The following is a 57,671-nucleotide window of genomic DNA, read 5'->3' as shown; positions in this document are numbered from 1 at the left end:
TCGAGTTGGCAACTTCCTTGCCGTTCTTTACTTCTTCCTCTGTAAGCCTGCTCATCCGGTCCTCGAACAAACCGACTGTACGGTAGACAGAGCTCTCAGCCGCATACAGCTTTGCAGCCATATTGGCAAGCTTCTCTTTCGTAAGGTTGAATTGGGAAATCGGCGTTTTGAACTGCTGGCGCTGATTTGTATATTGTACAGTAACCTCGTACGCGCGCTTGGAAGCTCCTACTGCTCCTACTCCAAGCTTGTAGCGGCCGATATTCAGGATATTGAAAGCGATGATATGCCCCTTGCCAAGTTCACCCAGCAGATTTTCCTTCGGCACTTGTGCATCTTCCAGGATCAGCGTCCTTGTGGAAGAGCTCTTGATGCCCATTTTCTTTTCCTCAGGGCCCGTGGAAACGCCAGGGTACTCCCTCTCAACGATGAAGGCGGAGAAATGCTCTCCGTCCACTTTCGCATAGACGACAAACACATCGGCAAAGCCGGCATTGGTAATCCATTGCTTCTCACCGTTCAGGACATAGTGAGTGCCTTCAGCATTTAATTTTGCAGTTGTTTTTGCCCCGAGTGCATCGGAACCTGAACCCGGCTCAGTGAGTGCATAGGCAGCGATCTTTTCGCCTGTCGCCAAAAGAGGCAGATATTTTTGCTTTTGTTCTTCATCTCCGAACAGCACGATTGGAAGCGACCCGATTCCCACATGGGCACCATGGGTGATTGAGAATCCGCCTGCACGGGACATTTTTTCAGCGATAAGAGCTGAGCTTACCTTATCAAGGCCAAGCCCGCCGTACTCTTCCGGCACATCTGCACCAAGGAGCCCAAGGTCCCCTGCCTGCTTCAGCAGCTTAACAGAGCGGTCGAACTCATGGTTCTCCAGGTGTTCAACCTGCGGGACCACTTCATTTACCACATAATCTTCAGTTGTCTTGGCAATCATTTTCTGTTCATCAGTATAATCCTCCGGTGTAAACACACGGTCATAAGATACATCTTCAATCAGGAAGCTTCCGCCTTTGATTACGTTTTCTGTCTGGTTAGACATCTTTATTCCTCCATTCAATTGAAGGAGCGCTGGCTCCGGTTTTTTATTGAATACCATATTTTTTACTATAATTGCTGTCTTTTAGATAAGCTCGAATACGCCCGCTGCACCCATGCCGCCGCCGATGCACATTGTGACAACCCCGAACTGCTGATTGCGGCGCTTCATTTCGTGCAGAAGCGTTAGCGTCAATTTTGCACCTGTACAGCCAAGCGGGTGACCAAGTGCAATTGCTCCGCCGTTTACATTCACCTTATCCTCATCAAGGCCAAGCTCCCTGATAATCTGGATGGATTGAGATGCAAATGCCTCATTCAGTTCGAACAGGCCGATATCAGACAGCTCCAGGCCGGCAAGCTTCAGTGCTTTAGGAATGGCCACAATCGGCCCGATTCCCATTACTTCTGGAGGCACACCGCCAACGGCAAAGCTTCTGAACTTGGCCATCGGCTTCAGGCTGAGGGAATCTGCTTTCTCGCGGTCCATCACCATGACCGCGGCAGCGCCGTCGCTTGTCTGTGATGAGTTTCCTGCTGTAACTGAACCTGTGACAGAAAAAGCTGGACGGAGCTTGCCGAGCGTATCGACCGTTGAATCAGGGCGCACTCCCTCATCTGTAGTGAATTGAACGTTTTTCTCAACAAGCTTATTGTCCTTTCCGACTGAACGGAAGGTCACATCCACCGGCACAATTTCATCCTGGAACTTGCCTTCCTGGATCGCTTTTGCCGCTCGCTGATGGCTCCGGACCGCGAAAGCATCCTGGTCTTCACGGCTGATGCCGTATTTTTTGGCCACTTCTTCTGCCGTATGCCCCATGCCCATATAATATTCAGGTGCACTTTCCGCGAGCTTTGCATTCGGACGGACCACATGGCCCATCATCGGCACAAGGCTCATTGATTCAGCCCCGCCTGCGATGACAGTGTCCGCACTGCCTACCATGATTTTTTCTGCAGCATAAGCAATGGTCTGCAGGCCGGAAGAACAATAACGGTTTACTGTTACTGCCGGCACTGTATGTGGCAGCCCGGCAAGCGCCCCGATATTGCGGGCCATATTCAGCCCCTGCTCAGCCTCCGGCATGGCACAGCCGATAATCAAGTCATCAATGTTGCCTTCATAGCCTCCGGCACGCCTTAAGGTTTCTTTTACAGCCAGTGCCCCCAAATCATCTGGACGGACATGGGCGAGCGTTCCTTTTTTCGCTTTGCCGACGGGCGTCCTGGCACCAGCAACAATAACTGCTTCTCTCATCGTTCATTCCCTCTCTTTCTATGGATGTTCGAGATTTAATCTATCAATCTGTTAATATGTCAGTTGCGCAATGGCTTTCCTTTTACAAGCATATGCTGCATGCGCTGCTGGGATTTCGGCTGCGCTACCAGGCTGAGGAAAGCTTCTCTTTCCAGATCCAGAAGATACTGTTCATCAACTTCCGTCCCGTATGGCACCTTGCCGCCGGCAATGACATACGCCAGTTTTTGGGCAATTTTTAAATCATGTTCAGAAATAAAGCCGGAATACAGCATCGCCTGTGCTCCAAGGAGAAGCGTCGCATATCCCGTTTCACCGACTACAGGAATCTTCTTCCTTACCGGCGGCGTATAGCCTTGTTCATGGAGAGCAAGTACAGCCTGCTTTGCATCATACAGCTGATGGTCTCCGTTCACGCTGATTCCGTCTGCAGCTCCCAGGAAGTTATTTTCCCTTGCTTCCTCCCCTGAAGTTGATACCTTGGCCATAGCAATGCTTTCAAATACTTTGTTGGCCACTTTTTGCAGGTCAAACTCCACTCCGTTTGGCATGCCTTCAAGATGCTTGATATACAGCTCCTTGTTGCCGCCTCCGCCAGGGATGAGGCCGACCCCGGCTTCCACAAGCCCCATATACGTTTCCATCGAAGCCTGGATGTGTGCTGCCGGCAGGCATATTTCCGCACCTCCGCCAAGTGTCATGGCAAATGGTGCAGCCACTACCGGCTTGGTGCTGTACTTGATTTTCATCATCGCCTGCTGGAAATGACGGACAACCATATCCAGTTCAAAAACATTATCATCCTGCGCCTCCATCAGGATCATCGCCAGGTTGGCGCCCACGGAGAAATTCTTGCCCTGGTTTCCGATTACAAGGCCTTTATAGTTCTTTTCAACCTCATCAACAGCAAAATTGATCATCTGGATGATATCAAGTCCGATGGCATTGCTTTGTGAATGGAATTCAAGAAGGGCAACCCCATCCCCAAGGTCTAACAGGCTTGCGCCAGTATTCTTCTTGATGACTCCCTTTTGCTTTTTAAGCTTCTTTAAATTGATATTTTTTGGATTTTCTTCTTCCGGCACATACTCGCCGTTTTTATAGAAAGAAATATCCCCGTTTTCTTCTTTATAGAAGGATGTATGCCCATTTGAGAGCATTTCCTTGATCCATGCAGGGACTTCCTTGCCCTCTGCCTCCATTTTGCCGACTGATTTCTCGAGGCCGATGCTATCCCAAGTTTCGAACGGGCCCATTTGCCAGCCAAAGCCCAATTTCATCGCTTTATCAATACTTATGACATCATCTGCAATTTCGCCAAGCAGCTCAGCAGAGTACAGCAGCGCCGGGCTGAGGATATTCCAGAGAAGCTGGCCAGCTTTGTCATCTGCGTATACAAGCGCTTTCAATTTATTAGCCAATCCTTTTTCCTGCTTGCTCATTTCAACCGAAGCAGCTTTCAGCTTTTGGCGCGGCCCGTACTCAAGTGTGTCCGGATTGAGTTCAAGAATTTCTTTTCCTTCCTTCTTAAAGAACCCTTGCCCGGATTTGCTGCCAAGCCATCCATTCTCAAGCATCTGCTTCATGAATGCCGGCACTTCAAAGGCCTCTTTTTCCTTGCCGTCCACCTGTTCATATACGTTGTTCGCCACATGGATGAACGTATCAAGCCCAACCACATCCAGAGTCCGGAATGTAGCGCTTTTCGGCCTGCCGATCAGGGGACCTGTCACAGAGTCTACCTCTCCTACACTATAGCCGCCCTTGAGCATTTCCTGGACTGTGATCAGAAGGCCGTATGTCCCGATGCGGTTTCCGATGAAATTCGGTGTATCCTTTGCTTCAACCACGCCTTTGCCCAGTACATCTTCACCAAACTTCTTCATAAAAGAAAGGACTTCAGGTGCTGTCGTTTTTGCAGGAATTACTTCCAGCAGTTTTAGATAGCGCGGCGGATTGAAGAAGTGGGTGCCGATAAAGTGCTTCTGGAAATCATCAGATCTTCCTTCAGCCATGCTGTTGACGGATATTCCGGAAGTGTTGGAGCTGACAATGCTGCCAGGCTTCCTGAACTGGTCAACTTTCGCAAATACCTGCTTTTTTATATCCAGATTTTCGACGACTACTTCGATAATCCAGTCGACATCTTTTAAACGTTCCATATCATCTTCAAAATTGCCGGCTTCAAGCAGCGCAAGGCTTTTTTTGGATGTGAGTGGAGCCGGCTTCTGCTTAAGAAGCTTTTGCAGCGCTCCCTGGCTGATCCTGTTTCTGACAGCTTTATCCTCCAAAGTCAGGCCTTTCTTCTGCTCTGCCTCATTTAATTCACGAGGCACGATATCCAGCAGCAATGTCGGGATGCCAATGTTCGCCAAGTGTGCAGCAATGCCCGAACCCATTACGCCGGAACCTAATACTGCTGCCTTCTTAATTTGTTGGATCAATTTTGTTTCCCCCTTTGACACTTTTGAATGAACACTCATTCATTTTTCTGATAAAAAAAATGGCAGAGAATGAGTTCTGTTAGTTAATACTATAAGATATTTCTGAAATTTTCGCAATATTTAGCAGTGAAATTTATTAAAATTTACAATCTCTGGCTTATAGTGAATTATCTTTGAATGGACAACCTAGTATGGAAGCTCACCCAATAAGGAACGGCGCTGACATCTGGCAATTGCCGTTCTTCGGGCGGGCATTCCCCGATAGCCGAGATTGGCAGGCAGGAGGTGAACAGGATGAAGCATAAGAAAAACCCTTCAAAAGCAGGCGTGAGCGCCGCCAGCGTAAAAGGTGACGCAGGCCCGACAGTTGAACGTGACGGCGGAGGAAAAAGAAACAGCCAGAACAATCAGTATAAGAAGTAAGAATTGCTGCAGGGGAGCGGGAGGCCGCTCTCTTTTTTTATGATTTATGAGGGTGGCGAGGTGGATGAGATGGAAATTAAAGGGGAGATTTGGGTGATCAGGGGGGTTGTGGAGGGTTGGCGGGGGTTTTGGTGGGTTGTATTTGAGGATATTAGCAACTTTTGGGATTTATTAGCAAGTTTGGTGATTTATTAGCAACTTTTTTGTTTTATTAGCAACTTTTGGATTTTATTAGCAACTTTCAGCTTTTATTAGCAACTTTCAGCTTTTATTAGCAACTGGCCGCTTTCCGCCACTATCACTAAACGCCTGCCGGTTTTTAGGGACTCTCTCCTTGCACAAGGGTAGCCAACCGACGCATCCGGCCTCCTTTATTTGCGAGATTTCCGATTTATTTGCGTGTTTCAGCTTTTATTTGCGACTTTCAGCTTTTATTTGCGACTTTCTGATTATATTTGCGACTTCTCCATTTTATTTGCGACTCCCCCGTCCACACCACCAGCCAGCCCTCTTCAAAACATCAAAAAAAGCCCAGCAGATCCCCGCTGGGCCTTACATACCTATTTCTTAACCATACCCTTCAACACGAATGCCACATTGGCCGGGCGTTCTGCGAGCCTGCGCATGAAATAGCCGTACCAGTCTGTTCCATAAGGGACGTATACCCTCATTTTATAGCCTTCATTGGCCAGCTCCAGCTGCCGCTCATTGCGGATGCCGTAGAGCATTTGGAATTCAAATTGGCTGTTCGGGATGTTATGATCCCTGACCAGCTGCTTTGTATAGTCGATAATTGCATCATCATGGGTGGCAACGGCTGTGTAGTTGCCGTTCAGGAGATGCATTTTGATGATTTTCTTGAAGTTTTCATCCACGTCTTTCTTTTCCGGGAATGCAACCTCCGGGGATTCTTTATAAGCACCCTTTACAAGCCTCAGATTGGGCGAATATTGGTTTAGGTCGTCCATGTCGCCCTCTGTCCTGTACAAATAGGCCTGGATGACTGTCCCGATATTATCGTATTCCGATTTAAGCTGCTTGAAGATATCAAGTGTCTTCTGGCAGCGTGAATAGTCTTCCATATCGATCGTGACAAACACGCCGTTTTTCTTGGCTGCCTCCAGGATGCGCCTCATATTCCCCATTACCACATCATCGGAAATATCAAGGCCCATGCTCGTCATTTTGAGCGACAGCTGTGAATTGATTCCTTCACGGCCGATTGCTTCGATTGCCAAAATTGAGTTATCCGCCATTTCCCTTGCTTCTGCCTCATTGTCCACGAATTCGCCCAAATAATCAATGGTCACCACAAGACCCTTGCTGTTAAGATCTTTAATTACGTTGACTGCCTGGCTGATCATTTCCCCCGCAACGAAGCGGCTGGCCCCAAAACGAAGGCCGTACTTCTTCGCAAGCTTTGTCAGCGATTTATTTTTGGATAAAAAGAGAAAAAAGTCCCTCATTACTTGTTCCATAATGGCTCCCCCTTGAAAACGCATACATTTTGGATAATTAAGCCCTGTCTTTCAGCGAAATCCGGGCAGTGGCAAAGGATCATGATTCATGGATCACATTCAATTTTGTATATGGTCAATTTTCTGAAATGTGCCTTTGATAACCATAATTCTATCATCTTTCTCTTTATTTGAATATAATTTTCCGAGAAATTTAGCGAGATTTGTCGGCTGATGGCCAAACTCTTCTATTTACTGTAATCTCGCTTATTCCGGCCTCTATTAAATGCTGCTCCCTGCCTTTCATTCTGCTCTTCCAGCTTTTTCTTGTATAGCAAAGCTGCATAATAAAAGGACCTTCCGCCCTGGAAGATCCTTCATTAGTCGCTTCTGTTATTCTCTTCTTTACGCTTTGATTCATTAAGCTCCTTGATTTCCATGATCAGCTTCTTGACCGAATCCTTCGACTCCGGGCAGGATCCATTCCAATGGCGGGCAAGTGCTGGCATGGACTTCGCGATATGATTATAAAGAATCCATACCTTCACCTTTTCAGTCATTTCCTCATTAGCTTCGCCAACAAGAAGTTCTGTATATTTACTATAAAGGCCTTCTATTTCTTCTTTGAATTTTGGATCCATATTAAACTCCCCTTTCACTCAGCCCCCATGACTTTGGGCAGGTGGTGCACCGCATTGAATCATCTATGAGATTTGAAAGGCAGCATGTCTTCCTCATCTTTGCTTCCTTCTCAGGCGAATGGTACTTTTTTAAAGGATTGTCCTTTATGCCGAATAGTTTTCCGGGCAATCCCAGAAGACAGGCAAAATCATCCGCACCTCTTGCTTTCACCTCATCATGTTCACCAGCGAGGACTGATTCGTAGAGCCAATAGATGTAAACGGCTATGTTTTCCCACAAAATGTATCTGGAGACTCCAGCGGCTTTAGATACTCTTTCCAGCAGAATTTGCATATGTTCTGAAAATAAAGCTTCAAAACATTCTTCCCTCCGCTCTTCACGGGGTTCAGACTCTGTTTGAACGGAACTTGTATCATTCAAATAAAAGCCTGGGAGCCACATTCCATTTTTATAGCCTGATACCACAGTGATATTGGAAAATGATACATCAAGCCTGCAATTTCCGGCTGTGAAGCTATATAAATAGATTACTGCCAGAAAGCTGTATCTTTTCATAAAAAGTGAACCTGCGGCTGGGAGAGGTGCATCAAGCTCTTTCGCAAGCCTGTTCAGATATATTTCCATTTCCCCTGGCTGCAGAAGATGCCCTGTGTTTACCGAGAGAGGGGCATCGTTTTCCTCCTGGACAAGACGGAAATCTTTAAGCCTGTGTAAAGCCGGGGCCGGTTCAGACACTGGCTGCCTCAGGCTTCTTCAGAATGCATCTGCCTTTTCCGTACGGGATGCACAATGGCGTGCCGAAAAGCGGATCCATCGTCACTTCGCATTCCATTCCGAATACATTGCGGACAAGGCTGCAATTGATGACGAACTCGGGCTTGCCCTGGGCAAAAATCTCTTTATCCTTGATTGCTACTATATTATGGGCATAGCGGCAGGCAAGATTTAAGTCATGCAGCACCATCAGGATTGTCCTGTTCTCCCTTTCGTTTAGTTCAAACAGAAGGTCAAGGATTTCAATCTGATGGGTCATATCCAGGTAAGTCGTGGGCTCATCCAGAAGGATGATATCGGTATCCTGCGCAAGTGTCATGGCAATCCATGCCCTCTGCCTCTGGCCGCCGGACAGGGAATCGACTGTGCGGTCCTTCAGGTGCTCGATCCCGGTTGCAGCAAGCGCATCATTCACCTTTGCTTCATCATCTTCGGTCCATTGCTTCAGCCATGTCTGATGCGGATATCTCCCCTGTTTCACAAGCTGCAGGACAGTCAGCCCTTCTGGTGCAGATGGCGATTGCGGCAGTATGGCCATCCTTCTTGCTACATCCTTTGTGGACAGCTTGGAGATGGCTTTTCCTTCAAGCAGGACTGAACCTGATTTCGGCTTCAAAAGCCTTGCAATCGAACGCAGCAGGGTTGATTTCCCGCAGCCGTTCCCTCCGATGAATACTGTGATTTCCCCCTTTGGGATTTCCAGCTCCAGTTCATTTATGATAATGGTGTCCCCATATGAAAGTGTCAGCTCTTTTGTTGAAATAGCCTGCCCGGCGGTCATAGCGCTCTCTCCTTTGTTATCTTTTCATCCAATGGCTGATATTCTTATATGCTATCCATTTCGGGTTTTAAATAATAAGTAAATAAAATACGGCGCCCCGATGCTGGCAGTAAACACACCTGCCGGAATTTCAAGGGGCGAGAACAGTGTCCTGCCTATCAGATCGGCTGCCATTACAAGTATGCCGCCAATCAGGCCGGCAGTCGGCAGCAGGGCACCGAATGATGATCCGACGAGCCTCCTTGCGATATGGGGAGCCATGAGCCCGACAAATCCAATCCCTCCGGCGAATGCAACAGATCCGCCGATCAGGCCTGTGCTGAGCATCAGCATGATGAATCTGTGGCGCTGCACTGCTCCGCCGATCCCGGTGGCCACATCATCCCCAAGCTCCTGGATGTTCAGGTTGCGGGCAAATATCATAGCCAGTGCCGATAATAGGATGATCCATGGGACAATAATTTTAACATTATCCCAATTCGATCCGTGGACAGTACCCGTGATCCATATATTGGCCTGTGAAGCCTGGTGGATGGGGCCAAGGATCATCATCAGATTAGTAAGCGCCTGGGTGAGGGTGGATATCCCTATTCCGATCAGCACAAGCCTGATTGGTGATGATCCATTTTTCCATGCCAGAAGATAGACAAGGAAAGCAATGGCTGCAGCGCCTGCGAAAGCGGCAACAGGCATCCATTCTATACTTACGGTCAAGGCATTATTATCATCACTGAATATCGCCAGGAAAGCCACAACGGCGACAGATGCGCCTCCGGTGATCCCGATGATGTCAGGTGAAGCAAGCGGGTTCCTGATCATCCCCTGAAGAATGCCCCCGGCAACAGCAAGCCCTATTCCCACCATAAGGGCAACAATAATTCTTGGCAGGCGGAAGTTCTTGATGACCAGCTGCTCCATATTCGTCCCTCCGCCAAAAAGGACCTGCAGCACTTTGAGCGGATTTATTTTCATCTCCCCCGTGCCTGTGCTGAAAAGAAAGACAAGGAAAGCAGCAGCAGCGAGAATGATTATGGTAAAAAGTGATTTACGGTCAGCCAGGAAGGAAATCCTGCCTTTGAATATCCTGAAATTCATATACTTGGACATCAGCTGCCAAACCCCCTTCTGGCGATATAAACAAAGAACGGGGTGCCGATGATGGCGGTCATGACACCGACAGGGACTTCCTGCGGCATGATGATATATCTGGCAGAAATATCAGCCGCAACAAGGAGGATTCCCCCCATAACGGCGGAAAATGGGATCACCCATCTATGGTCGATCCCCACCACTGCTCTTGCCAGGTGAGGGATCACAATGCCGACAAAAACAATCGGGCCCGCTACAGCAACAGCGCCGCCAGCCAAAAGGATGATCGCGGCACCGGCGAATAGCTTCGTCCAGCCTGTGCGAAGGCCCAGTCCTTTGGCAACATCTTCTCCCATTGATATGACATTCAGCTTTTTCGCAAGGAGCAGGGATCCAATCCAGCCTGCAGCAAAGTATGGCAGTACAGCTGTGAGAGACTCCAGCTTCCTTCCTGACACTGAACCCGCAAGCCAAAAGAGCACCTGTTCCAGCGCCGCTTCGTTGACCACAAGCAAACCTTGTGTGAAAGCTGAAAACATGGCGCTCATTGCAGCGCCTGCCAGCGTCAGCTTCATAGGGGTGAGCCCCTCACGCCCGACAGAACCGATTCCATACACAGCTGCAGCGGCTGCGGCTGCGCCTGCAAAAGAGATCCAGGTGTACGCCTGGAGGCTGGAAACGGAGAACACAGATACGGCCAGCACAACTGCAAAGCCGGCGCCTGCATTTACTCCAAATACGCTCGGCGATGCGAGCGGATTCTTTGTCAGCGTCTGCATGAGCGCCCCGGCAATCGCCAGGCTTGCTCCTGTAGCAGCACCAATCAGCGCCCGTGGAAGGCGGACTGATTGGAGGATAATATGTTCATTAGATCCATCGAATGCCGAAAAAGCTTCGAAGGCCATTTTCCAGGTAGTATCTGTATAGCCATACACTATGCTGGCACACATTAGTAATAGAAGTATCAGTATTGAAATAAACAGCCCGAGCCATTTATGTCCTGTTTTTTTTAATAGCATCCTGCGTAAACCTTTCTGCACTCTTTTATAAACAAATAACAGTTTTTCTCTATTAATAAGTCTAGGGGAATCGGCATACTCTGTCAATGAGTTTGAGAATCATTTTCATTAACCTGTTGACAGTTTGAACGCTTTCATTTTATGATAAGAAAGTCATTGAAAATGATTATCAATTAATTACATATAGGAGGATACATATATGAAGCTGAGCAAAATTTATCTTGGGCTGTTTTCACTTATAGCCATCCTGATGCTGGCTGCCTGCGGAGGCGCTGCCGAGGATGAAGCGGCAGACAGCAAAGATTCATCATCCGGAAGCGGCGAAGATACAAGCTACACAGTAGAACATGCAATGGGAACTGAAACTTTAGAAAAAACACCTGAAAAAATTGTCATTCTGACAAACGAAGGAACTGAGGCACTTCTTGCTATGGGCGTCACTCCTGTTGGGGCTGTCCAGTCCTGGACTGGTGATCCCTGGTATGACCATATTTCAGACCAGATGAAAGATGTCCAGGTTGTCGGACTAGAGAGTGAAGTGAATGTGGAAGCCATCGCAGCTCTTGAGCCGGACTTGATCATCGGAAACAAGATGCGCCAGGAAAAGATTTACGATCAGCTGAAGTCAATTGCCCCGACCGTTTTTGCGGAAACATTGCGCGGCAATTGGAAGGAAAACTTCGAGCTTTACGCCAAAGCCATCAATAAAGAGGAAGAAGGTAAGCAGGTCATTGCCGATTATGATCAGCGCATCGCTGATATAAAGGAAAAACTCGGCGATGATGTGAACAAGGAAATCTCCATGGTCCGCTTCATGGCCGGAGATGTCCGCATCTATCATAAAGATTCTTTCTCGGGTGTCATTCTTGATCAGATCGGTTTTGCCCGCCCTGAAAGCCAGGATGTAGATGATTTTGCCGAGAAGAATGCCACTAAAGAACGAATTCCGGCCATGGACGGAGACGCTCTCTTCTACTTCACCTATGAAGAAGGGGACGGCGAAGCAACAGATGTGGAAAAAGAATGGATTGAAGACCCGCTCTTCAAAAATCTTGAAGTTGCTAAGGCAGGAAATGTATACAAAGTGGATGATACCATCTGGAATACAGCAGGCGGTGTCCTTGCAGCCAATCTCATGCTTGATGATATTGAAAAATTCATGATTAAATAAGGAATTTCTGCTTAACAAAAGCCCCCTCTTCTATATAGCAGCCAAAAGGATCCGGAAACGGATCCTTTTTTTATTTGCATTCGTTCATAACTATTCCAACTTTGGCAACAATATCGGTAACGCTAAAAAGATGCGGTGATATGAGTGAAAAAGAAAAGCTGGATGAAAAAGCCACGCATCCAAAAGGATGTCGAGTATAAAGACTGGGAAGAGTCACTTGTTAAATCTGAGGACTATAAAAAGACTTTCTATTATAACCAGAAAACGGGACTGAGATTCGGCTTTTCCTTTATGTCTACACTTGTGGATGAGAGCATCCTCCAGGAAGGGGTCCTTCCTTATCTTCAGGGAGAGGAATTTACCCGGATCGAGGATGTCAAAAAGATTATTCCTATTCCAGATGTAAGTGTCTCCGAGGACCCTTCAGATATTGAACAGAAGCTATTCAATGGCTATGTAATGGTGACGATTGAAACAGAAGTAAAGCATTTTGCATTTGTTGCAGCCCAGAAGGAAGTTGTCAGAAGCCTGACCCAGCCTGAGGTGGAGTTCAGTGTCATCGGCCCGAAGGAGGCCTTTGTAGAAGCTATTGACCAGAACTTGAACCTGATCCGGAAAAGACTGTCCATTAAAGAACTGATCATCGAGCAGTATACAATCGGAAAGCTGTCTAAAACGAAGGTCGCCGTCCTGTATATCGAAGGAATTGCCGACAATGAGAATGTTAACACGGTGCGGCAGCGCCTGAAGGATATTGAGATTGACCATATCATGGACAGTTCTTATATTGTCGAAATCATAGCCGACAATCAGAATACAATATTTCCGCAAATCCTGGATTCGGAAAGGCCGGACCGGGTTTCCGGCATCCTTGCAGAAGGAAAGATCGCCATTGTGGTGGACGGCTCCCCGCAAGTGCTGATATGCCCGACGACACTTGTGGAATATTTCAGTTCTTTTGAAGATTATTATCTGAATTGGTATTTATCTTCCTTTTTCAGGCTTGTCCGCCTGTTTGCGGTTGCCTTTTCCATTTTAATCACACCCATATATGTTGCTACACTGTCTTATCATTATGAACTGATACCAAAGGATCTGATGAGCACGCTGATCACTTCCAGGAGAGAGATTCCGCTGCCGCCAATCCTGGAGGCACTATTCCTTGAATTGACTATAGAATTGCTGCGTGAGGCCGGTGCACGGCTTCCTACCAAGGTAGGCCAGACAATCGGTATCGTAGGAGGAATCGTTATCGGGACGGCTTCTGTTGAAGCCGGCCTGACGAGCAACGTCCTTCTCATCATCGTAGCTCTCTCTGCCCTGGCGTCTTTTACTACACCAGTCTACCGGATGGGCAACACGATCCGCCTTTTGCGGTTCCCCTTCCTTTTCCTGGCCGAGTTATGGGGGCTCCTTGGGATTGTATTTTGCTTCTGCATCCTTATGACGCATCTGATCAGGCTGACATCGCTGGGCCGGCCATTCCTTGAGCCGATCTATCCCCTTAGAGTACCTGATTTAAAGGATGCGCTCATCCGCCTGCCATTTTCAAAGCAGTCAAAAAGGCCGGTATATGTCCGGCCAGAGCAGCCAAGGCGTTTTTCAAAAAAGAAGGCTCAGCAAAAGAAAGACATTGATGAGTAAAACGGAGGGTTATGGCTATGAAGCAGTCCTTGCCGGAAAATGTGAAAATATCTCCCTTCCTGATATTTTATATTATTGTATCCATACAGATAGGCATCGGCGTTCTTGGGTATCAGCGGATCATTGCCAAAACAGCCGGCTATGATGCATGGATGTCAGTCATTGCGGCCGGCGCCTCCATCCATATCATTCTCTGGATGATGTATAAGACAGCCGAAAACGCAGGAGGAGATTTAATATCCATCAACTCATACGTCTTTGGAAAGAAAATCGGAAAAATAGTCAGCCTTGCTTTTTCTGCCTATTATATCCTGCTGACTACTACAATCATAAGAACATATATCGAAGTCATCCAAGTCTGGCTGTTCCCGGAATTGAGCACCTTCTGGTTTTCTTTCGGCTTTTTGGCCCTGGCAGCATATGTAGTCAGCGGGGGCCTGCGTACAGTCACAGGCGTCGCCTTTCTTGGCGCCATTCTTCCCAGCTATCTGATGCTTACCTTCGCCTTTGCAATTCCATTCAGCGATTATCGCAATCTTTTTCCTGTATTGGACCATTCCATTAAGGATATTGCACTTGCAGCAAGAGATATGTCGCTGACGTATCTTGGCTATGAAATCTTATTGCTTGTCTATCCATTTTTAAAGGATCCGGGCAAATCAAAAAAATGGGCACACCTGGCCATTTTCACCACAACCTCACTATATGTCATCCTGACAATCATTACCTTCGGCTATTTTTCTGAAAAGCAGCTGCAGAAAACTGTCTGGGCAACATTGACGATGTGGAAAATTGTTGAAATGCCTTTTGTTGAGCGGTTTGAATATATCGGGATTGCCAACTGGAATTTAATCATTCTCCCAAATGCCTGCCTGGCGATTTGGGGGGCAAGCAGGATCGTCAAACGGGTCGCGGGCATCCAGCAGCGCAAGAACGTCATTGGCATCGTCCTTATTTGCCTTGCTGTTGCCAATATATTTGAGACCAGGGAGCAGATTGATCTCCTCAATAATATCTCTTCCCAATTTGGCTTCTATTTTAATTACGGCTATGTTCCTTTGTTGTTTGCCGGCAGCCTCGTTGCAAAGAAGGTGAGGAAAAAATGAAATTATCCAGTTATTTATCCCTCCTTGCGGTCTGTATACTGCTGACCGGGTGCCTGGAAAAAGAAATTATTGATGATTTAAATATTGAGAGCGGGATTGCTTATGATTGGGAGGATGATAAATTGAAGGGCACTGCCCTTATCCCTGTCTACCTGCCCGACCAGCCTGTAAAAAATGTCACGTTTACCAGCACCTCCACATTGAGCAGGGATCTGCTGCTGGAAATGCAGCGCCAGTCGTCCGAGCCTCTGGTGACTGGAAGCTTGGAGGTAGGCGTGTTCGGCAAGGAACTCACCCAAAGGGGTATCATTGATGTCCTTGACTCATTCCAGAGGGATGCAAGCATCGGTGCCAGGGTATTTCTCGCTGTTGCAGATAATAAGGCAGGCGATATCATGAAAGGCGAGTATGGGACAAGGGGCAATGCCATTTATATCTCCAATTTGCTCAAGCACAATATGGAACAGCGCGATGTCCCCAAAAGCAATCTCCAAATTTTCCTGGCATCTTTCTATCAGCAGGGCAAGACAGCTTATTTGCCTAAGCTGAAAGATATGGGCAAGGACAAAGTAGAGATTTCAGGAATGTCCTTATTTAAATTTGATAAAGTGGTAGACGAAATTGATGCAGAGAAAATGTTCTTTTTTAAACTGCTGGTAGACAAGTACAGCGAGGGTTCCTATAAGATAAATATCGGGAACGATCAGGCAGCCATCAAGAGCATTAAATCCAAGCATAAAATTAAAATCATCAAAAGCGAGCCTTATGCATTTAAAGTCGAAATAAGCATAAAAGGAATTATCCGGGAATACTCCGGAGAACAGCTGACCATAAAAGAAATCAAGGGTGTGGAGAAGAACTTCGAGAATCTTATAGACAAGGAAACGGAAGCGCTCATTACCCGCTTTCAAAAAGAGGGCATTGATCCGGTAGGATTTGGCGCTTTTGTGAAAAGCAAAACAAGGGGCTTTGATTTTAAGAAATGGGAAGACGAATACAAGCGCATGAGCGTAAAGGTTACAAGCAATGTAGAGATACTTGAATCAGGGGTAATAGAATGAAAAAAGGACAGGGGCTTCCCTGTCCTTAGTCACTATTGGAGAACATATACTTTTTATAATGGTAGCGGATGGAGAAGATCAGGCTGATGGCAAGCATGCTGCCCATGAGCGAGCTTCCTCCATAGCTGACAAATGGAAGCGGGATACCAGTGATCGGCAGGAGCCCGATTGTCATGCCGATATTCTGGAATACATGGAATGTGATCATGCTGATGACACCGACACAAATATAGGTGTAAAAGTCGTTCTTAGTTTCCATGCCAACTTTCGTAATATGGTAAATCAGCAGGAAAAACAGGCTGATCAAAACACTCGCTCCAATGAACCCGAACTCTTCCCCAACAATGCTGAAAATAAAATCAGTATGGCTTTCAGGAAGATAGACTTCCCTTGTGCCATAGCCCTTTCCGCTTGTTTCCCCAGAACCGATGGCAAGCAGGGAGCGTGTCAGCTGGAATCCGGTCGTCCCCTGATAATTATAGGGATCGATCCAGGAATAGATGCGGCCGAACTGGTACTGTTTGACGCCCAGATATTTTTCCAGCAGATCGGGGTGCCAGAGCACGAGGTAGAAAATGCCTGCGATTAAGGTGATTCCGCCGCCGAATATTGGGAGCAGAAGCTTCCATGTGATTCCTGAGATGAAGATCATGCCAATCATGATTGCTATGAATACAAGGCTTGTGCCGAGGTCAGGCTGCTGCATCACAAGCATGAGCGGCAGGAACGTCACTGCACCGATTTTCACCAGCAGCCAGAGATCGGTTTGGATCGTCTTGATCCGATACTTCGGATGATGGTCTGTTATCACCCTTGCCAGAGCGAGGATGATAAAAACTTTAACAACCTCAGAAGGCTGAAGGGACCCTACCGCAGGGAAGGTATACCAGCTCTTTGCCCCATTTATGACAGGTGCAATCCCCGAAGGAGCCACGATCAAAAACCCAAGCAGCGCAATACCCAGCCCATAGGCATACCAGGAAATCTTCTTCAGCTGATCAGAATCAAGCGTCATAACCGTTCCAACAATGCCGGCCCCGACCACCCACCAGACAATCTGCTTCAGAAGGAAATTATCTTTATACTGGCCCGTGGTCTGCGCGCTGTAAATCGATATGCAGCTAACCAGGCACAGCAGCATCAAAATCAATATCAACCCAAAATCTATACGATAACTAGAATTATTTTTAGAAGTCATAATCGTCTCCTTTTATAGAAAAGCGGAGGCGGCTTGTTCAGAGCCGACAAGCATAAGACGTACAAGAATAAAAGGCGTTCTTTGCCTTTAATTCTTGTGTGGCTTATGACTCGAGGCTCTAGCCGCCGGAGCTGGACAAATAGAAAAGCGGAGGCGGCTTGTTCAGGTGCGACAAGCATAAGACAAGCAGGACTGAAGGTTGTTCTTTAACCTTCTGGCCTGATTGGCTTATGACTCGAGGCTCTAGCCGCCGGAGCTGGACAAATAGAAAAGCGGAGGGCGCTTGCTTTATGATGCGCAGGCTGCCCAAACAAAAAATCTACTACAATTCTTCATTATATTTTTTTAAGAGACAAATCACAACTTGTTTCATGCTGTTGGATATTATTTCATTTTTCACTTTTCTTTTTCAGTTGCCGGATCAGTCTTCGGCAGGGAAGCTGTCAAAGTACTTTGCACGGATGTCCTCTTTCATCCATTCCAGATTATTGGGGACCTGCGGGATCGAATAGCCGATGTAAATAGGCGTTGTTATGAACCGCGGGACTATTTTGGCATAGATGTCCTCTCCGAGTTTATAGAAAAATAAATTATAGCTGGAGCATTTGAACGGAAAGCTGTGAAGGATATAGCGGACAGCTGCCTGAATATAAGCAGCAAAGGCACCGATTTCCTCCATGTCTCCAAGCTTTGCATTAAATTCATAGAAGCCGATTTTCGGGGCTGTTGAAATATTGAGCAGTGATCTGCCTTTTTGGCTGATGGCCAGTCCCTCAAATTCTTCTTCCCTGATATTTTCTGTGTAATCCACTTCATTAAGCCCGACAATCTGCATATGGGGATGCGCAATGGTCCCCCCTGAGAGCGGCCCGTGGTTTTTAAAAAACAGGACAGATGTGAAGCGTCCGCTGTTTTCCATTTCAATCCAATGCTTCAATCCGAAACTTAGCAGCTTTTCCAGATGCTCTAAAGAATAGGTTGAGATATCCCCGCTGCATTCGTCTGATTCAATCAAAACAGTCTGCAGGGTATTTTCAAGGACAGGGAATTTATTTTTCAGCAAAATGATATTGTCCTCGACTGCAAGGATATCGGTCAGCTTTTCTCTCTCACAGAAAGGGCAGCCCTGCTCTTTGTCACGGATACTGTTTGGCTTTTTCACTCCGATTGAAGTGTTGAAGTTCAAATGTGTTTTTGTCATATTTCCACCATCCTGCAGGTTTTTCTCCTATAAATCATATCACTTACCTCCTGAACCTGGCGCCTTTTTGACCTTGCGCAGGAAAAAACGGCAGCCCCGGAGCTGCCGTTTCTCTTTCCTATTCGCTGACTGTCAGAGGAAAATCCGAGTGTTCATGCAGCCCTTCCGAGTTTTCCACATGAACAGTCACTGTATAGCTGCCCGCCTCTGCAAAGCTATGTTCTGCAGAATATTTTCCTTCGCCGGACTCTGTCAGGTTCACCCACTCAGGGGTGTCCTTGCCTTCTTTCATGATTTCAAGCTTAACAAGCGCTTTTTCCAGGGGAGCCCCATCTTTCTTGTCCACCTGGACATCAAGGCCCGCCGCCTGTTTCATATGGATATGATCCGGCTTGATGAAACTGATTGCAGCCTCACCATGATGGTGGGATGATTCTTCTCCGCCTGACTCATGGTCATGGCCTTCATCTTCCCCATGCTCATGAGCGGCTTCTCCGTCCGCACTATTGCCAGCGTCTCCGCCCTCACCGGCTTGTACCTCAGCTTTTGGCATTGTATGCATGTCCCTCGCTGTCACATGGACCTGGACTATATAATCGCCATCCTTGCCGAAGGTCTTGGCAGCCTGGTAAATTCCTTTGCCTGTATGTTCTGCAGGAAGCATCTCACTCTCCTCTTGATTTCCTTCCTGCCAGATTTCAAACTTTACTTCATCTGCATCCTCGACAGCTTCTTCCCCCTGCACTACTTCGACAGAAAGGGTTATTTCTTCATTCAGCTCCACTTTTTCAGGAACATCAAGCTTGGCTTCAAGGATTTCCGGCACTTGTCCCCCGTTCCCCTGGCCGCTGTCATCAGAACCCTTTCCGCAAGCTGCAAGAACCATCACGGCGAGGATAAAAACATATAGATATTTCTTCATTCTTTGTCCCTCTTTCATACAGATTCCCTTTATAAAGGATACTATATCTCTTAATTGTGAAATAAGTAAGAAATTACATCAAACATTTGATAACGGAAGCTGTGCCTTTATGTACATTATAGCTTTCCTTCCCCCCGGGTCCAAATTCTATAAAAAAAGCGGCACAAGGAGGTTCCTTATGCCGCATATTTATTATATGAAAGGAGGTAGGGTTGGATAAGTCTGCGTTTTTTAAGATTGCCTATTACAGGATTTCCAGTTCAATAACCAGTGCAAGAAGTACCTGGATCAGCAGGTTAAGTGTCAGCGCTACTTGAGTATCTTCAAGGTTTACAGTACAGTCTTTCGCATTTTCAATATAAACGCTCTGGCGGTTAGATTGGTTGATTTGTGTGAATTGAAGCAAATCTTCAGTGATCCTTTCAGCTTGGCCTCCGTCAGCAATTGAGATATTGATGACAATGACGATTGCTACAACGAGGGCTGCCTGCAATGAAGCGGCAACTTGGGTTTCACTTGAGTTTACTTCAACATTGAGACAGTTTTTAAGGACAATGGACTCTTTAGAATATTGGCCCATATTCGTGCCTTGCACAACATCTTTTACATCTCTGTCGCTGCTGTCAAAAATGCTCATAGGATGGCTTGATGAAGGATCAAGGGCATTCCATCCGCTGTGGTGGCATGATGAACCGGCAGCATTGCTTTCACAATAAACATCTTCTACCTTTGGACGATAGTTTCCACTTAACAATGTAATCTCTCCCTTTAATTTTTTGCCTTATCGGCTTTTTTTCCTAAACGTGCGTTTGGCTTCTTTCTTAGGCTCTTCTTCGGCAGAATCATTTTTCTTTTTTTGTGCTTCAACAAAATCTTTAACCTGCTGTTCCAGATCTTTCACAAGATTGCGGATACGCGTTTTTTCCTCATCTGACAGGTTTTTCGTTTTCAATCCGCTTTCGTCGCTTTGATTCCGCTTTAAAAGGTCTCTGACTTTAAGGCTTACAAGCTGATTCGATAGCTCAGCCATCTTGTTATTTAGTTCATCCAACACAGTTCACCCCCTCCGAGCGCTTATACTATTTAATATGATTTTTAAGCCGGCAAGTGAGGGCTAATCCCTATCCCGGCTTAAAAGGGCGTTTGTATCGGCTGATGGTGCGCCACTCAAGGCGCTTGGCCCTTATACTACTTGTATATGGGATTTCATCCATTTAGTTCGGGCTCATCCCCCAAAAGCAAAAAAAGGGCCCTATGCAGGGGCCCTTTTACAGCAATAAAGAAGCAGGCGGCACTATTTGCCGCCCGCTGCATCTTGTACTCGGATTTTTAATGCTTCAACACTCTTCAGTCCTTTTCCACTGCTTCTGCTGCAGCGGTCCCATTATGGATCTTAATGACTTTTTGATTTTGTCCATCCCCTTTTACAAAAAAGCCATTGGAGAAATCGGTGGACAATTCCCTGAAAAAGGTGCCAAGAGTTCCTTCTTTCCCGTTATCATCAAACGAGATTTTATAGCCGCCTTCTTCTTTTACCAAAGAAGCTTCTATCCCCTTATCCCATTCTCCTGCCGGATCGTATACATCGCGGTTCACTTCAACAAGATGGAGGTCAACGCCTTCAAGAAGCTCGAACAGATGATTGACGAGGGAATGCTTGACGACCATTTCCCATTTGCTCTGAACGGCGTGGGCCATGACGATTTGAGTGGCGGACTTCTCCCGGACTGTTTCGGCGATTAAATCAGAAACCTTCTGTCCGTTCTTATACTTTTGGATGGCTGGAAGGCCGTATTTTTCAGCCAATGATTCGAACAGCATTTTCGTCTGGATCTGGTTGAACTCAAGATCCTTTTCCTGCCCCGGGAGCACTGACAATACATAGCACTTCCCCTTAAATGCATCAGCAAGGAGCTTCCCCCTTTGAATGAGCGTTTCAGCATGCTGAGGGCTGCTTACACATACCAGTATCGTTTCCAGCAAATCATTCACCTCGTTTAGAATTTTGCCTACATTATAGCATAGCCAGTCAGAGCAACCCAGCCAAAAGCTGGTGTTCCAGCCATCCTTTCAGCCGCTGCATATAAAAGATTCCTTGATGGGAAGATAATGATGTACTTAGGATAAGGAGGGGAAAAGCGATGACAAAAAAGTATAATAAAGGCAGCAGCAACCAAAACTCCCCGCGCGCTGGCCTGTCCGACCCAATAAGCGGCGACAACAGCAAAGGGAATAAACACAACAAAGACCAAAAAAGCAAAACTGACGCGGATTAATCGAAATGCGGAGGGCGCTTGTTCAGCCCCGACAAGCATAAGACGCTTCAGGATTGAAGGCGTTCTTTGCCTTCAATCCTGAAGTGGCTTATGACTCGAGGGGCTAGCGCCCGGAGCTGGACAAATCGAAATGCGGAGGCGGCTTGCTCAGAATCAAGGAACGCAGGCTAAAACCGCCACGTCCTGTGGCAACGCCTGCATGACCCGCATCCTGCGGGCCCAGCCAGCATAAGACGAGCAGGACGGAAGGTTGTCCTTTAACCTTCTGGCCTGATTGGCTTATGACTCGAGGCTCTAGCCGCCGGAGCTGGACAAATCGAAATGCGGAGGGCGCTTGTTCAGCGCCGACAAGCATAAGACGCTTCAGGATAGAAGGCGTTCTTTGCCTTCAATCCTGAAGTGGCTTATGACTCGAGGGGCTAGCGCCCGGAGCTGGACACTCGAAATGCGGAGGGCGCTTGCTCAGCCCCGACAAGAAGCCAGCCTGTACAAGGCTGGCTTCCTTTCATGCAATGGAAGCATCCAGCCTTGGACGGGCTGAGTCGGCCTGCAGATAATCAGACAGACTCCCTTTGTATACAAGATGGAGCGAAAAGACTTTCTCCAGTTCATGCGGCTTAAGCAGTGAAACAGGCTTTTCCACCCGGCATCCGTTGGTTTCCTTGAGGATGGTCCCGACGAATTCAGAGCAGAAGAAGGCATTGGATCTGTTATATTCCCAGTTGAACAGCACGGCGAACAAGCCGAGCAGATTATATTTATAATGATGCCTGTTTTCTTCAAAAAATGCCGCCTGCTCCTGCATCCTGCCATATTCCTGCTCGCTCACCGTACAGGCATAAACCGCACAGCGGGCATTTGCAAACAAATTCGCGCGCACATCTTCTTTCACGAATCCCCCGGAAAACGGATTGGCAGGATTAATCCTCCCGAAGCTGTACACATCCAGCAGCCCTTCATCAAATGAGATGGATGCATGATTGAGTTCTTTTCCAGTAAAAATCCGGATCAGCTTTGTGAATAAAGTTCCCGTGTCGGTCAGCAGTACAAATACCTGGCGATGGCCCATTTCTTTTCCCTCCTGAAAAAAATGAAGGGAAATGCGCAGTGGCGACCTTGCTGCCCTTCTCCATAATCATACAGCCACAATGCTCCCTTAAAGAACGAACTCGGGTATTATTTGCTTCTAAGACCCTGGGCCTAGATGATGGGGATTAATGATGGAAAACATCAGCAGATCATCAAACTTTCCGCAGGTATATTCATAATTCCTCAGCAATCCTTCACGGATAAACCCGCATTTTCCGAAAAGGCGCTGGGACTGGAGGTTTGCCGGTTCAATCAGTGCCTGGATTCTCATCAGATTCAAATCCTCGAAGCCATACTGGATGATAGCCGTGATTGCCTCGGTGCCGATTCCCTGATTCCAACAGGCAGGATCCAGTTCAAGACCTATATCTGCCCGGAAATGGGTGGAATTCATATTCAAAAATCCGCAGCTTCCAATCAGCCCTTGTCCGTCCTTTAACGAAATTCCCCAGCGGATACCCGTTCCTTCCTCAAGAATGCGTTCATACCAGCCAATTTCGGAGCGTGCATCATCCAAGTCAGCAAATGGCTCGATTCCATAGTATTTCGTTACTTCGGCATCAGAAAGATATCCGAGGATATCCTCTGCATCCTCCATTATCACTTTCCTAAGCAGAAGGCGGGCCGTTTTGATTTCCGGAAACGATCCCTTCAATTTTTCATTTATATTATTCATTGGACATACTTCCGTTTCTCATTTTTAGTATTTATTCTCCAGCTGCGGACCCAGCCAATTCAAAGACGGGATTAGCTTCCCACTCTTCACGCAAAATGCCCATCCTGATTGAATCATAATGGACGCCTTTGTAAATCCGGCATTTCCGCAGCCTGGCTTCCATCGTCATCCCCAGCTTTTCGCCGACCTTGACCATCCGCTCATTTCCTGACCAGGTGGTGTAGCCGGTCCGGGCAATCGGCTTTGTTTGGAAAAGGTGGCTGATCCAGAGTTTCAATGCCCTGGTCCCATAGCCGCCATTCCAATATTCCGGCGAATAAATGACGATTCCCATTTCCAGCCACAGAGATGGCTCATGCTCCCAGTAATAGCTGACCGTCCCTTCTATCTTGCCGTTGATTTCGATGGCCAGCATATCCTCCTGGTTGACTACCTGCTCCTTCCGCAACTCATATTCAGCAAACGTCAGTGATTTATGCTCAAAATAGGGAGCGTCCCACTTTTTCCACGCCGGATGCTCTTCCTTAAAAGCCAGCTCCCATAACCGGGGCAGATCTTCTTCGGTGATGGTCCGCAGAATAACTTCAGCGTCTTTCAGTAACATAGCTCTACCTCTTTGTGTTTATTTTTGTAATATTTCCATTATAACAATAAAACCTCTCTCAAAAAATGGAAACTTCATTATTTCCTCATAATAAAAAACCGCCTTATGGCGGTTTCGTTAAATAGATTAATTGAAGGGCGGATCAATGCTGCTGCCGGCGCTCCACGAATAGGTTTTCCCCGGTTTTTTCGCAGGCTGGTATTTTCTCATCGGCCCTTTTTCAAGCACCTCTTTTAAAAACAGGCCACCGTCCGGGTTCTGCTGCTTCATGAGCTCCATCAGATATGTAATATCGTCCATCGCCCTGTGAGTTTGATGGTCTGTAATATTGTGGGCGGAAAGAAGGGTCGCCAGTTTGCTGTTGGCAAAGCCATACTTTTTCCATTGTACTCCCTTCATGGTGCAATACCATTTAAGGTCATTCACTTCAGGATACATCTGATACATGAAGCTTCTGTCAAATGATGCATTATGGGCAAATACAGAATCGGCTTTATTAAGGAAGGACTGGACTGACTCATCATGGAAAACCTGTCCCCTTACCATTTCAAACGGAATACCATGAATCCTGTAGGCACTGCTGTAATTTCTAAGGGCCCTGCTTGAAAGCGGCTCCCTAAGGAAAGACTCCTTTTCCTCAACCTGGAGGATTTCACCTGTAGCTCCATCATAAGAAAACAGAATAAATGCCAGTTCGATGATTTCGTCCCCGCCAGGAGCCAGGCCTGTTGTTTCTACATCGACCAGCAGTCCTTTTTTGTTTATATTCATTTTGATCACCTTTATATTTTTTTGCCTTCAAAAAGAAAGCTGGAATTTTTAACATTCTTATAGCTATTTCCTATTCTAGTATTTTCGCGGGAAAAATGACAGTTAAACCCCCTTTCTGGCTGAAAAAGGAAATTAATAAAAACACAAAAAGGCACGGCAGAGACCGCACCTTTAATAGGACTATAATGAAGCAACCCTTTCATATACATCTTTCAGGGTCATACAACCCTTATCCCGGACCTTGCTTATATAACAGCACCATAGCTCGGCAGCCAGCCGGGCATCCTCCAAAGCATGGTGCCGCTCCATGACCGGAATGCCGTTGTGGCTGCACAGGTCCTCCAGCCTCTGCAGGTTAAGCTCCGGCTCGGCAATCCGGTACAGGAAAGAGGTATCTATAATTCTGTGCTTAAGAGGAGCCTTAAAATGCTTCCAGCTCGCATTCTGCAGGAAGCTCTTCTCATGACGGGCATGATGCGCTATGATGGTCCGCGCTTCGCAGAATTTGAAGAACTCTATCAGCACTTTAGGCAGCGGTGGCGCCTCCTTAAGCTGGGAGCCCCTTAGGCCTGTAAGCTGTTCAATCTGAGGTGAGAGTGTTTTTTCATATCTGATCAGGGAATAAAACTTCTTATCCTCATTTATGGTTCCATTCTCTATCTTGACCGCCCCTATAGAAATAATCTCATCTCCCTGATCAGGAAAAAAACCAGTTGTTTCAATATCCATGACGATAGCTTCCATCCTGTCAAGCGGCACCGACAGCGCTTCCTCTGCCCGTATTTCTTTATGCAGTCTGCGCAGGAAGGCCTGCTGCTGGGAATTCTGCCCGCCCTGCATCCCCCCGAATACACCGGAATTCAGTTTCCCCGGCAGCCCTTTCATCATTTGAAACATGCTTTCAAAGCCCATTATTGGACACCCTTTTCAATCTTGGCCTGTACAAATTGGTGCAGCTTTTTTCCGCCCTTCAGGATATTGCGGAGCTCCGCCCGTTCTTCCCTTGGAAGGTTTCTTACATTCAAATAGTGTGAAGCCTCATAAGAGCGGGCACTGGAGAAAATGGATTCCCTGCAGGCCAGCAGAAGGCGGAAATTGCGCTCTGCCTTTTCCAGCGCATCCTTATACTCTGCCTTTTCCGCAAGCCTGCTGATTCTTTCAAGTGTGGAGGTTTCAAAAAACCCTTCCTTCATCGCCAATAGACGGATGCTGTTAACATAGGGAAGGAAAGCAGTCTGCTTCAAGTCTATGAAGCCCTCAAATTTTCCTTTTTCCTCAACAAGGATCTGGCCCAGGGGACCAACAGCCGGTTTTATATGCATGCTATTCTCTGCAAGCCTTTTTAAAAGTCTGGGACCTGCCATCATCTTAGTGTGCACATAAGATTTAAGCTCACTGATATACACTCCGCTTCCTTCCAGGGCCCTCGCATCATAAAAAATCTGCAGATACCGGATCGACTCCCAGCTCTCCTCCTCAATCCATCGCTCCAGCTGCTCTTTCCAGGCTTCCGCTGTTCTCCGCCATAAAGGGTTGCTGCTCATCACCTTGCCTTCACAATAGGGATATCCCGTTTCATTCAGGCCATATGACAGCTCTTGCCCCAGTTCCTGAAAGTACGCTGCTTCCTCTTCCCCCCCGGTAAAAACAATGCCGTGATCCTGGTCACTGATGACACCCTGCTCCAGCCTGCCTCCGCTGCCGGTCACAAACCAGACAAAATCCGATTCATCCGGCCCTTTTCTAACCTTTTGCACAGACTGCCTGAACACGTATTTCATCGCTTCATCATGGATTTCATTTATTTTGGATGTACTGGCGGCAGCCATGAAGATCCGGCTGTCCTTCCATTCCCTGATTTCTGCATATGACTGAAAATCCTGCAAATAAACGCACTCCCTTTATATGAAGAAAACATAAGGCCCCATGAAGAGGCCTTATGCTCATGAAGATAATTTATTATCTTTCGAAAGGAAAACCTCCGGGTATCCATAGCTGCCATGCTCACTGACATCAAGGCCCATAATTTCTTCTTCCTCAGATACACGCAAGCCATTCATAACCTTCTTTGCTATAAGCAGTATGACAAATGATACGGCAAAAGCATAGAGGGCAGATACAGCAACGCCCATGAATTGGACTCCCAGCTGTGTGAAGCCTCCTCCGTAGAATAATCCAGGCTGGCCGACTGTTGCCAATTCCGGGGTGGCAAAGAATCCGGTTGACAATGTGCCCCATACCCCTGCAGCTCCATGGACAGAAAGGGCGTATATCGGATCATCAATTCTCAGTTTCTCGAAGAATCGGACACTATAGAAAACGAGTATTCCCGCAACAAACCCAATGAGTACAGCTGCCCATGTGTCAACGAAGGCACAGGATGCTGTTATGGCAACAAGGCCAGCCAGGGCGCCATTCAGCATTGTCGTAATATCCGATTTGCCGAGAACCACCCATGAGATCAGGAGCGCTGCGACCGCCCCTGCTCCTGCAGCAAGATTGGTATTCAGGGCAACAAATCCAAAGAATGCTCCGTCAACAGAAACGGTGCTTCCTGCATTGAATCCGAACCAGCCAATCCAAAGGATCAAGACCCCAAGGGCAGTGAATACCTGGTTATGTCCGTAAATATTATTGGCAGAGCCATCTTTATTATATTTGCCGATTCTTGGTTTAAGAAGGAGGGTCGCTGCCAATGCCGCCATCGCCCCTGTCAGGTGAACGACAGTTGAGCCGGCAAAATCCTGCTTCCCATGTTCAGCCAGCCATCCCCCGCCCCAGATCCAATGGGCAACCACCGGATAGACAAGTGCTGAAAACAGAATCGTAAATATCAGATAGATTGAAAGTTTTGCCCTTTCTGCGAAGCCGCCGAGGGCAATCGTGATGGAGATTCCTGCAAAAGCAAGCTGGAAGAGGAAAAATACTGATGAGGAAAGACTCATTCCTTCAATTTCATATCCTGAATAAAAAAAGTGCGATAAACCTGTAAAGAAATTGCCGTTGTCGCCAAAAATAAATCCAAAGCCGACAGCCCAAAAAACGAGTGAGGCAAGCCCGAATGTAAAAATGGTCTTCCCCGCGATATGGCCGGCATTTTTCATTCGTGTAGACCCGGCCTCCAGCATAATGAATCCGCCAAGCATGAAGATGACCAGGACTGCACTAACCATGACCCATAAACTGTTCATCAAAAAAGTTGTATCCACTTTCTCTCCCCCTCAAATAATATATGCTTATTATCTAACAAATTCATGTTAGATAATATAACATTAAGTTTCTTACCCTTATTTTATCTCTTTTCAAACAGGTGTCAATGAGTATTTTAAAGTTTCTGATAACTACATGTTAATTAAACTAACATGAAACCGCTGTCTTCCTTGATATATATGGTTTTACTTTTTTGGGGAAAAAGTTAAAAGGGATTTACGGAAGAGGACCAGATTTAATGGCTGAACTGAATTTCGCATAAAAAAAGAAGAGGGCAACTGCCCCCTCCTGATCATCACTCTTCTTGCTTCCTCTGCTCTTCGATTTGTTCCTGCGGAAGCTGGGTATTCCGCTCCAGCTCCTTCGTTTCCTGCCCCATCCCTTTCAGGAAGGTCAGCAGCAGGGTGACGGCCCTGTTGACTTCAGGATCCTTGAGAGATCTGGCCAGATCAAAAAAGCTTGTTTTTTCCTGAGTATCTCCTGCTTCCGCCACCCTGGCAATGCCTGAGTCGATTTTAAGCAGAAACGGCTCCAGCTGTTTGACATTGATCATGCCCAGTGTCCCGCCCATCAGGAGCAAATTTTTCAATGTGTTCGAGGTTTCCGGCTTGTCAGCCGCCCTGACAAGGATGTCGAGGACTTTGTCTCCCTGGCCAAACAGTCCGCTGAGCAGGGAAAGCACCCCCCGGTCATGCATATTCCTCATGACCTTGAGCGACTCCAGGATGGCTTCTTTATTATCAATCAGGGCATCTTCCACTTCCATCAGATCTTTTTTACGCTTTTCTTCCTCGCTTAATGTCTTGCGCTGGATGTGCGTGATCGCTTTAGCCATGTTCTCGCTCCTTTTTCACAAGATCTCCCGGGAAAATATAATCCTTCCGTGCCCACTTTTTCTGAACCTGTACACCAATCTGCGGCTGCGGGTTTCCGTAGCGGTGGTTGATTCTAGGAAGCGGATCTTCGCCCTTGGCCTTCAGGATCTCCATTTTTGCCCGGATTTCTTTATAAGCCGGCGTATCTGTATCTTTATCTGCGTAGCTGCTTGTCAGCAGATTGATGGCAGCCTCTCCCCTGTCATTCATCGGAAGGTACACTTCCTTCCCTTTTACCCTGTCGGTGATATGGCATTGCACCTTCACATTCCCATAAGGAGATGAAAGTCTTACAAGCGTGCCGCTTTCCAGTCCGCGCTCTTCTGCAAGCTCCGGAGATACCTCCAGGAACACGCTTGGTGTCTTCTCGCTGATTCCTTTGGAACGGTACGTCATATTGCCTTCATGGAAATGCTCAAGAAGGCGCCCATTATTGATATGGAGATCATACTCTTCCGCAAACTCCAGCGGCTTCGTCCAATCGACCGGCACGAGCCTTGCCCTGCCATCTTCAAACGGGAACCTTTCTGTATATAAAAGCGGGGTATCCTGCCCATCCTCCGCCACCGGCCATTGCAGACTGTTATATCCTTCAAGCCTTTCATACGTCACACCGGAATATAAAGGCATCAGCCTGGAGGCTTCTTCCATGATTTCAGATGGATGCGTGTAGTTCCAGCCTGCTCCAAGGCTGTTGGCAATTTCCATGATGATCTGCCAGTCAGGCTTTGAGTCCCCAAGCGGTTCAAGAGCCTGGTACAGTCTTTGGATCCTGCGCTCGGTATTGGTGAATGTCCCTTCCTTTTCAAGGCTCGGACTTGCAGGAAGGACAACATCGGCGAACTCCGCCGTCTTGCTGAGGAAAATATCCTGGACCACGAAGAAATCAAGCTTCTCAAACGCAGCATGCACATGATTGATATTTGAATCAACGAGTCCCATATCTTCACCCTTCAGGTACATGGCCTTAAGGGTGCCGGCGTGAATGCCTTCCACCATTTCGTGGTTATTGAGCCCTGGCTCGCCCGGAAGCTCTGTTCCCCATGCCAGCTCATACTTCTTCCTGATCTCAGGATCGGCGACTTCCTGGTATCCCGGGAACATATTCGGCATGCTGCCGAAATCGCTCGCCCCCTGGACATTGTTATGTCCTCTAAGCGGGTAAGCCCCTGCACCCGGCTTTGCATAGTTGCCAGTGACAAGCAGAAGATTAGAGATGGCTGTACTGGCATCACTGCCGCCCATATGCTGGGTGATGCCCATCGCCCAGAGTGCGCAGACAGATTTTGCCCTGCCGATCATTTCTGCCATATCAATCAGCTGTTCCAGCGCAATGCCCGTCACTTCAGCCGCATACTCCATCGTGTACTTTTCCAGATTCTTCGTGAATTCATCCAGTCCGTTTACTTTTTCAGCAAGGAACTCTTCATCTGCCATGCCATTGTCAATAATATATTTGGCCACAGCTGACAGCCAGACAATATCAGTGCCTGCCTTAGGCTGCACGAACAGATCGGCCCTGTCGGCCATTTCATGCTTCCGCAGGTCTGCCACAATCAGTTTCTGGCCGCCAAGTTTATGCGACCTCTTCACCCTGGTGGAGAGGACAGGATGGGATTCTGCTGTATTGGAACCTATAATAAGGACAAGATCTGACATTTGGATATCCCGGATGCTGCCTGCATCCCCGCCATAGCCGACCGTCCTGAACAGCCCGACGGTCGCAGGAGTCTGGCAGTATCTGGAGCAGTTATCGATGTTATTTGTTCCAATTACTGCACGGCCAAGCTTCTGCATCAGAAAAGACTCCTCATTTGTACATTTAGAGGAAGAAATGAAGCTCATGGCCTGTGCCCCATGTTCATTTTTAATTTCGGTGAAACGGCGGGCAATCAGGCTGATGGCTTCATCCCATTCCGCCTCCCTGAAGAATTCTCCTTCCCGGATCAACGGCTTTGTCAGGCGCTCTTCGCTATTGACAAAATCCCAGCCGAACTTCCCTTTCACACACGTGGAAATTCCATTTGCCGGGGCTTCCGGCTGCGGATCCACCTTCAGGATTTCACGGCCCTTTGTCCAGACATCAAAGCTGCAGCCCACTCCGCAGTACGTGCAGACCGTTTTCGTTTTTTTAATCCGCTCATCGCGCATCGCGGCTTCCATATCTGAGATGGCAAGAATTGATCCGTAGCCTGTCTCGACATTTTTAGTGATTTCGATCATCGGCCGGAGCGTCTGCTTGGCAATACCGGTTAAATAGCCGGCTTCCCCTTCCATGCCTTTTTCCAGCATGGCATTGCACGGACAGACGGTTGAACAGTGTCCGCATGAAACACAAGAAGACTCATTGATTGGGACATCATTATCCCAGATGACCCTTGGTTTTTCACGTTCCCAGTCGATTGTCAGCGTCTCTGTCACCTGCACATCCTGGCATGCTTCCACACAGCGTCCGCAAAGGATGCACTGATCCGGATCATACCGGTAGAAAGGATGGGAATTATCCGCAGGATACGGTTTCTGTGCAAAAGGGACGCTCTGATGGTTGATTTTCATTTCTTTGACTGTGTTATGTACTTCGCATCCGCCGTTATTATAATCGCATACTGTGCAGTAAAGCTCATGATTGGTCAGGATGCGGTCCATCCCGATAACCTGTGCTTCCTTTACATCCGCTGATACCGTATCAATGATATCCCCATCGTTGAGCTTGGTTGAGCATGACCTGACAAGCTCCCCATTCACACTGACGATGCAGGTATCACATGTTTCAATCGGCCCGAGGCTCGGGTGATAGCACACATTCGGCACCTCCACCGATGAGTTCTGCAATAGCTGAAGGATGGTTGTCTCATCACCTGCCGCCACCTTCACTTCAGCACCATTTAGTTTTACTTGGTATGTATCAGGCAAATCACTCATCCTTTCTCACTTAATCATTTTCCTGCTAACAATCCCTCTACCCTCCTTTTTCCAAAATAAACATCCGAGGAAAAGCGGTTTCACTTGTATGTCTAAGGTCTTAGAAGAAAATCATGCGGAGGTGCATTAAAGGAGATTGGATCTTCCGGTAGAATACAAACAAGGACCATTTAATGCTAAATATAATATAGAAAGAGGTTCCCATATGAAAAAAATCATTCTGTTATTCCTGGTTATCACCGGTCTTTACCTGGCCTTTACAAGCTTCAGCCATTTCAGCTGGCTGGGCCTGGGCGCAAACGGAAAGGAAAAAGCTTCAGCCGAGCGGGTAAGCCGGATTGAAGTAAATGTGTCAGGAGTAGAGACAACTATCATCCAGGAAGAAAGAGATACCGTTGAAGCCGTTCTGGATGGCAAGGGTGAAGTGAACGTGAAGAAAAACGGCAGGACAATAAAGGTCGATTATAAACGAAAATGGCCTCACTGGTTCGGCGGCTTTGAAAAGACAGAGCTCAGCATTTATATCCCTCAAGACTATGACAAAGATCTGGACATCAATCTCGGCTCCGGAGATTTTGATTTTGCCGGCAATGAACCGATAAAGCTGCGGGACGTCTCTCTGGATATGAGCTCAGGAGATGTTATGCTCGGAGACCTTCAAGTCCGGGAATTTGAGCTTAACGGCGCATCTGGAGAACTATTCATCTCTTCATTGAAAGCAGAAGAAGCAGACCTTGAAATTAGTTCAGGCAGCACCATCATTGACAGCTTAGAAGGAAAACTTGAGGCCGGCATCGCATCAGGAGAGCTCGGCATCAAAATGAAAAAGCTTTCAGCACCTATCGACCTGGATGTCAGCTCAGGCGATGTCCAGCTCGATTTGCCTGATAGTGCCAGCTTTACACTTGATGCCCATTACAGCAGCGGTGACATTCATGCAGATGTCCCCATGGACCAAAAAGAAGTGAAAGACAACCGCATAAGCGGCTTCAATAAGGAAGGCAAACATGAAATCAAAGTTGATGTTTCCAGCGGTGATGTCAGCATTTATTAATCTGGAAAGGGCCCCTCATTATGAAGGTAGGCCCTTCTTTTCTTTCAGGATGGACGAAGATAAATGATCCATCAGCTGAAGCGCATCCGTGATCATATCTAGTTCCGGTGCTTCCGGAGGTGTATTCCCCTTTCGGACAAGCAGAGCCAATTCAATCACTGAATGCCATTTATCCGGCATATTCATGAGCCCATATTTCCCTGCCCCTGCTTTGGAGGTGATCCCGTTCTCCCGAATGGTATAAAACTGCCGCAGCAGGCCCAGTATGCTCCACTCCAGCTCTTCATAAATCATCTCTGCCGGAAGCGCCATCATTCTTTTCGGGTCAGCTTTCATTGCCTCCGTTCTTTTCCGCCAGTACGACTGGCTGTTCTCCCTGATATATTCAGCCAGGTCCTCCTCCAAAACAGGGATAGAAAGATCTGAAATGTCTGGGCCCCTTAATCTGACTCCATGATCTTTTAAGATTCTCCACATGACCGGGTTAAAGGGCGCGCCCTCTTTAAATTCCCCGCCATTATAGATATAGCGGGATTCCGCTGCAAGACTGCCAAGGTCGTCCCATATGATATAGCAGCCATCCAGTTCTGGAGATTGATGCTTAAAAGCAAGCTCTCCATGGACCCTGATAAGCCGATCTGCTTCCTCCTGACTTAAGACACCTTTTGTTACCGCAATAAAGTCAATATCGCTTTTGCCCGGCAGATAAGCTCCGAGCGCGGCAGAACCATGGATATACAGGCCTTCCAGCCTGCCTGGCAGATAACGGTCGGCCAGTTCCATATACTCTTCCATTATCAGATAAAATCCATTTCCCAATCTGCTGCCTCCCCCCTGGGATTTTCTTATCACCTTCTACTATTCGAGCCGGAAAATAAAAAACCTTCTGTAAAAGAGAAATTACCTGCCAGTCCTTCACTAAGGCCCCGGCATGCTGCTTCAGGTTAATTCATCGGTAAAAAGGGAAAGGACAATAAAAACGCTAAAGGAGAGAAATTCTTTGAAAAAAGCAATGATAGCTGCAGTTATTGTGCTTGCCGGCTGTTCTGACAGCAGCGGTGCCGAAGAAGAAGCTGTCTCCAGGCCAGCAGAGGAGCAGACAGCCGAGCAGATGATGATCGATGCCCCGCATATTTCCCAGAAGCCTGAGCTGATGAGGGGCTGCGAAGTGACAACTCTTGCCATGCTGCTCCAGGATGCTGGTGTCTCTGTTGACAAAATGACCCTATCCGAGGAAATCAAGCGGGTGCCTTTCGAGGAAAACGGTGTCCGCGGCAACATCCATGAAGGATTCGTCGGCAATATGAAGACAATGGATGAGCCTGGCCTTGGCGTTTATCATGAACCGGTCGCCGAACTGGCAGAAAACTATCTGCCGGGGAAAATAAAAGACATGACAGGTGAAAGCTTTGACTCTGTACTGGCGCAGGTCGAAGATGGCCGCCCTGTCTGGGTCATCGTCACCAGCACCTTCGATAAACTTCCTGAAAGCGAATGGGAAACATGGGAGACCGAAAGCGGACCTGTCAAAGTCACCTACAGCATGCATTCAGTCCTTGTCACAGGATTTGATGAACAAAACCTCTATGTTAACGACCCTCTCGACAAAAAAAACCGCAAGCTCCCGCGGGAAGAGTTCATAGCCGGCTGGGAGCAGATTGGAAAGCAGGCCATTACTTATGAGAAAGCGGCAGATTAACAAACGAATCATTGGCATTCCAGCTTTATGATAACAGAAGGCAGAATTTGCTCTGCCTCTTTTTCCCATTTCTCCATGAGAGATGCCGCTGTATTCAGGAACCTTTCATGGGCACTATCTCTAGCCATCTGTCCCCCTGCAGGTTTTTCTTCCGGGCCATAAAGGGAATCTGCAAACAGCCGCTTATTTTTCTACTTCTGCTGCTAAAATCCAGCCGGCAGGACAACTTAATAAAGTGAAAAACAAAAAAGACTGCTTCGCATGAAGCAATCTTTTTTCGTCATTTTGCAGTCTGATCGGGATCCTGGCCAGAGTTTATGACGGTCTCCATATAATTTTTCCCCCAGCTGTACATGCTGTCCAGGATTGGCATGAGCGTCCTGCCCTGTTCAGTAAGGGAATATTCGACCTTTGGCGGCACGACAGGATAAACTTCGCGGTGGACGATGGCGTCCTCCTCCAGCTCGCGCAGCTGGTTGACGAGCATACGCTGGGTGATGCCCGGTATAAGGGCTTTGAGTTCGCCAAATCGTTTGGTGCCTTCTTTGCCCAGGTGCCATAAAATAATCATTTTCCACTTACCGCCAATCACGGAAAGAGTCAGTTCTTTTTCACAGTTAAAGGTCTTATCCAGCATGCGGGACATCCCAACCACCTCCGAAGCCTATTATAACTCATTAGTATACTTTTAGGCACTATGTAAAAATAAAGTGCGTACTTACAATTGAGAGTTGTTATCTCTATAATAACATTCATACTGTGATATTCTAAAACACAGTTCATCCCAGACAATTATGAAGGAGTGAAAGAAATGGAATTACAATTAGCATTAGACCTGGTAAACATTCCTGAAGCAATCGAGTTGGTGAAAGAAGTAGAGGAGCATATCGATGTCGTTGAAATCGGCACTCCTGTTGTTATAAATGAAGGCCTCAAAGCCGTTAAAGAAGTAAAGGAAGCATTCCCTAACCTGAAAGTGCTTGCCGACCTGAAGATCATGGATGCAGCAGGATATGAAGTCATGAAGGCATCTGAAGCTGGCGCAGACATTATCACGATCCTCGGCGCTGCTGAAGACGAGTCCATCAAAGGGGCCGTAGAAGAGGCGAAAAAGCAAGGCAAAAAAATCCTTGTTGATATGATTGCCGTCAAGGACCTCGAAGGGCGCGCAAAAGAACTGGACGAGCTCGGCGTTGACTATATTTGCGTACACACCGGCTATGACCTGCAAGCTGTGGGCCAGAACTCTTTTGAAGATCTAAAAACAATTAAAAGCGTTGTAAAAAATGCCAAAACAGCCATCGCGGGCGGAATCAAGCTTGAGACCCTTCCGGAAGTGGTCAAGGCTCAGCCGGATCTGGTCATCGTAGGCGGAGGCATCACCAGCCAGGACGATAAAAAAGCAGCTGCAAGCAAAATGCAGGAAATCATCAAGCAAGGGTAAGATGATGGATACTATAGAATACCTGAAAAAGATTCTGAACGAGCTGGAACATGCGGCTGAAGCGATTGACCCAGGGCAGGCGGAAGCACTCGCAAGCCAGATACTCGAATCCGGAAAAGTGTTCACAGCAGGCGCCGGCAGGTCAGGATTCATGGCAAAATCCTTTGCCATGAGGCTCATGCATATGGGGGTCGACGCCTATGTCATCGGCGAAACCGTCACGCCGGGCTTCGAGGAGAATGATCTGCTGATCATCGGGTCGGGCTCCGGAGAGACAAAGAGCCTCGTTTCCATGGCTGAAAAAGCCAGGTCGATCGGCGGCAAAATAGCAGCCGCTACGATCGTCCCTGACTCATCCATCGCCAGCCTCGCTGACATCACTGTCAAAATGCCTGGCGCGACAAAGGATCAGAACGAAGGCGGGCTTTCCACCATCCAGCCGATGGGATCACTGTTCGAGCAGTCCCTGCTCCTGCTTTATGATGCCATCATCCTCCGCGTGATGGAGAAAAAAGGCCTTGATTCAGCCAAAATGTTTGGCAGACATGCCAATTTGGAGTAGTATCATATCATTAAAAGGAGTGATCTTATGCAAAGCCTAAAAGGAAAAACAGCTTTAATCACAGGCGCCGGCCGCGGCATCGGCCGTGCAGCGGCTATTGCTTTCGCTAAGGAAGGCATTTCTGTCGGCCTGCTTGGAAGAACTCTTTCCAATCTTGAAAAAGCAGCCGAAGAGCTGAAAGAGTACGACGTAAAAGTCTCTATTGCAGCTGCCGATGTCCAGGACAGCGATTCCGTCAACAAAGCCGTTGAAAAGATAACGTCTGAGCTTGGCCAGATCGATATCCTGATCAATAATGCAGGCATCGCTAAATTCGGCGGCTTCCTGGAGCTTTCCCCGCAGGAGTGGGAAGACATCATTCAGGTAAACCTGATGGGCGTCTACCATGTCACACGTGCGGTCCTGCCTGGAATGATCGAAAGAAAATCCGGCGATATCATCAATATCTCATCAACTGCCGGCCAAAAAGGTGCTCCTGTGACCAGCGCCTACAGTGCTTCCAAGTTTGCCGTCCTCGGCCTGACAGAATCACTGATGCTTGAGGTCAGAAAGCATAATATCCGGGTCAGTGCCCTGACGCCAAGCACTGTGGCGACAGATCTTGCAATTGAAACAAACCTGACTGACGGAAATCCTGAAAAAGTCATGCAGCCTGAAGATTTGGCAGAATACATGGTGGCCCAGCTGAAGCTGAACCCGCGCATTTTTATTAAAAATGCCGGAATGTGGTCGACCAATCCATAAGAATCTTAAGAAGCAGACCACACTGGTCTGCTTTTTTTCTATCTCTCCTTAGTCAGCTCAACCCTTCCGACTGTAAAATAAAATGGGGACGGGAATGGCGGGCGCCTCTTCTTTTTTAAACAGTCCAGGGCGATGTTCATCCAGTTTCTTTCCCTGTGCAGCCCTGTAAAAAATACATAGAGGGTATTCCGGTCAGCTTCCGACTCCCCATAGTGGCCTGAGGGGCTGCCAATGCCATGCTTGTACCAGTCCTCCCCCTCCTCTGCATCCAGGATACAATAAGGATCAGATGACCAGCCGCTGCGCTTTCCGTCCGGCTCAGTTCCCTGCAAAAGCCACAGGCCCTGTTTGGGAAACGGCTTTCGCCCATATAAATTGGTGCTGCGGCATACCAGCATTTCAAACCCTTCCGGTGCTGAAGGGTGAACTGATGCATCATAATAGTTTTCATCCTCTCCAAACAAAGGGAAAGGGCTGCTCCAGCCTGTCAATCCATTGTCACTTTCTGTGTACATGATTGTATAATGCGGATAGCCCTTTTTCCCTGTCTCCCGTCTTGTGGTTACATACCACATCCTCCACTTTCCATCCATGAATCCTGCCTTAGGCTCGAGCACATTCGGGCTGCTGCTCGTCCCCATGATTACCGGGAAGGGTATCCTCCTCCAGCCGCCGGCTGTCCTTTCAATAGCCCCGATAGAGTATGGAGCATCATTGTCGAGGACCTTTTTGGAGGCTCTTCCTGTATAATAAATCAATTCTTTTGTTTCACCATTTTTTCCTTTTCCCTTCACATAGCAGGGAGTATGAAAGCCGAAGTAATCCCAGCTCCCTTTCTCGGAATTCTCAATAAGAGGCTTTGCCTTTTTCGGGTTCTGATTATCCATGGAAAGCTTCCAATTATTGCTGCTGAGCGGTTCCCCATGCGGGAGCGAGGCGGTGAATAGGTTGTTTTTGAAATTTGTCTGAAAGCCGCCGATAAACATCTGCCACCGGCCATCCACTTTTTCTACATGCGGATCCCCAAATCCAAGAACATTGGTGATTTCGCCATACCTCTCAATCTGGTCAAATAGCTTGACCGGCTTTTTCACAATATATTTCATATAGAAGTCACCCCGCCTTTCATCTATGCTATCGTTAATTTATGCTATATATCTTTTCACATACAAAAAAACCGCCCCTCTTGAGGGGCAGCATCCTGTTATAAAATATCCATCCAGGTCTTAATAGCTGTAGCGAAGATCAGGACAGCCAGGATCACTTGCAGCAATTTCGTATTGGCTTTTTTCCCTGCATTCGCCCCAAGAGGAGAGGCCAGCAGGCTTGCCGCAACCATGATCAGGGCTGGAAGATACTCCACCTGTCCGGTCGAAATCTTAGCCGCTGTTGCACCAATGGAAGAAATAAATGTAATGGCGAGGGAAGATGCTATCGTCATCCTTGTTGGTATTTTCAGGACAACAAGCATAATCGGAACAAGCAGGAAGGCTCCGCCGGCGCCGACGATTCCCGCACTGATGCCGACGATGAAGGCAAGTGAAGCAGCAAGCCATTTATTAAAAACGACCTCATCGAGCGGAACATCATCAATCCTCTTCTTCGGAATGAACATCATGACCGCCGCAATCAAGGCAAGTATGCCGTACACAAGGCTGATGCCTGCTTCTGGCAGGAATTTCGAACCGAATCCGCCGATCATGCTTCCGGCAAGGATGCTGATGCCCATATAAAGGATCAGGGACTTATTTAAAAACCCTCCTTTACGATAGGCCCATACACCGCCGATTGTCGCAAATAGCACCTGGACCGCACTGATGCCGGTAACTTCATGCGCAGTGAATGAAGCCAAACCCAAAAGAGCCGGTATATACAGCAGCATAGGAAAATTGATGATCGCACCACCTATGCCGAGCAGCCCGGAAATAAACGATCCAGCAAAGCCAAGCAGGAAAATGACGATGATTAATTCAATGCTCATGGTTCTCATCCTCCCTTTTCAGGAAAAAGCCTGCCGGCTGTGAAAATTCAAACGGCAGGCTTTTTCCTCATAAAAAAACGGCAATTTTCACTTAGATTACTGTCTAGCAGCTGCGCCCCCTCGAGGTCACAAGTCAATCCTCCCAAAAAGGCAAAGAACGCCTTTCTGGGAGGATCGCCTTGAGGCCCCCAGGATGGGGGTCATGCAGACGTTGCCACAGGACGTGGCGTTCTTAGTCTGCGTTCCTTTAGTAGCAAGGCGCTTGCGCTTTTCTAATTACCTGACAGCACAGCGGTTTGGACCTATTTCCATTTCACGCTGCTCTTCTTCATCAGGAGTGATTCTGCCCATATTGGTTTTGCGGATTTCCTGATAGGCATTCGGCTGCGGCGGGAGGTTTTCGGTGACCAGCCTGCGGAATTCTGCCTCATCGCTGATGTTCAGGCCATGGTTTTCTGCAAATAAGGTGCCCAGCTTCTTAGAAACAGAACCATCATCATTCAATTCATCAATGATCATGAAATGGGCCGGCAGAACGAGCAGCTCTTCAGACAGATCGCGGTATCGCTTATACAGTGTCTCACGCAGATCCCCTACCCAGTCGTCTGCCAGGCCGGCCAGATCAGGACGGCCAATGCTGTCGATGAATAAAATATCGCCAGAAAGCAAGTATCGTCCATCAATTACGAAAGATGTTGATCCAATCGTATGGCCAGGAGAGTACAATGCATGGATATCAATAGCAGTTGTGCCGATTTTCACTGTTCTTCCATCTTCAAGGCTGCTGTAATCGAAAGTGACTTCGCCGGCATCCTTTGGCGGCAGCCAGTAGCTAGCGCCAGTCTGCTCAGCAAGCATTCTTCCTCCGGAAATATGGTCGGCATGAAGATGTGTGTCAAACACATGCTTGATCGCTGCGCCTTTTTCGTCAGCAAACCCTCTGTATGCTTCCGTCATCCGGGCTGCATCAATAATGGCCGCTTCCCCGCCGGAAATCGCCATATAAGAAAGACAGCCTTTCCCCAGGCGCACAAATTGGTACAGCTCTCCGCCGTCCTTCAGGTCCCCAACTTTGACCGGTTCAAGATGCTCGCTCCATGCCTTCATTCCGCCCTGCAGATAAGATACATCCAGCCCTTCATCGGAAAGCATCTCAGCTACCATTACAGATGAACCTTCCTTGGCACAGACAACCAGGATATCTTTATCTGCCGGCAGCTTTTCCATAATCTCCCCTACGCCGTCCAAAAGATCGAAATAAGGAATATTCAAATACTGAAAGTGGTCTCCTTCCATTTTCCAATCCGCGAATGCATCATGATTTCGGACATCAAGAATGAACATTTCTTCTTTTTGAATTACTTTTTGCGCAGCTTCTTCAGCAGTCATTGCTTTTACAGTCAACCCAATTACCCCCTACCGTATATTTTAATGTAAAATTTTTTATTGATTCATACTGGCTGATGGTCCGTTCCACTGGCTCATGCCAGGGATCACATTTTTAACATCCTTGAAGCCTTTGGTATCAAGCATCCTTGCAGCAAGATCGCTTCTGCTGCCTGTCCGGCAGACTACATAAACCGGCGCTTCACCGTCCAATTCTCCAGCGCGCTCCTCCAGCTCTCCTAATGGGATGGAGACAGCGCCCGGAATGTGGTGGAAAGCAAATTCTGCAGATTCCCGTACATCCAGCACAATGATATCGCCGTCTTCTCCCACAAGCTTCTCAAGATCTTCATTGCTGACAACATGAGGATGCTTTTTCTCCTGCACCTCTTCGCCGCTTGCTTTGCGCAGATAATGCTTAAGCACGCCTTCCTCTTCAACAGTTCCAAGATACTGATGGCCGGCACTTTCAGCCCAAGCCTTCAAATCTGCTTTTGAACCTTTATCAGTAGCCAGCACCTCCAGTACTTCGCCTGCATTCATGCCCGTAATCATTTTTTTCGTTTTGACAATTGGCATAGGGCATGCAAGCCCTTTTGCGTCAAGAGTGGAATCTGTTTTAATCTGTGTCATCTTTAAACCTCCCAGGGTATATGATTTCCTAAAAAAAATTACTCCGTGCGCCCTTCCCAGGCAAGCATTCCGCCTTCCATATTAACAACCTTGAAGCCATGGGATTCAAGCAGCTGGCACGCCCTTCCGCTGCGGCCTCCTGACCGGCATACAAGGACATATTCTTTATTTTTATCAAGCTCATGCATCCTGAATTCAAGGAGTCCAAGCGGGATATTCACACTATCAGGAATACGGCCCTCTTTTACCTCATCCACTTCCCGGACATCCACAATATTAAGCATCCCTTTTTCCAGCTTGCTTTCTACTTCTTTAGCTGACCATTTCTCCATTGTGTTGCCCTCCTATATAAACAGATTTACATTGCCGTCTTCGGCATCACCAAGATAAGCTGCAACACCAGCATATTCAATATTGTCAAGCAGCTCCTCCTGCTGCAGTCCGAGCAAATCCATCGTCATCGTACAGGCAACCAGTTTTACATCCTGTTCCTGAGCCATCTCGATCAGCTGCGGCAGCGGGAGTGCATTATGCTTTTTCATTACGCCTTTGATCATCTTAGGGCCAAGGCCAGCGAAGTGCATCTTTGAAAGCCCCATTTTATCGGCTCCCCTTGGCATCATCCTGCCGAACATCTTTTCCATGAATCCTTTTTTCACCATAGTATTCTCATCTTTCCGAAGAGCATTCAATCCCCAGAAGGTATGGAAAATGGTAACTTCGTGATCATACGCTGCAGCACCGTTCGCAATGATATAGGCTGCCATTGCTTTATCATAATCTCCGCTAAAAAGGACAATCGTTGTTCTTTTCTTTTCTGACATTCTAATCCCCCTCATCTAATATACTGTACTGGGTATATAACCCTGCAAAAAAATCAGCCTTTTTTAATGTAAAAAGTAAATACGCCTGCTTCTTCCTTCATATCGATCAGTTCATGGCCTGTTGATGAAGCCCATGCTGTCAGATCGCTCTTCGCTCCCTTGTCAGTTGCCAGGACCTCTAATATCTGTCCTGATTCAAGCTCACCGATTGCCTTCTTTGTTTTAACGATCGGCATTGGGCAAGCCAAACCTTTTGCATCTAATACTTTATTGCTGTTCATGAAAAATTCCTCCTTGGATAATTGTTTTATTTTAATACCTAGTGGGGTATATAATATTTCAAAATAAAAAGGATGTCAACCCTATCTGCTTCTCACAAGCAGATTGACTGCTTCCTTTATCATCTCTTCCGGCTCCAAAGTGCCATCTTCATCGGCATCTTTCATGCATTCCACAAGATTTGTGCTCACGATTACGCCGATTGCCCGGTCAATTGCCGACCTTGCAGCAGACAGCTGGGTAATGACATCCTTGCAATCTGCATCTTCTTCAATCATGCGCATAACACCGCGCATCTGCCCTTCGACCCGCTTGATCCGGTTCTTCGTTCCATTATTATATTCCAAAGGATGCCCCCTCCATTCTTTTGTGAACGCCGCTTTGTTCGGCGGCTATGAACCAATAGTATACCCTACTAGGTATTTTGTCAACACTCCAAATCTGAATTTCTGTAATACTGCATAGCAGGCGCTTTAATACTGGTGATAAGGCTTAAGATTGGACGGGAAGTCTGTAATCCTGCCAGCCTTCTTTGCGCTGCAAACTCCCCTGCCTTTTTTTTATCAGCACTGGCATTCATCCTTCCAGCCCTGCTGATCCTGATACCCCCTCGGCTATAAGTTTCTATCTGCTGGCAAAAGGGTAATTTTTCTTTAAAATGCGAAAGGGGGAAAGAGCATGGAGCCGATAAAAATAATACTGCTGCTTTTGGCGGGCTACATTGTTTTGACCATTGATAAAAAGAAAAAGCTGTTCCCAGGTCCGCCTGTATTGGTGCTGATAGGGATCGGCCTGTCTTTTATAGGCTATTTTGCATCGCTTCATATCGGAAAGGAAATTTTGTACGAAATTTTCCTGCCTTCATTATTATTCATTTCAGCATATCGCTTTCCTCCAGCCGCCCTGAAGAAAAATGCAGGCATGATTGGTTTCCTGAGTACAGCAGGCCTTTTGATCACGGCTCTGCTCCTTGGGACTGCCATTTATTATTTTGCCAATCTTTTCGTTAGCATCAGCTTCCTGGGAAGCCTGATGATTGCGGCCATTCTTACACCGACCGATCCGGTTTCCGTCATATCCATCCTAAAAGAGGCATCCTCCGACCCGAGGGTAAGCGAAATCGTGGAAGGTGAGTCCATGATCAATGATGGGACAAGCTTTGTACTGTTCACTGTACTGACAGGGATGTTTGCCAGAGGAGAATCCTTTTCGGTTCTTTCTTTTGCAAAAGACTTTCTCTTTGTATCCCTTGGGGGTATTTTTCTTGGACTAATATGCGGCTGGATCGTCAGCAAGGCCGTCCATGTGACCGAGCGGAAAGATTATCAGGTGATGCTCAGCATCATTCTTTCGTACGGAATCTTCTATGCAGCCGAGCTTGCAGGCGTTTCGGGTGTCCTGGCAACGGTTTCTGCCGGCATCATGCTGTCATGGGAGTTCACTCACACAAATAAGGAAGACCATTACCTGGAGTCGCTCGACAGCTTCTGGGGAATAATCGAGCCAACCATCATATCCCTCGTCTTTCTTATGATCGGAATTGAAGCAACCAGCCATCTGGCCATTGATCAATGGGGCATTGCCTTTGGCATTTTTGCTATGAGCATTCTGATCCGCTTTGCTGTCATCCATGGAACCGTCCTAGCCCTGCCAAAAGAAAGGAAGCTGTTCGGCTGGCGGGAATCGTCCATCATATCATGGGCCGGCATTAAAGGGACCATGTCGGTCGTTCTGCTGCTGATCCTCGATGCAGCACAAACCACCAGGGCGGATATGATCATTTCGCTGACCTTTACAGCGGTCATCTTATCTTTAATTATTCAGAGCTCGACCATTTATCCGCTTTCCAAAGCACTTATAAAAAAATGAAAAAGCTGCCATGATGCAGCTTTTTCCATTGATGAGCATATTTCTTCAGGATGAAAGCTTCTTTTCCCTGCTCCTGCCCTCCAGATCCTTCACCGTTTTGCTTGTTTCCACTTCCTTCTCATCCTTTAACGTCCCAAACAGAGCATCGACAAAAGGGGTTGAGACACCATACCAATAGTTTTCATTTTTAAAATGGTGAAGGATATGCGTCTTTTTCAGCCATATTCCAAATTTGGATTTCGGTTTGATCGGGCGGTGTGCTACATAATGCTTCCATTCATAGATCAGCAGCATGAGCACGAGGCCGAGGCTGAATGATACCGTATCAGGAAGCGAACCAGTAAGGAAGAAAAAGATGAGGGCAAGGACCGATAAGTTCGGCAGGCTGTACCAGACCGGCAGAAACAGCAGCTTTAAATCATTGGGATATTTGTGGTGGTCATAGTGAATGCGCTTTAAAAAAGTCAGAAACAGAGCATTCTTTGGCGGATTAAGATGGAACAGGAAGCGGTGTGTGAGATATTCACTGAACATAAATGTAAGCATTCCCCCTGCTGTAAAAGCAAGGAGCTGCCAGCCAGCACCGAGTACTGCTATATACCAAATGAGCCCGGCTGCAAAGAGGCCTGACATGATGATGATATCAGGATGGAAAAAGAAATCCTTATAAATGCCTTTGCTTTTCAATTGCTTCACACTCCTGTCTAATATGTCCAATATATTCTTGGAGATATTATATGTCAATATTTTCTGAATATTTATCAGGCAATGATAAAAGCCTGGATAGAGTCTATCCAGGCTTTCGCTTTTTAATCCGCTTTACTCAGCCACTTCCACATTTCCTGCGGAGTGGCATTTTTGCCGTGCATTAAAATGCCAACCTTAAATATCTTCCCGGCCGCCTTCATCAGTAAAGCAATACTGGCCAGGAGGATGATTGCTGAAAGAAGGATTTCTCCCCATGGCCATTCCTCCATGACGGAAAGCCTCATGATCCATATCCCCGGGGCTGTGAAGGGGATAAAAGAGCCCGCGATTGCAATCACTCCTTCAGGATCGGAAAAGACCGGCTTGATTAATAAAAGCGGTGCAAAAGGAAGCATCAGTATAAAGCCCTGAAAATTGCTGGCAGAGTTTACATCTTCCACGGTTGCACCCATCCCTGCAAAAACTGCGGCAAACAGCAGATAGCCAAGGATCGCAAACAGCATAAGGACCAACGTTTCCGGGGCTGCGAGATACTGGATCAGCGGGACATCGAGCCTCCATGATGCGGCCGGGATGACGAACAGAAGCCAGACGGCCACCTGAATGATGCCAAGAGTAAAATAACCGATGATTTTCCCCTGCATCAGTTCACCGGATGTCAGAGAAGACAGCATAATTTCAGCTATTTTATCTTTCTTTTCCTGTGACGTACTCTGGAAGATCATCATTCCCGAGATTACAACCGAAAACAGGACAACACCCGCAGTGATTCCCGGGATCAGCTGACCATACATATCCTCTCCAGCGCCCGTCTCCTTCGCATCAACCGCTGCAAAACTGATATCCTGTGAGACTGCTGCCATCTCCTCTTCATCAAGTGCCAGCTGGCTCAGCTGAAAGGCGCGCAAGGGTTGCTCCAGCAGCATCGCCTGCGGCAGAACATCATCCGGTACTCCTTCACTCATATAAATCGGGAAACGTCCAGCATCAAGTCCGTTCTTTGTCAGTGGAATAAAGATCGTATTCTCAGCAGCTTCAAGCTTATTTAAAATTTCACTTTCAGAGGCATTCGTCAGCTCGACTTCCCAATCAAGCCCTGCCATGATTCCTTCTGTGCCATTCCAGATACCCAGTTCGTCCTTTATTATTACATTAACCGGCTCGGGCTCGCTTTGGAAACGGTCCATCATGGCTGGCAATATGGAAAAAAACAGGAAGCTTAACGGAGTCAGCAAAAGCGAAATGACAAAGGATTTATTTTTCAAATTCCGTTTTATCTCCCATTTGGCTACCTTTAAGCTATTGCGCAATTCTATGACCTTCTTTCTGTACAGGATGCTTTTCCGATGCAATGTCTATGAATATTTCATGCAGGGAAACACGGTCGATGGACAGCTCGTGGACATCCAGCTCCTCAGGCAGCTGCTTCAGCCACCTGGCTGGATGAACATGGCTGTCGAGATAAAGGACTGACATATCGCCTTTTTGCTCCACCCTCTGCACATGGGGGATTTTCTCCAGCATTGCCGCTCCATTTGCCCCGCGGATCGTGCATTTATAGTTCGCATACTCTTTTTTCACTTCTTCCACCGTTCCAGCAAGGACCTTGTGCCCTTTATGGATCATAAATAACCGGTCGCACATTTCCTCCACCATATTCATCTGATGCGAGGAAAGCAGAATCGCCGTCCCTTTATCCGCAAGCTCCCTGATTTCCTTTTTGAAGACCTCCTGGCTGACTGGATCAAGCCCGGAAAAAGGCTCATCAAGGATGAGAAGGCGGGGCTCATGAAGGACAGAGGCGATAAACTGGATTTTCTGCCCCATCCCTTTGGATAATTCCTCCAGCTTGGCCTTCTCCTTACCTTCCATATTGAACTTAGCCAAATACTCAAGAATCCGCTCTTTTGCCTTTTTCAATGGGTAGTCCTTTAACTCCGCAAGATAGAGCAGCATATCCATCACCTTGACATTTTTATAAAGGCCCCTTTCTTCAGGCAGGTAGCCGATCAGGTGGCGGGGAATTCTTTTTCCTGAAGAATGTCCGTGAAACGTGATATCTCCTTCATCCGGCAGAATGATGCCCATGATGCTGCGGATCGAGGTGGATTTGCCGGCGCCATTCGGTCCAAGGATAGCCATGATCTCACCCTCATGCACCGAAAAAGAAATATCCTTCAGCACCTGCTTTTCTTTATATGATTTGCCGATTCCTTCAACAGAAAGTACCTTCCCGGTCACTCTCTCCACCCCTTTTCCTGTTTTGGCTGCTGAAGCATGATGGTCAGCGCTTCCTCAAGCTCCGGCACCTCTTCCTCCAAAATCGAAATGCCAGCTTTATTAAAATAACGTTCTGCTTCCAAGGCTGCCGAGGTTATGACCATCCGATCCCCCTGGCGTGATACTTCCCCCGGTATGCTTGAATCCGGCAGCTGGCCCACCCAATACTTTTTAAACTTGAGGGCCAATTCATCTTTTTCAAAATGGCCAGTGATTTCTCCATCCTTCATAAAAAGGATATAATCGGCCAGTTTGCGGATATCCTCTGCCTGATGGGTCGCAATGATCATCGTCTTATCTCCCCGCTCCATCCACTTAGCAAGCACTTCCATTAAAAGATGCTTTGCAGGTATATCCATGGAGGCAGACGGTTCATCCAGAAGAAGAATCTCTGTATCCCTGGGCAGGGTCAATGCAAGATTAAGCTTCTGCTGGACGCCTTGGGAAAGCTTTCCGTAAGGCTTATCAAGGGGAACCGAAAATAGGTTTACAATCTCGTCGAACAGCTGCTTATCCCAGGAAGGATACCATCGCGAAACAAGTGAATACAGCTCATATCCGGTAAGCGTGCTGACGCCGTTCAGTGTCTGGGGCTGATAAGCGATGGTCTGCTTCCATGACTCTCCCTCTGAAATCGATTGTCCGTTTATCAGGATATCTCCCTTGTCTCTCTTGGCAAGATTCATCATTAATTTTAATAGGGTGCTTTTTCCTGATGAGTTATTGCCGATCAATGCTGTGATGGTCCCTGGCTCAAAGCTTGCATTCAAAGGGCCCAGTTTGAAGCCGTCTATATTTTTTTCAAGTCCGGTGATTTCTATTGGCAGCATGCTCATTCCTCCCCGTTCTTAATTTTTTCTACCACTTTATGAAAAATCTCTTCTATTTCCTCAAGTGTGCAGTCATAGCTCATGGCCGTCCGGATGCCATTTTCGAGTGCCTGGTAGACTGAACTGTGCTTAACATCCGCCTTTTCCGATTCAGCCACCTCGGCTACAAAGGTTCCCTTTCCCTGGATCGTGGTGATGAAGCCTTTATATTCAAGATCCTGATAAGCCCTTCTCGTTGTGATGACACTCACCTCAAGATCCTTAGAGAGGGAGCGGATGGACGGTAGCGGCGATCCTGCCGGGAGCACCCCGCTCGCAATCAAAGCTTTTATCTGGCCCTCAATCTGGTGGTAGATGGGAACGCGGGATTCCTTGGATAATCTGATAGGAAGCTCCAAGCGGTTTCCTCCTTTCTATGACAGATAGTCGATTGTAGACATTTTCTTCAGCATGTATTTTTTATAGAAGAGCGTGCAAGCCACTGCCGCTGCTATCGCCAGCACGGAAGTAAATAATGGCCATCTCCCCGCGGCCATAATCGTCCAGCCGACAAGGCCGCTGCTGTAGGTATTGAAAAGGATGACAGCTGCAATTCCTCCGCCATACAGCATAATGCTGTAAATGACCATGCGGGTGCGGTTGATCATATCGCCAGCTTCCATTACCGGGAAAGACAGGCCAAAGAAAATGCTGAAAGCAAGCCACATAAGAGTAAAGGCAGCAAATCCGCCCATTCCCAGCTCATGGTTCAGACTTGGACTAAAGCTGTACAGCAGAATCATGAAAATCAGCTGTGCTGGGATAACGGTCATAAAATAAGTCAAAAAACGGCTTTTCACCAAAATCCCTTTCCTGATCGGCAGCTGGCTCAGCGTCATGAAATAAGGGGAGGCCCATACATCTCTTTGCACCTTTTGAGATTGGAAGTCTTTTGTCCTCGACCAGGCCCCCGAGAATCCGAATAAGATCATAAACATAAAATCCACAATGGCAGTTTTGCCAATACCGAGCGAAAAAGCTAAAACGGTTACCCCAAGAAACAGGACAGTATTGAGTATGAGCTGTATAAAACCTCTAGCTGATTTGCCCAGTTCAAACTTAACGAGCCACATTGCTTCTTTCCATTCATTCAATTTTGATTCCTCCCACTGTTATACTGTTTATATATATATACACAGTATATGTTATTTAGTATTTTATTTCCAATGTTTTTAAAAATTTTTAAACACCAAAAACATTTGTTCCTTTTCTACTCACCACTTATTAAAAAATCCGGATAGGATATCCTCTGATAAGCTTAAGTCAAAATTTCCGATACCCTAAACAATTAAAGTTATTTGACGATAATAAATTGGTGAATCAGACCAATTAAAAGAAAGAGGAGTTTGCATAATGAAATTATCAATCAAGCAGAAATTAATAGGAAGCTTCCTAATTGTGTCCTTCATTTTTGGGATTGCATCCTTTATTTCATACAAAAATATGAAAGACTCAAATGAATCTTATGATTATGTAGTTGAAACTGTTGCTGAAGTAAGAGCACTGACACAATCCATCCAGACAGACGCTGCTCTGCAGACAGGCTATTACCGTGCTTTCCTGTTATATGATGAAGACAGTGAAAGTTTCAGAGATATGATGAATCAGGCAAATGAAAGAATCAATGCTTCTATAGCCAAAGGAAGAGAGCTGGCTACCCTGCAGGAAACACAGGATCGATTTAACTCTATCCAGGAAGCAAATAAGAACTTCAAGGAATTGGCTAACCAAATCATGGATGACAGCAGCATAGATAAGGAGAAAGCAATTGCTGACGGCTTAAAATTAATTGTCCCTATCAGCAATAATCTGACAGAGAGCACGCTTTCTATGCATGATTGGCTGAAAGAAGACATTCTTGATGTTAAATTTAAAGAAACACAGGAACAATCCAGCAAAGCACGAATGTTATTGCTTTCTCTAAGCATAGCCGCTGCATTAATTGCTTTGGCCAGCGGGATTATTATCTCTGTGTTAATCACCAGGCCAATTGCGAAACTGGGCAGTCTGGCCAAGCAGGTAGCTGGCGGAAATTTAAACGTGGATACATTGAATTTAAAGAATAAAGATGAAATTTTTGATTTAAATCAATCTTTCGAGGAAATGAAAAATAATCTCAGAGACATGATCAGCTCCATCTCTTCTAACTCTGATTTAGTGGCTGCATCTGCTGAGCAGCTGAATGCGAGTGCGGAACAGTCAACCATAGCCAGCGAAACAGTTTCATCTGCCATACAGGAAATTGCCGGTGGAGCCGAAACCACGACAATAAATCTGGAGAATAATTCAAAAGCCTTAAATGAAGTGCTTCAGGGCATTTTACATATCTCGGAAAGGTCAGCTAATGTGGCCGAGCTCTCAAGAAAGACAACTCAGGAGGCTGAAGAGGGGGAGAAACAGGTTACAGATAGCCTAGAACAAATGAAGTTTATTCACCATTCCATCAAGCGATCAAACCGAGTGATATCTTCTTTATCCAGCCGTTCAAAAGAAATAGGTTCAATCTCTGATGTGATCAGCGGGATTGCTGATCAAACAAACCTGCTGGCTTTAAATGCGGCAATTGAAGCGGCAAGAGCCGGAGAGCATGGGAAAGGATTTGCAGTGGTAGCTGATGAAGTGCGCAAATTAGCAGAGCAGTCTCAAGCATCAACAAAGAGTATCGCTGACCTGATTGCACTAATACAGCAGGATACAGAAGAATCAGTTAAAATCATGGATGAAGCTGTAATAAATGCAGAAGAAGGCGTAAAAGTTTCAGAACAAACATCTGAAAAATTTGCCGGGATATTAAATAGCACCAGAAACATTACCCCGCTGATTGAACAGGTTACTGCCACTGTCCAGCAGATTAGTGCCAGTATAGATGAAGCGACTAATGCAGCAATGGATATCTCGATGATGGCCCAGGAAAACGCATCAACTTCGGAAGAAGCTGCTGCATCAACAGAGGAACAGCTGGCATCAATGGAGGAAATCCATTCATCTGCCCAAGCATTGGCACAAATGGCTGAAGAATTGAAGCAGGTGGTAGATAAATTTAAAATCTAAGCAGTGCTAGTAGAGCCACTCATATTTTATGGGTGGTTTTTTATATTTCTATGAGCCTGCTACAGACGGAATAAGTAAGCAGTTCATAAAGGCGAGCTTATAAAGAAACACCGCCCTGCCTAGCAGGACGGTGCTCAAGAAGCTAACAGCTTTTATTCATTTGTTCCCCTTTTAAATGGCCACCAGTTTGCCTGGCCGAAGTTTTTCACCATCACCGGGATAAACAGAGGGAGGATGATGAACGCATACAACAGGAGTCCGACCAGGATGATCGAGGCAATCTGCAGCAATGACAGCATGCCGGATGGCATCATCGCCGCGAATGTACCGCCAAGGATGACAACTGCCGAGATGATGACAGTTCCCATCTTCTTCATCGCCATCAGCATCGCATCTGCTACAGAAAGGTCTTTATATTCATTGAAGCGGTCCATAAGGAAGATGCTGTAATCCACCCCAAGCGCAACAAGAATGACGAACCCGAAGAACGGCACTGCCCAGCTGATGCCTGTATAGCCGAGAATATCCACGAAGATCACTTCGTTCATCGCCATGGACGTGTAATAAGTCAGGATCAGTGATCCGATAATATAGACTGGCATAATAATAGAACGGAACAGGAATACAAGAATGATAGAAATGCCGACGAGCATCAGCACGACTGTGCGGGAATAATCCTTGCCTGACATCTCATCAAGATCTGCGTTCGTACTTGTAATTCCGCCCAATGCCAATTTAGCATTTTCAAGCTTTGTATCCTTCGTCGCCCTCTCCACGGCATCCTTAATTTCCGGAACCTGATTGATGGCTTCATTTGAATACGGATTTGCTTCAAAAATAACATCCAATGTCATCACTTTGCGGTCTTTTGACATATAAGCATCTACCGCCTGGTCGAAATCATCGCTTTCCAGGACTTCTTCCGGCAGATAGAATGCATTCAGGGAATCTGACTGCGACAGTCCGGACAGATAGTCCTGTGCAGAACCCAGTCCGTCTGATACCTGATTCAGCCCATCCACACTCTGATTAAGGCCGTCAGTCAGCTCACCCAGCTGGCCGCCGAGGCTGCCAAAGCCATCCAGCAGCTGCTTTTGGCCATCATTAACGCCTGCAAGTCCGTTTGACAGCTGCGGGAATCCATTGACAATCTGGCCCTGCCCGTCTGCCAGCTGTTCGAGGCCGGCCTGCTGCTGTTCGATGCCGGTGATGAGCTGCCCAATTCCCTCGGACAAATCCTGCTGGAAACCGACTGCCTGACCAAAACCTTTGTTTGCTGTGTTAAGTCCGTCCTTGACACCCCCAAGACCGTCATTCAGCTGTGTCAAGCCTTCTGCCAGAGGTGTAATATTTGCCTGTACATTCTGCACAGTTCCTTTAATTTTTTTGTAAGAATCATTTTCAGCTATTCCCTGATAATTATCTTCCAGTACAGCAAAATCATCTGCTGTAATGTCTGCAAGGGCTTTTGAAAGACCGTTTAATCCTGTACCAATATCATTATATTTAGCTTGCAGACCGCTTAACCCGTCTGCCGCTTCCTGATATCCTCCAAGTAATTTTTTATAATTTACAAGAAGCTCTTCCGCGCCGGCTTTTGTCTTCTCCAGCCCTTTTTTCAGCTCAGTGGATCCGGCTGTGCCCTGGCGGAGGCCGTCTTCAATTTTGGCCAGATTGGTTTGAATTTCAGAAAGGCCATTCTGAATTTCGCCTGTTCCTGATATCAATGTACCGATGCCTGAAACAGCCTGATCCAGCTCCGGCTCTGATTTAGACAGTTCGCTTCCTGCTTCCTGTAGCCCGTCGCTGATCTGTTCAAGTCCGTCTTTTCCTTCGCCCAGGCCATCTTCAAGGCTTTCGGCCTGCTTGGAGACGAAGAAATCTTCAATCGGCTCACCTGTCGGCCTTGTTACAGACCGGACAGTATCGACCAAGTCCACTTTTTCCAGCTCCTGGCTGATTTTTTCTGCGAGAGCGATGTATTCAGCTGAATCCATCCGCTCATCGTTCTGGAGCACAATTTGCGTCGGCATTGATTCACCAGGGCCAAAGCTGCCGCTGATGGCATCAAATGCCTTGATGGACGGTACATCCCCGCTGATTTCCTCCAGGGAGTTATAGGAAAGATCTCCGTCATACACCACAAGGAACGGCACACAAACCGCCGCAACTATGAACAGGGCAATGAATGGGCGTGCAAGCGAGAAGCGCCCGACAGTACCCCAAAGCTTGCTTTCACCATGCTCTGCCGTGCTTTTTGAAGGCCAGAAGATCTTTTGGCCGAGCACAGCCATAAAGAATGGCACTACCGTGAACAGGGCGATCAGCAGCAGCGCTACCCCTACGGCAACAGCTGAGGCTGACTGATACAGCTTAAACTGGGAGAACCCGATGGCCGCAAAGCCGATCATAACCGCCAATCCGCTGAAAAATACGGTGCGGCCGGCATTCTTATACGTCGCAACAATCGCATCTGCCGTTGATTCACTGTGAGCCAATTCTTCTTTAAACCGGCTCAGCAGCAGGATACAGTAATCAGTCCCGATACCGAAAAGGACGGCCACCAGGAAGATCTGCGTATAGTTGGAAATCGGGAAATCCACTTTATCCACCAGGATCGATACAATCGATTGTGAAGCTAGATATGAAAATCCGACAGTCAGCAGCGGAATGACCGGCGCCACGATAGAGCGGAATACCAGGAACAAGACAACGAGGATGAACACAACGGTAATCCCCTCTGTTTTCTTCAGGCCTTCCTCAGAGCTGGTGGTCAGATCTTCATTGATCATCCAGTTGCTCGTATAATAATGGTCAACATCCGCATCTTCAATGGTTTCATACAGAGCATCGCTCAGTTCGCCTGCTTCGCGGCCGTTCCAGCTGATGCTCAATGATGCGAGAATCGACTTCCCGTCATCGGAAACAAGCTGGTCTTTCAGGTTTTCTTCTGTAAAATGGGAGAGGATCTGCGTGATCCCAAGCTCCTCTTTATTTGCTTCCAGATCATTGATGGCTTTCTCAGCTTCTTTGATCTGATCTGCCGACAGCTTTTTATCATCATGGAAAACAAGGGCCACAGAGGTCTCATCGCCTCCGCCTTCCTGCTTCTGCACTTCGTCCATGATCTGGCCGGCCAGCTTGGAGGAGTATTCCTCCGGCACATCCACCTGCCCTTTTTCACGGACAAGATCAGCCATATTAGGGGCCAGGAAAAACAATCCGGCAATAACTGCGATCCATGCAATCAGGACAAACCATTTTCTCTTGATTATTGTATACACGCCTATTCCTCCACCTGTTGATCTTTAATTTCAAGCAGAATACTGCCCAGTTTTTCATAGGTTGTGATAAACTGCTCTATCTCCTGCTGGTCAAATTTTTTGATAAAAGATTCAACCAGCTTGTTGATGCGCTCTTCCGTTTCCAAAAAAAGCTCCCTGCCTTTTTCAGAAAGCGTCAAGTACACGACCCTGCGGTCTTTTTCATCACGGGTCCGTTCGATCAGGCCCTTCTCAAACAGTCTGTTAATGATGGCCGTGATCGCACTTTTTTTGACATCGAACACCTCAGCCAATTCTGTTGACGTGCAGTTCTCTGAATGGTGGATGTATCTGAGCGTGTAATGCTGGTCATTCGTCAGTTCATCCCCTAGCTGGCACTTTACCAGGTTTTCGCCCGTCTTGTTTACTGAGAAGGAAACGGATATGTACCGGTCCACTAAGTCTTTTATATTCTCATGCGGCATGCATTATTCACCTCTCCCGCTATAAAGTTCTACCCTTTAATAATTCAACACTTTAACTAATTTATCTTAATTGTATTTTTCTGTCAAGGGGGAGTTTTTGAGTAAAAATTGAACTCAAATGGATTTCCTATAATTGAACTATTTCTGTAAAAAAAGAGGTTTTTCAGGTATCTGCTTGTTATGGGTGTTGATTTCCGTTCCAGGCACTTCGCTTTCCGCGGGGCGGAGTTGAGCCTCCTCACGCTGCGCGCTGCGGGGTCTCAACATTTCCGCTGCAATCCCGCTGGAGTCTTCGTGCCTTCCACTGCAATCAACAGGTTTTTGAAACTCGTTTAGCTTATGTAACCAAGGCTGTTGAACAATCAAAAAAAAAGAGGTACGGAATGAGATTATTCCGTACCCCTGCTGTCTTTTATTTGCTTAGTCGATTAGGTTTTTCTGTTTCAGAAAGTCGATTGCTACTTCGCGCGGGTTTTCTTTGTCGAGGTCGACTCTGGCATTCATTTCAGCCATTTCTTCCTCGGAAATCTGGTTGCCGAGCCTGTTGATGACTTCTTCAAGCTCTGGATATTTTGCCAGTGTTTCCTGGCGGATGATTGGTGCTGCATAGTATGGCGGGAAGAATTGCCTGTCATCTTCAAGCACCTTCAGGCCGAAGCGGACAATCCGCCCGTCTGTGGTAAAGGCAGGGATGGCATCTACTTCCCCTTCCTGTACAGCGGAGTACATCAGGTTTGCATCCAATGTCCGCTTTTCGCTGAAATCGAGATTATATGCCTCAGTGAAAGCGGTAAATCCATCCTCACGCTCGTAAAAATCTGCAGGACCCCCAAATTGGAGCTCCGAGGACACAGAAGAAAGGTCGGAAATTTTTTCAGCACCATACTCACTGTCGGTTTCCTGATTGACTGCAAGGGCGTATGTGTTCTGGAATCCTAAAGGCTCCATCCACTCCAGCTGGTATTCTTCGCTGTAGCCTTCCTTTACCTTGTTATAAATATCCTCCGGGCTGTCCTCCGGGTTATAAGATTCCTTCATGATCGTCAGGAGACCAGTCCCCGTATAATCCACATACATATCAATATCGCCTTTTCGAAGGGCCTGGGTCAGGATCGGGGTATCTCCGAGCCCTTCCTGCACCCTTACATTATAATCTGTCTGATCTTGAATATATTCTGACAGGGTATGAGGGAGGATATACTGCTCTGTCCATCTTTTCCCGCCAAGGACGATGGTATCTTCCTCATTGCCTCCCCTGAGTCCAAAGAACAATGCCAGCGCAGCAATAGGAATGAGGACTAAGGAAATCTTTTTCCAGTTCACCTTCCTGCCTCTGCGCGGGTCGGTGGCAATTTCAATCCTTTTTAGGATCAAATCAATGACAATCGCAAGGACCGCTGCAGGGATCGCACCTGCAAGCACGAGCTCATTGCGGGCTGTGGACAGGCCCCTGTATATCAGGTCCCCAAGGCCGCCTGCCCCTATGAATGCGGCCAGGGTCGCCACCCCGATTGTCAGAACGGCCGCTGTCCGCAGTCCTGCCATGATGATCGGCAATGCAAGAGGAAGCTCAATCATCCTGAGGATCTGGTTGCTTGTCATCCCCATGCCGCGTCCTGCCTCAACGGCAGACTGGTCTACACCATTGATGCCTGTATATGTATTTCTTAAAAGAGGCAGCAAAGCATACACAGTCAAGGCGATGATCGCCGTTACATTTCCTATCCCGAACAGGGGAAGCAAGAATCCGAACAGCGCAAGGCTCGGAATCGTCTGGAAGATGGATGTAATGCCAATGATCGGCTCAGCCAGCTTCTTCCTCCGCGAAATAAAGATGCCCAAAGGCAGGGATATGGCTGCTGCTATCACAATGGAAACAACCGACAAAAATAAATGCTGCTGAAGGGCTTCCAGAATTTCAGGCCATCTATTTTTAAAAATATCAACAACGAGTACAAAGAAATTATCATTCATTTATAGTGCCCCCTTCAGCCGGTGATGAAATTTTCATCCCCGCCAGGCCTCTCATCATCGTGGACCTTGTGATAAGCCCGGCAAGCTTTCCGCCCTCAAGGACGGGAATGTAAAGGGACCCTTTGGCAAACAGCTCAGCAACCTCATTATAAGGTGCATCAACGAGTACTGACTGATAGTCCGCGCTCATAATATCGCCAAGCGTTTTTTCTTCCTCGGCGTAATTTTTTTCGACATCATCAATGGTTGCAATGCCGAGAAGCTCATTCTCGCCATTCACTACAAAAAGTGAGTCAACCTTATATGTTTTCATCGTTTTCAACGCCTGTGCCAGACCCCTGCCTGGACGCGCTGTAATAACCTTCCTGAGCATCAGGTCAGCAGCAGCAGGCTGTCCGTTCTCAGCGTCATTCAGGCGGTCTTCGCCTATGAAGCCTTTGACAAACTCATTCTTTGGATAACGCAGAATTCTTTCCGGCGTATCGAACTGGATGATCTCTCCGTCTTTTAAAATGGCAATCCGGTCGGCGATTTTAATGGCCTCATCCATATCGTGGGTGACAAACACAATGGTCTTTTTGATGGTTTCCTGCAGCTTGACCAGCTCATCCTGCAGCTGCTCACGGCTGATCGGATCCAGTGCGCTGAAAGGCTCGTCCATAAGGATGATGGGCGGTTCTGCCGCCAGGGCGCGGATAACGCCTACACGCTGCTGCTGTCCGCCCGACAGCTCGCCGGGGAACCGGGTCCGGTATTCTTTCGGATCCAGGCCGACAAGCTCCAGTAATTCGTCCACTTTATCGGAGTACTGCTCCTTCTCCCAGCCTTTAAGCCTCGGAACAAGTGTAATATTATCTTCAATGGTCATATGGGGAAGCAGGCCGATCTGCTGGATCACATAGC

Annotated in this window: 57 protein-coding genes (2 of these 57 running past the window's edge); 13 read left to right on the top strand and 44 right to left on the bottom strand. The window is 47.2% G+C overall.

Translation table 11 applies throughout. The features are described from left to right. From Q9R36_RS17665 to Q9R36_RS17655, 3 genes are all read right to left on the bottom strand, one after another. A protein-coding gene (locus Q9R36_RS17665; RefSeq protein ID WP_009791496.1) for an acyl-CoA dehydrogenase family protein crosses the window boundary here: on the bottom strand, positions 1-1,051 show its 5' portion. 734 nt of this gene lie to the left of the window's left edge; the window shows 1,051 of its 1,785 coding nt (coding positions 1-1,051); the start codon lies at positions 1,049-1,051; its stop codon lies off the left edge, out of view. 81 nt (positions 1,052-1,132) lie between these two features. Continuing rightward, positions 1,133-2,308 carry an acetyl-CoA C-acetyltransferase gene (locus Q9R36_RS17660; protein ID WP_009791497.1) on the bottom strand — a complete coding sequence of 392 codons (1,176 nt, stop codon included), beginning with the start codon at positions 2,306-2,308 and terminating at the stop codon, positions 1,133-1,135. Between the two features lie 59 nt (positions 2,309-2,367). Next, positions 2,368-4,749 (bottom strand): 3-hydroxyacyl-CoA dehydrogenase/enoyl-CoA hydratase family protein, encoded by a 2,382-nt coding sequence (locus tag Q9R36_RS17655; protein WP_311225657.1) that lies wholly within the window; start codon positions 4,747-4,749, stop codon positions 2,368-2,370. A gap of 297 nt (positions 4,750-5,046) precedes the next feature. Between Q9R36_RS17655 and Q9R36_RS17650 the strand changes: the two genes are divergently transcribed. Further along, a complete protein-coding gene (locus tag Q9R36_RS17650; RefSeq protein ID WP_009791500.1) occupies positions 5,047-5,175 on the top strand; it encodes a YuzL family protein in 129 nt (42 codons plus the stop codon). 560 nt (positions 5,176-5,735) lie between these two features. Here Q9R36_RS17650 and Q9R36_RS17645 read toward each other — a convergent pair. The 6 genes from Q9R36_RS17645 to Q9R36_RS17620 form a co-directional block, all read right to left on the bottom strand. Continuing rightward, positions 5,736-6,653 carry a proline dehydrogenase family protein gene (locus tag Q9R36_RS17645; protein WP_009793154.1) on the bottom strand — a complete coding sequence of 306 codons (918 nt, stop codon included), beginning with the start codon at positions 6,651-6,653 and terminating at the stop codon, positions 5,736-5,738. Between the two features lie 359 nt (positions 6,654-7,012). Next, positions 7,013-7,273 carry a YusU family protein gene (locus Q9R36_RS17640; protein ID WP_306009871.1) on the bottom strand — a complete coding sequence of 87 codons (261 nt, stop codon included), beginning with the start codon at positions 7,271-7,273 and terminating at the stop codon, positions 7,013-7,015. A gap of 1 nt (position 7,274) precedes the next feature. Then, positions 7,275-8,009 (bottom strand): IucA/IucC family C-terminal-domain containing protein, encoded by a 735-nt coding sequence (locus Q9R36_RS17635; protein ID WP_311225637.1) that lies wholly within the window; start codon positions 8,007-8,009, stop codon positions 7,275-7,277. Then, complete coding sequence (locus Q9R36_RS17630) at positions 8,002-8,829, bottom strand: ABC transporter ATP-binding protein (RefSeq protein WP_009793150.1); 828 nt, start codon at positions 8,827-8,829, stop codon at positions 8,002-8,004. The genes Q9R36_RS17635 and Q9R36_RS17630 overlap by 8 nt, the downstream gene beginning before the upstream one ends. Before the next feature lie 51 nt (positions 8,830-8,880). After that, complete coding sequence (locus Q9R36_RS17625) at positions 8,881-9,936, bottom strand: FecCD family ABC transporter permease (RefSeq protein WP_009793149.1); 1,056 nt, start codon at positions 9,934-9,936, stop codon at positions 8,881-8,883. Beyond that, the gene (locus tag Q9R36_RS17620) at positions 9,936-10,937 is read right to left on the bottom strand and encodes a FecCD family ABC transporter permease (RefSeq protein WP_094768563.1); all 1,002 of its coding nucleotides are present in this window, start codon (positions 10,935-10,937) and stop codon (positions 9,936-9,938) included. Before Q9R36_RS17620 ends, Q9R36_RS17625 begins: the two co-directional genes overlap by 1 nt. 199 nt (positions 10,938-11,136) lie before the next feature. Here Q9R36_RS17620 and Q9R36_RS17615 point away from each other — a divergent pair, with 199 nt between their 5' ends. The 4 genes from Q9R36_RS17615 (at position 11,137) to Q9R36_RS17600 (ending at position 15,919) form a co-directional block, all read left to right on the top strand. Then, the gene (locus tag Q9R36_RS17615) at positions 11,137-12,108 is read left to right on the top strand and encodes an ABC transporter substrate-binding protein (RefSeq protein ID WP_129613390.1); all 972 of its coding nucleotides are present in this window, start codon (positions 11,137-11,139) and stop codon (positions 12,106-12,108) included. Between the two features lie 162 nt (positions 12,109-12,270). Continuing rightward, a complete protein-coding gene (locus Q9R36_RS17610) occupies positions 12,271-13,752 on the top strand; it encodes a spore germination protein (RefSeq protein WP_035402201.1) in 1,482 nt (493 codons plus the stop codon). Positions 13,753-13,769: 17 nt separating this feature from the next. Beyond that, positions 13,770-14,858: a GerAB/ArcD/ProY family transporter gene (locus tag Q9R36_RS17605; RefSeq protein WP_022544360.1), complete on the top strand. Its 1,089-nt coding sequence runs from the start codon at positions 13,770-13,772 to the stop codon at positions 14,856-14,858. After that, complete coding sequence (locus Q9R36_RS17600) at positions 14,855-15,919, top strand: Ger(x)C family spore germination protein (protein WP_224949731.1); 1,065 nt, start codon at positions 14,855-14,857, stop codon at positions 15,917-15,919. The genes Q9R36_RS17605 and Q9R36_RS17600 overlap by 4 nt, the downstream gene beginning before the upstream one ends. Before the next feature lie 25 nt (positions 15,920-15,944). Here Q9R36_RS17600 and Q9R36_RS17595 read toward each other — a convergent pair whose 3' ends face one another. The 6 genes from Q9R36_RS17595 to Q9R36_RS17570 form a co-directional block, all read right to left on the bottom strand. Then, positions 15,945-17,117, bottom strand: a complete 1,173-nt coding sequence (locus Q9R36_RS17595) for an FtsW/RodA/SpoVE family cell cycle protein (RefSeq protein WP_022544361.1) — start codon at positions 17,115-17,117, stop codon at positions 15,945-15,947. 421 nt (positions 17,118-17,538) lie between these two features. Beyond that, entirely contained in the window at positions 17,539-18,318 is a 780-nt protein-coding gene (locus Q9R36_RS17590) for a DUF4931 domain-containing protein (protein WP_306009875.1), read from the bottom strand. Between the two features lie 118 nt (positions 18,319-18,436). Continuing rightward, complete coding sequence (locus Q9R36_RS17585) at positions 18,437-19,240, bottom strand: FixH family protein (protein WP_187445324.1); 804 nt, start codon at positions 19,238-19,240, stop codon at positions 18,437-18,439. Between the two features lie 244 nt (positions 19,241-19,484). Beyond that, entirely contained in the window at positions 19,485-19,994 is a 510-nt protein-coding gene (locus Q9R36_RS17580; RefSeq protein WP_022544363.1) for a spore coat protein, read from the bottom strand. Between the two features lie 27 nt (positions 19,995-20,021). After that, positions 20,022-20,291 carry a hypothetical protein gene (locus Q9R36_RS17575; RefSeq protein WP_022544364.1) on the bottom strand — a complete coding sequence of 90 codons (270 nt, stop codon included), beginning with the start codon at positions 20,289-20,291 and terminating at the stop codon, positions 20,022-20,024. Positions 20,292-20,587: 296 nt separating this feature from the next. Further along, positions 20,588-21,232, bottom strand: coding sequence for an adenine nucleotide alpha hydrolase family protein (locus Q9R36_RS17570; RefSeq protein ID WP_009793136.1), 645 nt, complete (start codon positions 21,230-21,232; stop codon positions 20,588-20,590). Between the two features lie 149 nt (positions 21,233-21,381). Between Q9R36_RS17570 and Q9R36_RS17565 the strand changes: the two genes are divergently transcribed. Beyond that, positions 21,382-21,516: a hypothetical protein gene (locus Q9R36_RS17565; RefSeq protein WP_022544366.1), complete on the top strand. Its 135-nt coding sequence runs from the start codon at positions 21,382-21,384 to the stop codon at positions 21,514-21,516. A 505-nt stretch (positions 21,517-22,021) separates the two neighbouring features. Here the strand turns inward: Q9R36_RS17565 and Q9R36_RS17560 are convergent. From Q9R36_RS17560 to fdhF, 9 genes are all read right to left on the bottom strand, one after another. Next, positions 22,022-22,585, bottom strand: a complete 564-nt coding sequence (locus Q9R36_RS17560; RefSeq protein ID WP_101549542.1) for a hypothetical protein — start codon at positions 22,583-22,585, stop codon at positions 22,022-22,024. 117 nt (positions 22,586-22,702) lie between these two features. Continuing rightward, positions 22,703-23,281, bottom strand: coding sequence for a GNAT family N-acetyltransferase (locus tag Q9R36_RS17555; protein WP_101549541.1), 579 nt, complete (start codon positions 23,279-23,281; stop codon positions 22,703-22,705). A 31-nt stretch (positions 23,282-23,312) separates the two neighbouring features. Continuing rightward, complete coding sequence (locus tag Q9R36_RS17550) at positions 23,313-23,885, bottom strand: GNAT family N-acetyltransferase (RefSeq protein ID WP_009793131.1); 573 nt, start codon at positions 23,883-23,885, stop codon at positions 23,313-23,315. A 126-nt stretch (positions 23,886-24,011) separates the two neighbouring features. Then, positions 24,012-24,656: an exonuclease domain-containing protein gene (locus Q9R36_RS17545; RefSeq protein ID WP_101549539.1), complete on the bottom strand. Its 645-nt coding sequence runs from the start codon at positions 24,654-24,656 to the stop codon at positions 24,012-24,014. Positions 24,657-24,836: 180 nt separating this feature from the next. Next, positions 24,837-25,568, bottom strand: coding sequence for an exonuclease domain-containing protein (locus Q9R36_RS17540; protein ID WP_306009876.1), 732 nt, complete (start codon positions 25,566-25,568; stop codon positions 24,837-24,839). Further along, the gene (locus Q9R36_RS17535; RefSeq protein ID WP_009793128.1) at positions 25,568-26,542 is read right to left on the bottom strand and encodes a putative nucleotidyltransferase substrate binding domain-containing protein; all 975 of its coding nucleotides are present in this window, start codon (positions 26,540-26,542) and stop codon (positions 25,568-25,570) included. Before Q9R36_RS17535 ends, Q9R36_RS17540 begins: the two co-directional genes overlap by 1 nt. 57 nt (positions 26,543-26,599) lie before the next feature. Next, on the bottom strand, positions 26,600-27,865 hold the full coding sequence (locus Q9R36_RS17530; RefSeq protein WP_022544367.1) for an ammonium transporter: 1,266 nt from the start codon (positions 27,863-27,865) through the stop codon (positions 26,600-26,602). Between the two features lie 296 nt (positions 27,866-28,161). Continuing rightward, positions 28,162-28,701: a helical membrane plugin domain-containing protein gene (locus tag Q9R36_RS17525; RefSeq protein ID WP_009793126.1), complete on the bottom strand. Its 540-nt coding sequence runs from the start codon at positions 28,699-28,701 to the stop codon at positions 28,162-28,164. Then, positions 28,694-31,663, bottom strand: a complete 2,970-nt coding sequence (gene fdhF / locus Q9R36_RS17520; RefSeq protein ID WP_129613388.1) for a formate dehydrogenase subunit alpha — start codon at positions 31,661-31,663, stop codon at positions 28,694-28,696. The genes Q9R36_RS17525 and fdhF overlap by 8 nt, the downstream gene beginning before the upstream one ends. A 205-nt stretch (positions 31,664-31,868) precedes the next feature. Between fdhF and liaG the strand changes: the two genes are divergently transcribed. After that, complete coding sequence (liaG, locus tag Q9R36_RS17515; protein ID WP_129613387.1) at positions 31,869-32,717, top strand: LiaG family protein; 849 nt, start codon at positions 31,869-31,871, stop codon at positions 32,715-32,717. An 18-nt stretch (positions 32,718-32,735) separates the two neighbouring features. On the opposite strand, the gene Q9R36_RS17510 is transcribed toward liaG, so the two are convergent. Then, positions 32,736-33,536, bottom strand: a complete 801-nt coding sequence (locus Q9R36_RS17510) for an aminoglycoside adenylyltransferase domain-containing protein (protein WP_129613386.1) — start codon at positions 33,534-33,536, stop codon at positions 32,736-32,738. Positions 33,537-33,717: 181 nt separating this feature from the next. Between Q9R36_RS17510 and Q9R36_RS17505 the strand changes: the two genes are divergently transcribed. Then, a complete protein-coding gene (locus tag Q9R36_RS17505; protein WP_022544370.1) occupies positions 33,718-34,416 on the top strand; it encodes a C39 family peptidase in 699 nt (232 codons plus the stop codon). 280 nt (positions 34,417-34,696) lie between these two features. On the opposite strand, the gene hxlR is transcribed toward Q9R36_RS17505, so the two are convergent. Beyond that, on the bottom strand, positions 34,697-35,062 hold the full coding sequence (gene hxlR / locus Q9R36_RS17500) for a transcriptional activator HxlR (RefSeq protein WP_009793120.1): 366 nt from the start codon (positions 35,060-35,062) through the stop codon (positions 34,697-34,699). A 165-nt stretch (positions 35,063-35,227) separates the two neighbouring features. Between hxlR and hxlA the strand changes: the two genes are divergently transcribed. Genes hxlA through Q9R36_RS17485 form a run of 3 tightly spaced genes read left to right on the top strand, consistent with a single transcriptional unit; the run spans position 35,228 to position 37,166 of the window. Next, the gene (gene hxlA, locus Q9R36_RS17495) at positions 35,228-35,860 is read left to right on the top strand and encodes a 3-hexulose-6-phosphate synthase (RefSeq protein ID WP_009793119.1); all 633 of its coding nucleotides are present in this window, start codon (positions 35,228-35,230) and stop codon (positions 35,858-35,860) included. A gap of 4 nt (positions 35,861-35,864) precedes the next feature. Then, complete coding sequence (gene hxlB, locus Q9R36_RS17490; RefSeq protein ID WP_035402189.1) at positions 35,865-36,422, top strand: 6-phospho-3-hexuloisomerase; 558 nt, start codon at positions 35,865-35,867, stop codon at positions 36,420-36,422. A gap of 27 nt (positions 36,423-36,449) precedes the next feature. Further along, positions 36,450-37,166 carry a 3-ketoacyl-ACP reductase gene (locus tag Q9R36_RS17485; RefSeq protein WP_311225636.1) on the top strand — a complete coding sequence of 239 codons (717 nt, stop codon included), beginning with the start codon at positions 36,450-36,452 and terminating at the stop codon, positions 37,164-37,166. 38 nt (positions 37,167-37,204) lie between these two features. On the opposite strand, the gene Q9R36_RS17480 is transcribed toward Q9R36_RS17485, so the two are convergent. The 8 genes from Q9R36_RS17480 to Q9R36_RS17445 form a co-directional block, all read right to left on the bottom strand. Further along, complete coding sequence (locus Q9R36_RS17480) at positions 37,205-38,272, bottom strand: hypothetical protein (protein WP_311225635.1); 1,068 nt, start codon at positions 38,270-38,272, stop codon at positions 37,205-37,207. A gap of 98 nt (positions 38,273-38,370) precedes the next feature. Further along, complete coding sequence (locus tag Q9R36_RS17475) at positions 38,371-39,147, bottom strand: sulfite exporter TauE/SafE family protein (protein ID WP_311225634.1); 777 nt, start codon at positions 39,145-39,147, stop codon at positions 38,371-38,373. 276 nt (positions 39,148-39,423) lie between these two features. Next, positions 39,424-40,536 carry an MBL fold metallo-hydrolase gene (locus Q9R36_RS17470; protein WP_374703159.1) on the bottom strand — a complete coding sequence of 371 codons (1,113 nt, stop codon included), beginning with the start codon at positions 40,534-40,536 and terminating at the stop codon, positions 39,424-39,426. Positions 40,537-40,590: 54 nt separating this feature from the next. Continuing rightward, positions 40,591-41,166 carry a sulfurtransferase TusA family protein gene (locus tag Q9R36_RS17465; protein ID WP_311225633.1) on the bottom strand — a complete coding sequence of 192 codons (576 nt, stop codon included), beginning with the start codon at positions 41,164-41,166 and terminating at the stop codon, positions 40,591-40,593. 38 nt (positions 41,167-41,204) lie between these two features. After that, entirely contained in the window at positions 41,205-41,498 is a 294-nt protein-coding gene (locus Q9R36_RS17460; protein ID WP_009793112.1) for a rhodanese-like domain-containing protein, read from the bottom strand. A 12-nt stretch (positions 41,499-41,510) separates the two neighbouring features. Next, positions 41,511-41,990, bottom strand: coding sequence for a DsrE/DsrF/DrsH-like family protein (locus tag Q9R36_RS17455; RefSeq protein WP_009793111.1), 480 nt, complete (start codon positions 41,988-41,990; stop codon positions 41,511-41,513). 53 nt (positions 41,991-42,043) lie between these two features. Continuing rightward, on the bottom strand, positions 42,044-42,271 hold the full coding sequence (locus Q9R36_RS17450) for a sulfurtransferase TusA family protein (protein WP_009793110.1): 228 nt from the start codon (positions 42,269-42,271) through the stop codon (positions 42,044-42,046). Between the two features lie 81 nt (positions 42,272-42,352). Beyond that, positions 42,353-42,616, bottom strand: coding sequence for a metal-sensitive transcriptional regulator (locus Q9R36_RS17445; RefSeq protein ID WP_009793109.1), 264 nt, complete (start codon positions 42,614-42,616; stop codon positions 42,353-42,355). Positions 42,617-42,947: 331 nt separating this feature from the next. Between Q9R36_RS17445 and Q9R36_RS17440 the strand changes: the two genes are divergently transcribed. Further along, on the top strand, positions 42,948-44,138 hold the full coding sequence (locus Q9R36_RS17440; protein ID WP_311225632.1) for a cation:proton antiporter: 1,191 nt from the start codon (positions 42,948-42,950) through the stop codon (positions 44,136-44,138). A gap of 45 nt (positions 44,139-44,183) precedes the next feature. Here the strand turns inward: Q9R36_RS17440 and Q9R36_RS17435 are convergent, their stop codons facing one another. The 6 genes from Q9R36_RS17435 to Q9R36_RS17410 all read right to left on the bottom strand — a co-directional run bounded on the left by Q9R36_RS17435 (position 44,184) and on the right by Q9R36_RS17410 (position 49,089). Beyond that, positions 44,184-44,771, bottom strand: a complete 588-nt coding sequence (locus Q9R36_RS17435; protein WP_156917063.1) for a sterol desaturase family protein — start codon at positions 44,769-44,771, stop codon at positions 44,184-44,186. Between the two features lie 176 nt (positions 44,772-44,947). Further along, a complete protein-coding gene (locus tag Q9R36_RS17430) occupies positions 44,948-46,111 on the bottom strand; it encodes an ABC transporter permease (RefSeq protein WP_311225631.1) in 1,164 nt (387 codons plus the stop codon). A 34-nt stretch (positions 46,112-46,145) separates the two neighbouring features. After that, positions 46,146-47,087 (bottom strand): ABC transporter ATP-binding protein, encoded by a 942-nt coding sequence (locus tag Q9R36_RS17425; protein ID WP_311225630.1) that lies wholly within the window; start codon positions 47,085-47,087, stop codon positions 46,146-46,148. Further along, positions 47,084-47,956, bottom strand: coding sequence for an ATP-binding cassette domain-containing protein (locus tag Q9R36_RS17420; protein WP_311225629.1), 873 nt, complete (start codon positions 47,954-47,956; stop codon positions 47,084-47,086). Before Q9R36_RS17420 ends, Q9R36_RS17425 begins: the two co-directional genes overlap by 4 nt. 2 nt (positions 47,957-47,958) lie before the next feature. Then, on the bottom strand, positions 47,959-48,354 hold the full coding sequence (locus Q9R36_RS17415) for a GntR family transcriptional regulator (RefSeq protein WP_009793102.1): 396 nt from the start codon (positions 48,352-48,354) through the stop codon (positions 47,959-47,961). Positions 48,355-48,369: 15 nt separating this feature from the next. After that, on the bottom strand, positions 48,370-49,089 hold the full coding sequence (locus tag Q9R36_RS17410) for a hypothetical protein (protein ID WP_311225628.1): 720 nt from the start codon (positions 49,087-49,089) through the stop codon (positions 48,370-48,372). 259 nt (positions 49,090-49,348) lie between these two features. Here Q9R36_RS17410 and Q9R36_RS17405 point away from each other — a divergent pair, with 259 nt between their 5' ends. After that, a complete protein-coding gene (locus tag Q9R36_RS17405) occupies positions 49,349-51,046 on the top strand; it encodes a methyl-accepting chemotaxis protein (protein ID WP_311225627.1) in 1,698 nt (565 codons plus the stop codon). 152 nt (positions 51,047-51,198) lie between these two features. On the opposite strand, the gene Q9R36_RS17400 is transcribed toward Q9R36_RS17405, so the two are convergent. From Q9R36_RS17400 to Q9R36_RS17385, 4 genes are all read right to left on the bottom strand, one after another. Continuing rightward, a complete protein-coding gene (locus Q9R36_RS17400) occupies positions 51,199-54,330 on the bottom strand; it encodes an MMPL family transporter (RefSeq protein ID WP_311225626.1) in 3,132 nt (1,043 codons plus the stop codon). Between the two features lie 2 nt (positions 54,331-54,332). Further along, entirely contained in the window at positions 54,333-54,794 is a 462-nt protein-coding gene (locus tag Q9R36_RS17395; protein ID WP_311225625.1) for a MarR family winged helix-turn-helix transcriptional regulator, read from the bottom strand. Between the two features lie 420 nt (positions 54,795-55,214). Beyond that, positions 55,215-56,768 (bottom strand): glycine betaine ABC transporter substrate-binding protein, encoded by a 1,554-nt coding sequence (locus Q9R36_RS17390; RefSeq protein WP_311225624.1) that lies wholly within the window; start codon positions 56,766-56,768, stop codon positions 55,215-55,217. Beyond that, a protein-coding gene (locus Q9R36_RS17385) for an ABC transporter ATP-binding protein (protein WP_009793096.1) crosses the window boundary here: on the bottom strand, positions 56,761-57,671 show its 3' portion. Its footprint extends 235 nt past the window's final position; 911 of the gene's 1,146 nt are visible here — the last part of the coding sequence; its start codon lies beyond the right edge, outside the window; its stop codon occupies positions 56,761-56,763. The genes Q9R36_RS17390 and Q9R36_RS17385 overlap by 8 nt, the downstream gene beginning before the upstream one ends.

The sequence above is a fragment of the Bacillus sp. AG4(2022) genome (assembly GCF_031844465.1).
GTDB classification, from domain to species: Bacteria; Bacillota; Bacilli; order Bacillales; family Cytobacillaceae; genus Bacillus_AB; species Bacillus_AB infantis.
The sequence above is the reverse complement of the archived record's forward strand: the minus strand, read 5'-3'. Positions and strand labels throughout refer to the sequence as shown.

What these genes read in the sequence shown, in the direction of transcription:
- Q9R36_RS17660 (WP_009791497.1), bottom strand. Translation starts at nt 2,308, where the DNA reads ATGAGAGAAGCAGTTATTGTTGCTGGTGCCAGGACGCCCGTCGGCAAA.
- Q9R36_RS17650 (WP_009791500.1), top strand. Translation starts at nt 5,047, where the DNA reads ATGAAGCATAAGAAAAACCCTTCAAAAGCAGGCGTGAGCGCCGCCAGC.
- Q9R36_RS17645 (WP_009793154.1), bottom strand. Translation starts at nt 6,653, where the DNA reads ATGGAACAAGTAATGAGGGACTTTTTTCTCTTTTTATCCAAAAATAAA.
- Q9R36_RS17640 (WP_306009871.1), bottom strand. Translation starts at nt 7,273, where the DNA reads ATGGATCCAAAATTCAAAGAAGAAATAGAAGGCCTTTATAGTAAATAT.
- Q9R36_RS17630 (WP_009793150.1), bottom strand. Translation starts at nt 8,829, where the DNA reads ATGACCGCCGGGCAGGCTATTTCAACAAAAGAGCTGACACTTTCATAT.
- Q9R36_RS17625 (WP_009793149.1), bottom strand. Translation starts at nt 9,936, where the DNA reads ATGTCCAAGTATATGAATTTCAGGATATTCAAAGGCAGGATTTCCTTC.
- Q9R36_RS17620 (WP_094768563.1), bottom strand. Translation starts at nt 10,937, where the DNA reads ATGCTATTAAAAAAAACAGGACATAAATGGCTCGGGCTGTTTATTTCA.
- Q9R36_RS17615 (WP_129613390.1), top strand. Translation starts at nt 11,137, where the DNA reads ATGAAGCTGAGCAAAATTTATCTTGGGCTGTTTTCACTTATAGCCATC.
- Q9R36_RS17610 (WP_035402201.1), top strand. Translation starts at nt 12,271, where the DNA reads ATGAAAAAGCCACGCATCCAAAAGGATGTCGAGTATAAAGACTGGGAA.
- Q9R36_RS17605 (WP_022544360.1), top strand. Translation starts at nt 13,770, where the DNA reads ATGAAGCAGTCCTTGCCGGAAAATGTGAAAATATCTCCCTTCCTGATA.
- Q9R36_RS17600 (WP_224949731.1), top strand. Translation starts at nt 14,855, where the DNA reads ATGAAATTATCCAGTTATTTATCCCTCCTTGCGGTCTGTATACTGCTG.
- Q9R36_RS17595 (WP_022544361.1), bottom strand. Translation starts at nt 17,117, where the DNA reads ATGACTTCTAAAAATAATTCTAGTTATCGTATAGATTTTGGGTTGATA.
- Q9R36_RS17590 (WP_306009875.1), bottom strand. Translation starts at nt 18,318, where the DNA reads ATGACAAAAACACATTTGAACTTCAACACTTCAATCGGAGTGAAAAAG.
- Q9R36_RS17585 (WP_187445324.1), bottom strand. Translation starts at nt 19,240, where the DNA reads ATGAAGAAATATCTATATGTTTTTATCCTCGCCGTGATGGTTCTTGCA.
- Q9R36_RS17565 (WP_022544366.1), top strand. Translation starts at nt 21,382, where the DNA reads ATGACAAAAAAGTATAATAAAGGCAGCAGCAACCAAAACTCCCCGCGC.
- Q9R36_RS17560 (WP_101549542.1), bottom strand. Translation starts at nt 22,585, where the DNA reads ATGGGCCATCGCCAGGTATTTGTACTGCTGACCGACACGGGAACTTTA.
- Q9R36_RS17555 (WP_101549541.1), bottom strand. Translation starts at nt 23,281, where the DNA reads ATGAATAATATAAATGAAAAATTGAAGGGATCGTTTCCGGAAATCAAA.
- Q9R36_RS17550 (WP_009793131.1), bottom strand. Translation starts at nt 23,885, where the DNA reads ATGTTACTGAAAGACGCTGAAGTTATTCTGCGGACCATCACCGAAGAA.
- Q9R36_RS17545 (WP_101549539.1), bottom strand. Translation starts at nt 24,656, where the DNA reads ATGAATATAAACAAAAAAGGACTGCTGGTCGATGTAGAAACAACAGGC.
- Q9R36_RS17540 (WP_306009876.1), bottom strand. Translation starts at nt 25,568, where the DNA reads ATGGGCTTTGAAAGCATGTTTCAAATGATGAAAGGGCTGCCGGGGAAA.
- Q9R36_RS17525 (WP_009793126.1), bottom strand. Translation starts at nt 28,701, where the DNA reads ATGGCTAAAGCGATCACGCACATCCAGCGCAAGACATTAAGCGAGGAA.
- fdhF (WP_129613388.1), bottom strand. Translation starts at nt 31,663, where the DNA reads ATGAGTGATTTGCCTGATACATACCAAGTAAAACTAAATGGTGCTGAA.
- liaG (WP_129613387.1), top strand. Translation starts at nt 31,869, where the DNA reads ATGAAAAAAATCATTCTGTTATTCCTGGTTATCACCGGTCTTTACCTG.
- hxlR (WP_009793120.1), bottom strand. Translation starts at nt 35,062, where the DNA reads ATGTCCCGCATGCTGGATAAGACCTTTAACTGTGAAAAAGAACTGACT.
- hxlA (WP_009793119.1), top strand. Translation starts at nt 35,228, where the DNA reads ATGGAATTACAATTAGCATTAGACCTGGTAAACATTCCTGAAGCAATC.
- hxlB (WP_035402189.1), top strand. Translation starts at nt 35,865, where the DNA reads ATGGATACTATAGAATACCTGAAAAAGATTCTGAACGAGCTGGAACAT.
- Q9R36_RS17485 (WP_311225636.1), top strand. Translation starts at nt 36,450, where the DNA reads ATGCAAAGCCTAAAAGGAAAAACAGCTTTAATCACAGGCGCCGGCCGC.
- Q9R36_RS17480 (WP_311225635.1), bottom strand. Translation starts at nt 38,272, where the DNA reads ATGAAATATATTGTGAAAAAGCCGGTCAAGCTATTTGACCAGATTGAG.
- Q9R36_RS17475 (WP_311225634.1), bottom strand. Translation starts at nt 39,147, where the DNA reads ATGAGCATTGAATTAATCATCGTCATTTTCCTGCTTGGCTTTGCTGGA.
- Q9R36_RS17470 (WP_374703159.1), bottom strand. Translation starts at nt 40,536, where the DNA reads ATGACTGCTGAAGAAGCTGCGCAAAAAGTAATTCAAAAAGAAGAAATG.
- Q9R36_RS17465 (WP_311225633.1), bottom strand. Translation starts at nt 41,166, where the DNA reads ATGACACAGATTAAAACAGATTCCACTCTTGACGCAAAAGGGCTTGCA.
- Q9R36_RS17460 (WP_009793112.1), bottom strand. Translation starts at nt 41,498, where the DNA reads ATGGAGAAATGGTCAGCTAAAGAAGTAGAAAGCAAGCTGGAAAAAGGG.
- Q9R36_RS17455 (WP_009793111.1), bottom strand. Translation starts at nt 41,990, where the DNA reads ATGTCAGAAAAGAAAAGAACAACGATTGTCCTTTTTAGCGGAGATTAT.
- Q9R36_RS17450 (WP_009793110.1), bottom strand. Translation starts at nt 42,271, where the DNA reads ATGAACAGCAATAAAGTATTAGATGCAAAAGGTTTGGCTTGCCCAATG.
- Q9R36_RS17440 (WP_311225632.1), top strand. Translation starts at nt 42,948, where the DNA reads ATGGAGCCGATAAAAATAATACTGCTGCTTTTGGCGGGCTACATTGTT.
- Q9R36_RS17435 (WP_156917063.1), bottom strand. Translation starts at nt 44,771, where the DNA reads ATGTCAGGCCTCTTTGCAGCCGGGCTCATTTGGTATATAGCAGTACTC.
- Q9R36_RS17420 (WP_311225629.1), bottom strand. Translation starts at nt 47,956, where the DNA reads ATGCTGCCAATAGAAATCACCGGACTTGAAAAAAATATAGACGGCTTC.
- Q9R36_RS17405 (WP_311225627.1), top strand. Translation starts at nt 49,349, where the DNA reads ATGAAATTATCAATCAAGCAGAAATTAATAGGAAGCTTCCTAATTGTG.
- Q9R36_RS17395 (WP_311225625.1), bottom strand. Translation starts at nt 54,794, where the DNA reads ATGCCGCATGAGAATATAAAAGACTTAGTGGACCGGTACATATCCGTT.
- Q9R36_RS17390 (WP_311225624.1), bottom strand. Translation starts at nt 56,768, where the DNA reads ATGAATGATAATTTCTTTGTACTCGTTGTTGATATTTTTAAAAATAGA.